Annotated in this window: 53 protein-coding genes and 3 pseudogenes (1 of these 56 running past the window's edge); 35 read left to right on the top strand and 21 right to left on the bottom strand. The window is 35.8% G+C overall.

Going from position 1 to position 57,671, the window contains the following annotated elements; all coding sequences use genetic code 11:
* Nucleotides 1–858: 858 nt before the first annotated feature.
* Together sstT and ACM6HU_RS12070 are read left to right on the top strand one after the other, a co-directional pair.
* Nucleotides 859–2,097, top strand: coding sequence for a serine/threonine transporter SstT (gene sstT, locus ACM6HU_RS12065; RefSeq protein ID WP_016113698.1), 1,239 nt, complete (start codon nucleotides 859–861; stop codon nucleotides 2,095–2,097).
* A 490-nt stretch (nucleotides 2,098–2,587) separates the two neighbouring features.
* A complete protein-coding gene (locus tag ACM6HU_RS12070; RefSeq protein WP_033671824.1) occupies nucleotides 2,588–4,954 on the top strand; it encodes a DUF6359 domain-containing protein in 2,367 nt (788 codons plus the stop codon).
* 42 nt (nucleotides 4,955–4,996) lie between these two features.
* On the opposite strand, the gene ACM6HU_RS12075 is transcribed toward ACM6HU_RS12070, so the two are convergent.
* Nucleotides 4,997–5,854 (bottom strand): hypothetical protein, encoded by an 858-nt coding sequence (locus ACM6HU_RS12075; RefSeq protein WP_016113700.1) that lies wholly within the window; start codon nucleotides 5,852–5,854, stop codon nucleotides 4,997–4,999.
* A gap of 323 nt (nucleotides 5,855–6,177) precedes the next feature.
* Between ACM6HU_RS12075 and ACM6HU_RS12080 the strand changes: the two genes are divergently transcribed.
* From ACM6HU_RS12080 to ACM6HU_RS12100, 5 genes and pseudogenes are all read left to right on the top strand, one after another.
* Entirely contained in the window at nucleotides 6,178–6,498 is a 321-nt protein-coding gene (locus ACM6HU_RS12080; RefSeq protein WP_229165993.1) for a hypothetical protein, read from the top strand.
* A 320-nt stretch (nucleotides 6,499–6,818) separates the two neighbouring features.
* Nucleotides 6,819–7,391 carry a TetR/AcrR family transcriptional regulator gene (locus ACM6HU_RS12085; protein ID WP_016113702.1) on the top strand — a complete coding sequence of 191 codons (573 nt, stop codon included), beginning with the start codon at nucleotides 6,819–6,821 and terminating at the stop codon, nucleotides 7,389–7,391.
* Between the two features lie 406 nt (nucleotides 7,392–7,797).
* A complete protein-coding gene (locus tag ACM6HU_RS12090; RefSeq protein WP_016113703.1) occupies nucleotides 7,798–10,398 on the top strand; it encodes a YhgE/Pip domain-containing protein in 2,601 nt (866 codons plus the stop codon).
* 20 nt (nucleotides 10,399–10,418) lie between these two features.
* A pseudogene (locus ACM6HU_RS12095) lies at nucleotides 10,419–10,550 on the top strand (DUF2087 domain-containing protein); the annotation flags it as partial.
* A 140-nt stretch (nucleotides 10,551–10,690) separates the two neighbouring features.
* The gene (locus tag ACM6HU_RS12100; protein ID WP_016113704.1) at nucleotides 10,691–11,113 is read left to right on the top strand and encodes a YfmQ family protein; all 423 of its coding nucleotides are present in this window, start codon (nucleotides 10,691–10,693) and stop codon (nucleotides 11,111–11,113) included.
* Between the two features lie 245 nt (nucleotides 11,114–11,358).
* Here ACM6HU_RS12100 and ACM6HU_RS12105 read toward each other — a convergent pair whose 3' ends face one another.
* The gene (locus ACM6HU_RS12105) at nucleotides 11,359–11,883 is read right to left on the bottom strand and encodes a DinB family protein (protein WP_016113705.1); all 525 of its coding nucleotides are present in this window, start codon (nucleotides 11,881–11,883) and stop codon (nucleotides 11,359–11,361) included.
* Between the two features lie 94 nt (nucleotides 11,884–11,977).
* The gene (locus tag ACM6HU_RS12110; RefSeq protein WP_414848208.1) at nucleotides 11,978–12,919 is read right to left on the bottom strand and encodes a helix-turn-helix transcriptional regulator; all 942 of its coding nucleotides are present in this window, start codon (nucleotides 12,917–12,919) and stop codon (nucleotides 11,978–11,980) included.
* A gap of 197 nt (nucleotides 12,920–13,116) precedes the next feature.
* Here ACM6HU_RS12110 and ACM6HU_RS12115 point away from each other — a divergent pair, with 197 nt between their 5' ends.
* Nucleotides 13,117–14,130: a LacI family DNA-binding transcriptional regulator gene (locus tag ACM6HU_RS12115; RefSeq protein ID WP_016113707.1), complete on the top strand. Its 1,014-nt coding sequence runs from the start codon at nucleotides 13,117–13,119 to the stop codon at nucleotides 14,128–14,130.
* 40 nt (nucleotides 14,131–14,170) lie between these two features.
* Here the strand turns inward: ACM6HU_RS12115 and yhfH are convergent, their stop codons facing one another.
* Nucleotides 14,171–14,299 carry a protein YhfH gene (gene yhfH, locus ACM6HU_RS12120; RefSeq protein WP_000567010.1) on the bottom strand — a complete coding sequence of 43 codons (129 nt, stop codon included), beginning with the start codon at nucleotides 14,297–14,299 and terminating at the stop codon, nucleotides 14,171–14,173.
* 200 nt (nucleotides 14,300–14,499) lie between these two features.
* On the opposite strand from yhfH, the gene ACM6HU_RS12125 reads away from it, so the two are divergent.
* From ACM6HU_RS12125 to ACM6HU_RS12135, 3 genes are all read left to right on the top strand, one after another.
* Nucleotides 14,500–15,234 (top strand): MBL fold metallo-hydrolase, encoded by a 735-nt coding sequence (locus tag ACM6HU_RS12125; protein ID WP_016113708.1) that lies wholly within the window; start codon nucleotides 14,500–14,502, stop codon nucleotides 15,232–15,234.
* An 11-nt stretch (nucleotides 15,235–15,245) separates the two neighbouring features.
* Complete coding sequence (locus tag ACM6HU_RS12130; RefSeq protein ID WP_029427577.1) at nucleotides 15,246–16,235, top strand: lipoate--protein ligase; 990 nt, start codon at nucleotides 15,246–15,248, stop codon at nucleotides 16,233–16,235.
* A gap of 210 nt (nucleotides 16,236–16,445) precedes the next feature.
* Nucleotides 16,446–17,978: a fatty acid--CoA ligase family protein gene (locus ACM6HU_RS12135; protein ID WP_016113709.1), complete on the top strand. Its 1,533-nt coding sequence runs from the start codon at nucleotides 16,446–16,448 to the stop codon at nucleotides 17,976–17,978.
* Nucleotides 17,979–18,062: 84 nt separating this feature from the next.
* On the opposite strand, the gene ACM6HU_RS12140 is transcribed toward ACM6HU_RS12135, so the two are convergent.
* Nucleotides 18,063–18,590 (bottom strand): isochorismatase family protein, encoded by a 528-nt coding sequence (locus ACM6HU_RS12140; protein WP_016113710.1) that lies wholly within the window; start codon nucleotides 18,588–18,590, stop codon nucleotides 18,063–18,065.
* Nucleotides 18,591–18,886: 296 nt separating this feature from the next.
* Here ACM6HU_RS12140 and ACM6HU_RS12145 point away from each other — a divergent pair, with 296 nt between their 5' ends.
* Nucleotides 18,887–19,996: a metallophosphoesterase gene (locus ACM6HU_RS12145; RefSeq protein WP_016113711.1), complete on the top strand. Its 1,110-nt coding sequence runs from the start codon at nucleotides 18,887–18,889 to the stop codon at nucleotides 19,994–19,996.
* A 45-nt stretch (nucleotides 19,997–20,041) separates the two neighbouring features.
* On the opposite strand, the pseudogene ACM6HU_RS12150 reads toward ACM6HU_RS12145, so the two are convergent.
* Nucleotides 20,042–20,197, bottom strand: a pseudogene (locus ACM6HU_RS12150) (anti sigma factor C-terminal domain-containing protein); the annotation flags it as partial.
* A 134-nt stretch (nucleotides 20,198–20,331) separates the two neighbouring features.
* Between ACM6HU_RS12150 and ACM6HU_RS12155 the strand changes: the two are divergent.
* The 3 genes from ACM6HU_RS12155 to ACM6HU_RS12165 all read left to right on the top strand — a co-directional run bounded on the left by ACM6HU_RS12155 (nucleotide 20,332) and on the right by ACM6HU_RS12165 (nucleotide 22,060).
* Nucleotides 20,332–21,240 carry an AraC family transcriptional regulator gene (locus tag ACM6HU_RS12155; RefSeq protein WP_016113713.1) on the top strand — a complete coding sequence of 303 codons (909 nt, stop codon included), beginning with the start codon at nucleotides 20,332–20,334 and terminating at the stop codon, nucleotides 21,238–21,240.
* 177 nt (nucleotides 21,241–21,417) lie between these two features.
* The gene (locus tag ACM6HU_RS12160; protein WP_016113714.1) at nucleotides 21,418–21,636 is read left to right on the top strand and encodes a helix-turn-helix transcriptional regulator; all 219 of its coding nucleotides are present in this window, start codon (nucleotides 21,418–21,420) and stop codon (nucleotides 21,634–21,636) included.
* Nucleotides 21,623–22,060, top strand: a complete 438-nt coding sequence (locus ACM6HU_RS12165) for a hypothetical protein (protein WP_016113715.1) — start codon at nucleotides 21,623–21,625, stop codon at nucleotides 22,058–22,060. The genes ACM6HU_RS12160 and ACM6HU_RS12165 overlap by 14 nt, the downstream gene beginning before the upstream one ends.
* A gap of 255 nt (nucleotides 22,061–22,315) precedes the next feature.
* On the opposite strand, the pseudogene ACM6HU_RS12170 reads toward ACM6HU_RS12165, so the two are convergent.
* From ACM6HU_RS12170 to ACM6HU_RS12180, 3 genes and pseudogenes are all read right to left on the bottom strand, one after another.
* Nucleotides 22,316–22,489: pseudogene (locus ACM6HU_RS12170) on the bottom strand (IS3 family transposase); the annotation flags it as partial.
* Nucleotides 22,490–22,498: 9 nt separating this feature from the next.
* Nucleotides 22,499–24,283 carry a sensor histidine kinase gene (locus ACM6HU_RS12175; protein ID WP_016131232.1) on the bottom strand — a complete coding sequence of 595 codons (1,785 nt, stop codon included), beginning with the start codon at nucleotides 24,281–24,283 and terminating at the stop codon, nucleotides 22,499–22,501.
* Between the two features lie 9 nt (nucleotides 24,284–24,292).
* Complete coding sequence (locus tag ACM6HU_RS12180) at nucleotides 24,293–24,997, bottom strand: response regulator transcription factor (protein ID WP_016113717.1); 705 nt, start codon at nucleotides 24,995–24,997, stop codon at nucleotides 24,293–24,295.
* Between the two features lie 141 nt (nucleotides 24,998–25,138).
* Between ACM6HU_RS12180 and ACM6HU_RS12185 the strand changes: the two genes are divergently transcribed.
* The 3 genes from ACM6HU_RS12185 (at nucleotide 25,139) to ACM6HU_RS12195 (ending at nucleotide 26,680) form a co-directional block, all read left to right on the top strand.
* Nucleotides 25,139–25,966 carry a CPBP family intramembrane glutamic endopeptidase gene (locus ACM6HU_RS12185; protein WP_016113718.1) on the top strand — a complete coding sequence of 276 codons (828 nt, stop codon included), beginning with the start codon at nucleotides 25,139–25,141 and terminating at the stop codon, nucleotides 25,964–25,966.
* A 215-nt stretch (nucleotides 25,967–26,181) separates the two neighbouring features.
* Nucleotides 26,182–26,481, top strand: coding sequence for a hypothetical protein (locus ACM6HU_RS12190; protein ID WP_016113719.1), 300 nt, complete (start codon nucleotides 26,182–26,184; stop codon nucleotides 26,479–26,481).
* A gap of 10 nt (nucleotides 26,482–26,491) precedes the next feature.
* Nucleotides 26,492–26,680 (top strand): hypothetical protein, encoded by a 189-nt coding sequence (locus ACM6HU_RS12195; protein ID WP_016113720.1) that lies wholly within the window; start codon nucleotides 26,492–26,494, stop codon nucleotides 26,678–26,680.
* 183 nt (nucleotides 26,681–26,863) lie between these two features.
* Here the strand turns inward: ACM6HU_RS12195 and ACM6HU_RS12200 are convergent, their stop codons facing one another.
* Nucleotides 26,864–27,448 (bottom strand): SCO family protein, encoded by a 585-nt coding sequence (locus tag ACM6HU_RS12200; protein ID WP_016113721.1) that lies wholly within the window; start codon nucleotides 27,446–27,448, stop codon nucleotides 26,864–26,866.
* Between the two features lie 157 nt (nucleotides 27,449–27,605).
* Here ACM6HU_RS12200 and ACM6HU_RS12205 point away from each other — a divergent pair, with 157 nt between their 5' ends.
* The gene (locus tag ACM6HU_RS12205) at nucleotides 27,606–28,868 is read left to right on the top strand and encodes a M48 family metallopeptidase (RefSeq protein WP_016113722.1); all 1,263 of its coding nucleotides are present in this window, start codon (nucleotides 27,606–27,608) and stop codon (nucleotides 28,866–28,868) included.
* A 446-nt stretch (nucleotides 28,869–29,314) separates the two neighbouring features.
* On the opposite strand, the gene ACM6HU_RS12210 is transcribed toward ACM6HU_RS12205, so the two are convergent.
* From ACM6HU_RS12210 to ACM6HU_RS12220, 3 genes are read right to left on the bottom strand one after another with little or no spacing between them, the layout of a single operon-like run.
* Nucleotides 29,315–29,842, bottom strand: coding sequence for a permease (locus tag ACM6HU_RS12210; RefSeq protein ID WP_016113724.1), 528 nt, complete (start codon nucleotides 29,840–29,842; stop codon nucleotides 29,315–29,317).
* The gene (locus ACM6HU_RS12215; protein ID WP_016113725.1) at nucleotides 29,839–30,321 is read right to left on the bottom strand and encodes a hypothetical protein; all 483 of its coding nucleotides are present in this window, start codon (nucleotides 30,319–30,321) and stop codon (nucleotides 29,839–29,841) included. The genes ACM6HU_RS12210 and ACM6HU_RS12215 overlap by 4 nt, the downstream gene beginning before the upstream one ends.
* On the bottom strand, nucleotides 30,314–30,655 hold the full coding sequence (locus ACM6HU_RS12220) for a PadR family transcriptional regulator (RefSeq protein ID WP_016113726.1): 342 nt from the start codon (nucleotides 30,653–30,655) through the stop codon (nucleotides 30,314–30,316). The genes ACM6HU_RS12215 and ACM6HU_RS12220 overlap by 8 nt, the downstream gene beginning before the upstream one ends.
* A 666-nt stretch (nucleotides 30,656–31,321) precedes the next feature.
* Here ACM6HU_RS12220 and ACM6HU_RS12225 point away from each other — a divergent pair.
* The 14 genes from ACM6HU_RS12225 (at nucleotide 31,322) to ACM6HU_RS12290 (ending at nucleotide 53,079) form a co-directional block, all read left to right on the top strand.
* A complete protein-coding gene (locus tag ACM6HU_RS12225; protein ID WP_414848215.1) occupies nucleotides 31,322–32,194 on the top strand; it encodes a DMT family transporter in 873 nt (290 codons plus the stop codon).
* Between the two features lie 259 nt (nucleotides 32,195–32,453).
* A complete protein-coding gene (aceB, locus tag ACM6HU_RS12230) occupies nucleotides 32,454–34,043 on the top strand; it encodes a malate synthase A (protein ID WP_414848209.1) in 1,590 nt (529 codons plus the stop codon).
* Nucleotides 34,044–34,064: 21 nt separating this feature from the next.
* Nucleotides 34,065–35,342: an isocitrate lyase gene (gene aceA / locus ACM6HU_RS12235; RefSeq protein ID WP_077295449.1), complete on the top strand. Its 1,278-nt coding sequence runs from the start codon at nucleotides 34,065–34,067 to the stop codon at nucleotides 35,340–35,342.
* A 352-nt stretch (nucleotides 35,343–35,694) separates the two neighbouring features.
* Nucleotides 35,695–35,898 (top strand): cold-shock protein, encoded by a 204-nt coding sequence (locus ACM6HU_RS12240; RefSeq protein WP_003195857.1) that lies wholly within the window; start codon nucleotides 35,695–35,697, stop codon nucleotides 35,896–35,898.
* 809 nt (nucleotides 35,899–36,707) lie between these two features.
* The gene (locus tag ACM6HU_RS12245) at nucleotides 36,708–37,295 is read left to right on the top strand and encodes a competence protein ComK (RefSeq protein WP_003206092.1); all 588 of its coding nucleotides are present in this window, start codon (nucleotides 36,708–36,710) and stop codon (nucleotides 37,293–37,295) included.
* 1,359 nt (nucleotides 37,296–38,654) lie between these two features.
* The gene (locus tag ACM6HU_RS12250; protein WP_414848210.1) at nucleotides 38,655–42,623 is read left to right on the top strand and encodes a Cna B-type domain-containing protein; all 3,969 of its coding nucleotides are present in this window, start codon (nucleotides 38,655–38,657) and stop codon (nucleotides 42,621–42,623) included.
* Between the two features lie 94 nt (nucleotides 42,624–42,717).
* Nucleotides 42,718–42,972: a hypothetical protein gene (locus tag ACM6HU_RS12255; protein WP_195743265.1), complete on the top strand. Its 255-nt coding sequence runs from the start codon at nucleotides 42,718–42,720 to the stop codon at nucleotides 42,970–42,972.
* 13 nt (nucleotides 42,973–42,985) lie between these two features.
* Nucleotides 42,986–43,252, top strand: coding sequence for a DDE-type integrase/transposase/recombinase (locus ACM6HU_RS12260; protein WP_375337740.1), 267 nt, complete (start codon nucleotides 42,986–42,988; stop codon nucleotides 43,250–43,252).
* Nucleotides 43,253–43,307: 55 nt separating this feature from the next.
* Nucleotides 43,308–43,607, top strand: coding sequence for an ATP-binding protein (locus ACM6HU_RS12265; protein ID WP_016132583.1), 300 nt, complete (start codon nucleotides 43,308–43,310; stop codon nucleotides 43,605–43,607).
* Between the two features lie 400 nt (nucleotides 43,608–44,007).
* The gene (locus tag ACM6HU_RS12270; protein WP_016113735.1) at nucleotides 44,008–44,601 is read left to right on the top strand and encodes a TVP38/TMEM64 family protein; all 594 of its coding nucleotides are present in this window, start codon (nucleotides 44,008–44,010) and stop codon (nucleotides 44,599–44,601) included.
* A gap of 57 nt (nucleotides 44,602–44,658) precedes the next feature.
* The gene (gene lepB / locus ACM6HU_RS12275; RefSeq protein ID WP_016132584.1) at nucleotides 44,659–45,222 is read left to right on the top strand and encodes a signal peptidase I; all 564 of its coding nucleotides are present in this window, start codon (nucleotides 44,659–44,661) and stop codon (nucleotides 45,220–45,222) included.
* A gap of 248 nt (nucleotides 45,223–45,470) precedes the next feature.
* The gene (gene addB / locus ACM6HU_RS12280) at nucleotides 45,471–48,986 is read left to right on the top strand and encodes a helicase-exonuclease AddAB subunit AddB (RefSeq protein ID WP_414848211.1); all 3,516 of its coding nucleotides are present in this window, start codon (nucleotides 45,471–45,473) and stop codon (nucleotides 48,984–48,986) included.
* Nucleotides 48,983–52,708, top strand: a complete 3,726-nt coding sequence (gene addA, locus ACM6HU_RS12285) for a helicase-exonuclease AddAB subunit AddA (protein WP_414848212.1) — start codon at nucleotides 48,983–48,985, stop codon at nucleotides 52,706–52,708. Before addB ends, addA begins: the two co-directional genes overlap by 4 nt.
* Nucleotides 52,709–52,785: 77 nt before the next feature.
* Nucleotides 52,786–53,079 (top strand): RNA polymerase alpha subunit C-terminal domain-containing protein, encoded by a 294-nt coding sequence (locus ACM6HU_RS12290; RefSeq protein WP_016113738.1) that lies wholly within the window; start codon nucleotides 52,786–52,788, stop codon nucleotides 53,077–53,079.
* A gap of 84 nt (nucleotides 53,080–53,163) precedes the next feature.
* On the opposite strand, the gene gerPF is transcribed toward ACM6HU_RS12290, so the two are convergent.
* The 7 genes from gerPF to ACM6HU_RS12325 all read right to left on the bottom strand — a co-directional run bounded on the left by gerPF (nucleotide 53,164) and on the right by ACM6HU_RS12325 (nucleotide 55,478).
* A complete protein-coding gene (gene gerPF / locus ACM6HU_RS12295; RefSeq protein ID WP_003195867.1) occupies nucleotides 53,164–53,379 on the bottom strand; it encodes a spore germination protein GerPF in 216 nt (71 codons plus the stop codon).
* Nucleotides 53,380–53,424: 45 nt separating this feature from the next.
* On the bottom strand, nucleotides 53,425–53,811 hold the full coding sequence (locus ACM6HU_RS12300; protein ID WP_016131239.1) for a spore germination protein GerPE: 387 nt from the start codon (nucleotides 53,809–53,811) through the stop codon (nucleotides 53,425–53,427).
* Nucleotides 53,812–53,823: 12 nt separating this feature from the next.
* On the bottom strand, nucleotides 53,824–54,018 hold the full coding sequence (locus ACM6HU_RS12305) for a hypothetical protein (RefSeq protein WP_016113740.1): 195 nt from the start codon (nucleotides 54,016–54,018) through the stop codon (nucleotides 53,824–53,826).
* A 6-nt stretch (nucleotides 54,019–54,024) separates the two neighbouring features.
* Entirely contained in the window at nucleotides 54,025–54,639 is a 615-nt protein-coding gene (locus ACM6HU_RS12310; RefSeq protein WP_414848213.1) for a spore germination protein GerPC, read from the bottom strand.
* A gap of 81 nt (nucleotides 54,640–54,720) precedes the next feature.
* Nucleotides 54,721–54,912, bottom strand: a complete 192-nt coding sequence (locus ACM6HU_RS12315; RefSeq protein ID WP_016113742.1) for a spore germination protein GerPB — start codon at nucleotides 54,910–54,912, stop codon at nucleotides 54,721–54,723.
* Between the two features lie 16 nt (nucleotides 54,913–54,928).
* Nucleotides 54,929–55,150, bottom strand: a complete 222-nt coding sequence (locus ACM6HU_RS12320) for a spore germination protein (protein WP_016113743.1) — start codon at nucleotides 55,148–55,150, stop codon at nucleotides 54,929–54,931.
* A gap of 148 nt (nucleotides 55,151–55,298) precedes the next feature.
* Nucleotides 55,299–55,478, bottom strand: coding sequence for an aspartyl-phosphate phosphatase Spo0E family protein (locus tag ACM6HU_RS12325; RefSeq protein ID WP_097833661.1), 180 nt, complete (start codon nucleotides 55,476–55,478; stop codon nucleotides 55,299–55,301).
* Between the two features lie 241 nt (nucleotides 55,479–55,719).
* Between ACM6HU_RS12325 and ACM6HU_RS12330 the strand changes: the two genes are divergently transcribed.
* The gene (locus ACM6HU_RS12330; RefSeq protein WP_275857192.1) at nucleotides 55,720–56,619 is read left to right on the top strand and encodes a fumarylacetoacetate hydrolase family protein; all 900 of its coding nucleotides are present in this window, start codon (nucleotides 55,720–55,722) and stop codon (nucleotides 56,617–56,619) included.
* On the top strand, nucleotides 56,588–57,094 hold the full coding sequence (locus ACM6HU_RS12335; RefSeq protein WP_016113746.1) for an HXXEE domain-containing protein: 507 nt from the start codon (nucleotides 56,588–56,590) through the stop codon (nucleotides 57,092–57,094). Before ACM6HU_RS12330 ends, ACM6HU_RS12335 begins: the two co-directional genes overlap by 32 nt.
* Before the next feature lie 34 nt (nucleotides 57,095–57,128).
* Here ACM6HU_RS12335 and rocD read toward each other — a convergent pair whose 3' ends face one another.
* Nucleotides 57,129–57,671 carry the 3' end of an ornithine aminotransferase gene (gene rocD / locus ACM6HU_RS12340; RefSeq protein WP_016113747.1) on the bottom strand. It continues 648 nt past the right edge of the window, so only the last 543 of its 1,191 coding nucleotides appear in the window; the start codon falls outside the window, past its right edge; it ends in the stop codon at nucleotides 57,129–57,131.

Below are 57,671 nucleotides of genomic sequence, written 5' to 3' on the forward strand. Positions count from 1 at the left end.
GGGTAGCACCACATCGCTATCAAGCTAATGTTGATTTGAAATAAAGTCGCGATGTTTTGAAAAAAGTTGTGAAGCTTTACCCTTTTGGATATTTTTGTCTGAAGGGGTGTTTTTTATGACTAAAAGAAAAAGAACATCTGAATAAAAGGTGGATTAAGGAATTATTGAGTGACATAGAGTTGTTCCGTTATAGGACGCGATTGTGGAATAAAACAGGCAGAAAATGAACAAACTATTTTATAAAACCGAAACATAACCTGCTGGATAAGAATCCATTTTGATCAATCTTTTTTCAAAATGGTTTATTTTTGTTTGTTGCACAATACAAGTACAATTAATATTTTTAATTAAACTTTATTCCAAACCAACATATGAAAATGATCTAGAAGGAAATAGGCAGTGTTTTTACATAAGTAAAGCACTGCTTTTTTTTAGCTATGAAAGCATGATTCATGCAGAGATTATTGATATGTATTGTTTAGTCTTGTAATAATTTGACAATTAAGATATTTTCAAAAATAAAGTAAATAATATTGTTATATATGAAAAGAATCATTATAATACTACTTATTGATAAGATAGTTGTTTTTATGGAGTAGAATGTGATAGAAGGGGCCATCCATTAAAGAAATTATCTGAATTTTTTTAGTATGAAAAACTTTGGAGATATTCTGAAATAGTGTGGGAGGAGAAAATCAAAAGCACAACCCTAGGATAGAAATTGGTTTTAATAAAAGTCCTCTATTATTCAACGGAATCTATGTGGAATAGATTTAATTTTATTGTAGGGTTATGAGAAATGAATAGCTCCATAGTAGCAATGTTGCAATTTTATCTTAAACTAAAGGGGGAATATCTATGAACAGTATACTGAAAAAGTGGGGTCAAGTGAGTCTGGTAAAACAAATTATTGTAGGTTTGATTATTGGTATTATTCTATCTTTGACAATTCCAGAAGTAGCAAAACCTGTTGTAATTTTGGGCACTTTATTTGTAGGGGCTTTGAAAGCAGTTGCGCCTGTGCTGGTACTTTTCTTGGTTATGTCGGCCATAGCACAACACAAGAGTGGTCAACAAACGAATATGAAGTCCATTATCTTCCTATACCTTTTAGGAACATTTTTAGCTGGATTAATCGCCGTTGTTGTAAGTTTTATTTTTCCTGTAACCTTAACACTTGCAAAGGGTGCTGAAGGTGTGACTGCTCCTGGCGGTATTGTAGAAGTTCTCAAATCTTTACTGCTGAACATTGTTGATAACCCAGTTAAAGCAATTTATAATGCGAACTATATCGGTATTTTAGCTTGGGCGACACTCCTTGGTTTGGCTTTACGAAATGCTTCTGATACGACAAAAACGATGATTTCAAATTTTTCAGATGCTGTATCCAAAATGGTTACATGGGCTATTAAGTTTGCGCCATTAGGAATCATGGGTCTAGTAGTGGATTCTATTACTACAAATGGAATTGAATCATTACTAAGCTATGGAAAATTACTTGCTGTTTTGATTGGTTGTATGTTCTTTGTAGCACTGATTGTCAATCCAATCATTGTGTTCGCATTTATACGTCAAAATCCCTACCCGCTTGTTTTTAAGTGCTTAAAGGAAAGTGGTATTACAGCATTCTTTACACGTAGCTCAGCTGCGAATATTCCTGTAAATATGAGATTATGTGAAAATCTAGGTTTGAATAAGGATAGTTATTCAGTATCCATCCCATTAGGTGCAACGATCAATATGGGTGGTGCCGCTGTTACTATTTCTGTTTTGACACTTGCAGCGGTTCATACACTTGGTATTCAAGTGGACTTTCCTACAGCAATTATCCTCAGCGTATTGTCAGCTATATGCGCTTGTGGTGCCTCAGGGGTTGCCGGTGGATCTTTATTACTGATTCCTCTAGCATGTAGTTTATTTGGAATCTCATCTGATGTTGCTATGCAGGTAGTTGGAGTAGGCTTTATTATAGGTGTTTTACAAGACTCTTTTGAAACGGCACTTAACTCATCCACAGACGTACTTTTCACAGCAACAGCTGAATTTAAAGAGTGGCGTAAAGAAGGGAAAAAAATAAATATTCGCAAAGCATCATAAAGAAGAAATCTAGTTCTGGTGCAAATGTGATTTTTTAGAAGAATAGAACATCAATAACATGTTTAGCTATGGATCGGTAATATGCAATACAACTAAATATATAATTCAACATAAAAGACAGTGGGCAACGAGCTCCTGTCTCTTTATGTTGAAAATTCGAGTCGTAGTTAAAGAAACCTTTACTCACAGTTACAAAAGGGTGCAGTGGTACTGTCACCGACTGGTGTAATTGAAAAACAGGGGTCCCAATTGCCTACAGGGGTTGATATTTACGAGAGCCATTATATTTGTCGTTATATAAAAAAAGGTTAGAAAAAGAGAACATTAAAAGGAATGGAATACTGTAAGAAAATAGTAGAGAATCAGAATGGAAATCTCATACAAAAGGATGAAATTAATTTTTTGTAAAATTTGTCGAAATTTGATTCTTTATAGAGAACATTTTGTTATGATAGTACATGCTGAGAGAATATAAAATTAAGGGAGGAAGATGGATTTGAAGAAATTAATGAGTATCTTTTTATCACTGATGCTACTAATCTCATTCACAAGTATCACAGCAAAAGCAGAAGAGAAGGGTGTATTATCAGTAAATGAAGCAATTCAATTGTTTCAGCAGCAAGGAAGCAGTAAAGGGATAGTGGAAGGGTATATTGTTGGATATACAGAAAGCTCTTCTAAGTATACGAAGGATCCAGCAAAGTTTGGAGATACGAATGTTGCGATTGCAGATTCTCCAAATGAGACAAATCCAGAGAAGATTATGCCTGTCCAGTTGCCAAAAGGTGACGTAAGAACAGCTGTGAATGTAAAGGATCATCCTGAAAATGTCGGGAAGAAGGTTCAATTAACAGGGACACTTGAATTATATTTTAATAGTCCTGGTTTAAAATCAGTAACAGCATATAAATTTCAAGGTGAAACAGAAAATCGTGTTAGCGATGTTACTGCATCACCAAATGGTGGAGAAATTGCAAAGGGAACGGCAGTTACATTAACAACTAGTACAGAGGGAGCGACGATTTATTATACATTAGATGGCTCAATCCCAACAGATAAAAGCATTCGTTATAATGAACCGATTGTTTTAAATGAAAACAGTGTTCTAAAAGCAATTGGAGTAAAAGAAGGTCTTTCATCTTCAGCCGTTGCTACTTTTTCTTTTACAGTTGTAACAAGTGAGCAAGTTCGTATTCATGATATTCAAGGGAAATCCCATGTCTCTCCTTATGACGGGAAGAAAGTGCGAAATGTAGAAGGCGTGGTAACTGCGTTAGATAAGTATGGCTTTTATATAGAAGATCCGCAGCCTGATAATGATCCTGCGACTTCAGAAGGTATTTATGTTTATAAGAAAGATGCAAATATAGCAACCGGAGATCTTGTGCAAGTTGATGGAGAAGTTGAAGAGTTCATTGGACCTGGATATGCTGAGAAATTTGAAACAGATTTGGTGATTACGGAAATTAAAGCAAGTCGAGTTGCTGTGAAAGCAAATAATCAACAATTGCCTCCTGCGGTTGTGTTAGGTGAAAAAGGCGTAAAGATTCCAGATCAAATCATTGATAATGATGCATTTGGTGTATTCGATCCAAATGAAGATGCAATTGATTTTTATGAAAGTTTAGAAGGCATGCGTGTTACAATGCCGACTCCTCAAATTGTTGGACCGCAGAAAAATGGGAATTTATATGTAACAGTTGCAAATGGTGGAGATAAAGTAACTACGAAATATGGAACGCCGTTATTAGGCGAGAACCAATTCAATCCAGAGCGTCTATCTTTAAAAGTACCTCGTGATTATGTAGCGAAAGCAGGAGACAAGTTTACTGGGGATATAACAGGTGTAGTCGGGTATGACTATGGTGCGTATCGAATTTCACCAGTAACAGAATTACCATCAGTAACAGATGGTGGATTTAAACAAGTAGGGGCAAATATTCAACCTCGCCTTGGAAAATTAACAGTAGCAACATATAACATTGAAAACTTTTCAGCGAATGCAAAAGAAACATCTAATGAAAAGGTAAAAGCGATGGCATATTCTATTAAATATAATTTAAAGATGCCAGACATTATTGGTGTACAAGAAATGCAAGATAATAATGGATCAATCAATGATGGAACAACGGATGCTTCTTTAAGTGCAAAGCGTATTATTGATGCGGTACAAGAGATTCATGGACCAAAATATGAATATGTAGAAGTTGCGCCGCAAAATAACCAAGATGGCGGGGCACCTGGAGCGAATATTCGCGTTGGCTTTTTCTATAATGCATCACGTGTGAAGTTAGCAGATAAGCCAAAGTTGTTAGAAACAAATCCAATGCGCATAGGACAAGACAATCCGTTATTTGATAATACTCGTAAACCGTTAGCTGCTGAGTTTACATTCCAAGGACAAAATATTGTCGTTGTTTCAAATCACTTAAATTCAAAACTTGGTGATGCAACGCCGTTCGGGAAAATTCAACCACTTGTATTAAAGAGTGAAGAGAAACGAATTCAGCTCGCGCAAGAAGCAAACAATTTTGTAAAAGGAATTCAAAAACGAGATGTGAATGCACCAGTTGTTATAGTTGGTGATATGAATGACTTCGAATTCTCGAAACCACTGCAAGCATTAAAAGCAGAAAACATGCAAGATATGTTAGAAACGGTTTCGAAAGAAAATCGTTACACATATATTCATGAAGGAAATGCACAAGTGTTAGATCATATTTTAGTGACAAATAACATTGCACCTCATACAGTTGTAGATCCTGTACATTTAAATTCAAATATTATGAAGGAACAAGGTCGTGTAAGTGATCATGATCCGGTACTGGCTCAAATTGATTTGAAAAAAGCTTCATAAGTATAAATATCCCTCAGCATAATTGCTGAGGGATATTTTACATTACATACTAACTGATTTTTGAATGGATTTTTTACATCGCATTCTTTTTTGAAGTCTCCGCATATATTTCTTCCGATCTTTCTGTACACCTTTCATATACATAAATAAACTAATTCCAAAAAATAAGGTGCATTGCATGATTAAAATGTAAGGCGACATTCCTTGGAGCGGCTGTTTTGGGTCGTATAAATGAATAGGTGCTCCTCCAATTGTAGGGAATATAATATTTAAAATCACATATGGAAGAGAGGTAACAGCAAACGGAAATAAAATGGCCATATAATCTTTTTGTGACCATATAGATGCAGCTAAACCTAAAACTGCCATAAGACCAGCAAACAAAAAATTAATCCCAATATATAGGGAAATATAAGTAATTGGAGAAGAGAAATACAATGATGCAAACATACCGTTGTCTTTTATAACACCTAAGGCGGGTGTAGGAATGCCATCTTGGATTGTCAGCTTACAAAAGAGCAATGAAAATACGAATGGGAGAATATAAAGAAGCCCCCCGATTAGGAAGGTAACGATATATTTCGTACATACATAGGGAAAAAAGGGAACTTCTTTACTTACAAATGATTTGAATTTATCAGCTTTATCAGAGTTATAGCTTGTACTAAAGGGGAGTGCTGCTAGTACAGGCATTAAAAGCAAATACACATCCATTTCATCATCACGAAAGCCAATCCATTTATAAGCCGTTGCTAAAAGCTCGTCAGGTACCCCTCCTAAATATTTTGAAATATAGAAATAATGATAAATTGAAACAAGAATCAGCCAACTAAACAAGAGAGTGAGAGAAATCTTATTTAAAAAGGCTTGTTTTATATGTAAGCTAAGTGCACGCATCATGATTGAAAGAGCCCCCACTATTTTTAATAAATATATCTATGTTTTATATTACCATTAACTGTAAAGGTTTTCTTGTTTTTTCAATTGATAATTTAAAAAAGAGGGAAAATTCATAAAAGATATTGTTTTCGTTGCTTAATTTTTTATTTACTATAGTAGTAATTTCCAAAATATGGTTATACAATTTATCCCGCATTAACGGGCAGTAAGACCCCCACCTCAAGATACAGAGAGAAACGAGGAAGATAGGTGGGGGATCAACTGCCCGTAAAAGCCCGATTTGTTCAACTAACCATCAGTGGGGATGAAGAATCCCCCCACTGATGGAAGTTTCACTTTATCAATCACAGGTTTTTGAGAAGAACAAGGACCCACTTCGTTACATGCTTCCTTGGGAAGACGGTATAGAAAAATATGAATTAGAAGGAGACCAAGTAGTCTTTATTACGCCTCCTTCTTATAGTCCGCCTAGTAAATTAAAAGGCATGAAAGTACTTATTCCTGCAAAAGGCAAGAATAGTGCCTATCAAATTGTAATAGTTAATGATATTTTTACTAGAGGTGAAGCTGAATACAAAGAAACAATGGATGATGATTTAAATAAGGCAGAAATGGAGAAAACCCTGCTTTCTATGTTGAAATAAGAACACTTTTTTGATACGAATAGATATTAGAGGAAGAGCCCGATTGTAAAGGAAATCAAGGTATTGTTCCAATTTCAAGTGAATAAAATTGCTTGATATTTGCTAATGTATGTTACTACGTTTCTTTACCTTTTCATTTTCTCCCTTTTTTTGATACACTATGACAGTAGTATCTTAAATAAAAGTCGATGTATAGATTTAAATGTTTTATACTTGGAAATAAATAAAAAGAGAACTTGTAAACAATGGAAAACCGTGATAATATCAAAAATGTACTAATTGACTAGATTGTCCGATTGGTCATTTTTGGAGGTGAAGATATGGCAGTCGATCGAAAACGTTCTATTATTGAAGCTGCAACAAAATCTTTTTCAGCATTTGGTTATAAGGCGACAACAATGGATCAAGTCGCAAAATTAGCGAATGTAGGGAAAGGAACAATTTATACTTTTTTCAAAAATAAAGAAGAATTATTTGGCGAAATTATTTCTAATTTAATTACTGAAATGAAGCAAGTTTCAAAAGAAGCAATTCGTCCAGATGTTTCATTTTTTGAAAATGTACATAGAGCATTATATAGCATCTTAGAATTTAGAAAAGAACATCAGCTCATGATTAAACTGATTCAAGAAGAGCGAGATATGGGAACAAAAGAAGTACAAGATGTTATGCAACAAGTAGATGTTGAAATTGTATCTGTTATTCAATCTTATTTAGAAATTGCGATTGAAAAAGGTGAAATTAGTAAGTGTGATCCAGAAATTACGGCGTTTATCATGCTTCGACTATATGTATCACTTATTTTCGATTGGGAAAAGAATCATGAACCATTAGAAAAGGAAAGAATTGCAGAATTATTTGAACTTTATTTGTTAAAGGGATTGTCAAACTAAGATAATCCTTTTACTATAGTTAAAAATGACTAAATGAACAAATTGGTCATAATTTTAAAAAGGAGGATGTAAAGAAAAAATCAGATTACGTATGTAAGGTTGTTAAAAGATAATTTTTGAATACGTTCACGTTGACCAAATGAATTTAATAGTCATTCAAAATAAAAAGGTGCATAGAGTATAGAGATAAGGTGAAATGTTAATCTTCATCCTCTGCTAATTATTAGCGCTCACTAATCGGGTTTTTATGGAAAGTTGATATCTTCTTTGTTTTGGAGGTCTTACTGTCTGCAAATAGCGGAATAAAAGTTAGGGTTAGGTAATATATATAACAGAATATAACCTTTTTATTTACTTAAAAATGACCAACTGAACATTTTGGTCATTAATTGAAGGAGGAGAAATAATGAGAGGATTCAAGTTGCTTGGTAAGGAATTTACGGAAATTATAAAAAGCAAAAAAATCTTAATACCTATTATTGCTGTTTTATTTGTACCACTCTTATATGCGGGCATGTTTTTATGGGCGTTTTGGGATCCGTATGAACAATTAGATGATTTGCCGGTTGCAGTAGTCAATCTTGATAAAGGTGCAGTATTTGATGGGAAACCAATTGAAGTTGGTAAAGGATTAGTCGACGAATTAAAAGACAATAAAAGTTTTAAATGGGAGTTTGTCAGTGAAAGAACAGCAAAAGAGGGAATGGAAAATCGAAAATATTATATGTTAGTTCGGATTCCAGAAAATTTCTCAGACAATGCGACAACGCTGTTAAAAGAAAATCCAAGACCATTAAACTTAGAATATATTCCAAATGAAAGCTTGAACTTCTTATCTTCACAAATCGGCGGAACAGCTATTGAAAAAATTAAAGGTGAAGTTTCTAATACGCTAACAAAAACGTATGCAGAGAAAATGTTTGATTCTATAAAAGATGTTTCCAAAGGGTTTACTGATGGATCGGATGGAGCGAATAAGTTACATAATGGTGCTGGAGAATTACACGATGGTTCTAGCAAAGTCACAGATGGTTTGCATACGCTGCAAGGGAAGTCTGGTGAGATGAAGGATGGAGTTAGCCAGTTATTAGATGGATCTGGTCAAGTAACAAACGGTTTAAATACGTTAATCAGTAAGTCAGGTGAAATGAAAAATGGTATTGGAGAATTGTCAAATGGTTCTTCGGAAATATATCGAAACTTACAATTGCTAGCTAGTAAGTCGTTAGTATTTAATAATGGTTTACAAAAAGCTTCTGATGGAGCTGCTAAGTTGCAAACAGGAGCGGATAAATTAGAAGCAGGTCTTGGTCAGCTTCAAGATGGTCACGGAAAGTTAGCGGCAGGCGTACAAGATATTCAAAAAGGTGCGAATGATTTAAAAGGTGGTTTACAGGAATCATTAGCTGGTGTAACCGATATGCAAAATAAATTACCAGAGCTAACATATGGATCTGAACAAATTAGTAAGAGAGCCAATGAACTGGCACAAGGTGTATCACAGTGGAAAGCAAACGCAGATAGTCTATATACTAAGGCTAGTCAGACTGCAGATGGTGCCAAACAAGTGGATGATGGTTTAGCAGTATTGAATGAAAAAATTAAAAGTTTACCTGAAGAATCTAGAAAACAATTAGAACCTGTTATGGAGGAGCTAATAGCGGGGAGTAAAAAAGTTGTAGGTGGCACAGGCGGAATTGCAGAAGGTACAAAAAGACTTGCAGGTCAAGAGGGTGCGGGGAAAATTCAAGTAGGTGCGCAAAAACTTGCTGATGGTGCAAATGACCTTCAAAATGGTCAAGCTTTACTGAAAAATGGTGTTGATAAGCTAAAAGGTGGTCAACAACAGCTTGCTGAAGGAGCAAACAAATTGGCAAATGGATTGTCATATCCAAAAACTGGGTTTGTTGCTAACTTCCAAACATTGGGTGAAAAATTAGGAGAAGCGAAGAATGGTGCTAGTGAATTAGCAGGAGGAAGTAAGCAATTAAATAGTGGTATAAGCGAGTTAGCGGGTGGTAGTTCACAATTAGTTGATGGTGTTAATCAATTAACAGAAGGAGCTGGTAAATTAAACGGTGGTTTAGGTAAATTATCTGCCGGTTCAGGCCAGTTAATCGATGGTGTTAATCAATTAGCAAATGGCTCCGGAAAAGTAACAAACGGCTTAAATACATTATCAGACGGTTCTGGTAAATTAATAGACGGCATCAATCAACTAGCAAACGGCTCCGGAAAAGTAACAGATGGCTTAGTAAAAGTAAACGACGGAACTGGTGAATTAGCTACAAAACTCGGCGAAGGCGCAGAGAAAACAAATGAAGTAAAAGGAACGGATAAAACATATGATATGTTTGCAGATCCGGTGAAAGTACAAACTGAGAAAATGTCAGAGGTTCCAAACTACGGAACAGGATTTACACCATATTTCTTATCTCTAGGTTTATTTGTTGGGGCACTTTTATTATCGATTGTGTATCCATTACGTGATACAGTTGGTGTTCCAAAATCAGGATTTAGCTGGTTTATTAGTAAATTTGGTGTTCTATTATCAGTGGGTATTATTCAGGCTTTAGTAGCGGATTTAGTGCTATTGCTAGGGTTAGGTGTGGAAGTACAGAGTGTTCCATATTTCATTCTGTTTAGTATTCTTACAAGCTTAGCATTTATTGCGTTAATTCAATGTTTAGTAACAGCTTTTGGAGATGCAGGACGTTTTATTGCGATTTTAACATTAATTATGCAGTTAACAACAAGCGCAGGTACATTCCCACTTGAGTTAATCCCGAAATTTTTACAACACTTTAACGCTTGGTTACCAATGACATATTCTGTATCAGGATTTAAGGCAGTTGTATCAAGTGGAGACTTCGGGTTTATGTGGCAAAACGCAGGTATATTAACGATCTTTATTGTTCTGTTGTCACTTGGAACAATTGGTTCGTTAACTTGGATGCATAAGCGACAATTTCGGAATTTAGTAGAAGAAAAATCGATAGAAGCCTAGGGGAGTGATCCTCTAGGTTTTTTAATAAACAGTATCATGAAGATTTTTGTACAATTAGAAGAGAATTCATCATTCATGGATTTATGGATCGGAATAAAAGTATGTATCATGTAAATGCCAAGGAAGCGTGGAATAAGTGGGGGGATTTATAGATTATAGAAAAACAGACTAATCCTAGTATGTTTCTTTGGTTTACCAAGTTTCACATAATGTACAAAAAATAACCATTTACACTATGGTAATATTAATAATGTGATCATATTAATTTAGAGCGTAATGGAGATGATACAATATGACGACATATTTTATAGTTATGTTAATTATTCTCGGTGGTATTAAAATAATAGTGACGAGCCTTCCAAGCTCTGTTGTGAAGTCGCTTTCCAGCAAATTTGAATTGCATCCAAAACTTAGTGATGCGGCTGTCACTGTAACCATCGATGGAAAGCAATTAGAAGGTAAAGATAAAGCTCAAATTATTGATCAATTTAATGAAGCGATATTTTTAGAGAAATATTATTTTCCTCCACAGAGCAGTGGGACTCCAGTAGTTATTAATACGAAGAGAGGAAAAACCGATGTTCGTTTTTCTGTGTACAGTTACGACGATCACGTTGATGTAATCAAACAATACAAGAAAAAAGTAGTCGGGTATAGTCTGCGTTCCAAAGGCCTTCAAAACCGTTCTATGTTAGTAACTAAGGACTTAGCCTAAAAGGATTGGTACTGTCTGTTAATGCGGGATAAATCGGGTTAAATTAATTTGAAAACAATCTTTAACTAAGTGTACTAGTTTACTTCTGTTCCAGATGAAAAAGAGGATTCCTAAAATATAGGGAATCCTTTTTCTTATTTAACAGCACTCCAACAGAAGTCCCCTTCTTCAAACAACTCGTAAGAGTGTTAAGGAGGGGTCATTCACATTAATGAGCAACTATATCTCTAGTAATAAAGTATCACTTATTTTAGAATAATATGCTGCTCCAGCCTTTCCTTCTGATGAAGGTGGTGAGAGAAATGCATATAAATCAATTGAAACCACTCTACAGCATTTAAGTACCCAAGTCCTGGATGTTCCACTTTATAATTGGCTAGAATTGAAGGGAGTTGCGGGTCAATCTCTTTCATTTTCTCAATGATCTGTAACAATGCTTGTTTAATTTCCTCTTTATCTGTAGGATTTTCAGGCGTGTATCCAGGGCGATTAGGTACCTTTATTTGTATCGGAGGAAAAGCACCTTCCTTATATACTTTTTCACCCATTTTTGTTTTTTTACCATCTATAGTTGCAGAATCAGTTGTACATTTTGCAATGGCGTCTAATTGCATATTTGAAGCTGCAAGTAAATGATTATACATTTGTCCAAGAGACCATTCGTCTTCGGACGGTTTTCTTCTCAACTGTTCAAGGGAGTATTTTTCCAATTCTTCAATGTAATACATTGCTAAACTTTCGAATTTCTCTAAAATGACATTTGGATTCATCGTATTAACTCCTTTTCTTGTATAAGATTTCGGTCTTAAGGACTACTATAAATGAATGATGTTGACACCGTTATGTCAGTAGTGAAAGAAAAAATTACATTTGTAGCATTTTCTTTGCTTCTTCTCGAATTTTCTTCGAAAGAATAGTCGGTTCTAACACTTTTACTTGGCTTCCCCAGCTCAATATCCAAGAAAATACTTCATCTATATTTCTTGATTTCAAAAATACATGAAAGCTATCATCTTTTTGTTCATAGGAATCTATAAAAAAGTAGCGAGACTCAATAATTTTGTGTGCAATATGGGATGGAAATAATAAATGAATGATAATGGTTCGATTATTTTCAGGTTGATAGTCTGGTAAATAAAAGTTCTCCGGTTTAGTAAAGAACGTTTGCTCTTGCTGTAAGTTGTCCATACGATCCAAACGGAAATGACGTATTTGTTGCCGAAGTAGACAATGGGCAACAATGTACCAAATCCCTGAAATATTGACTAAACCATAAGGATTTACCGTACGTTTATTTTGTTCACTTTGATTCGGTTTACGATAAGAAAAAGAAACACATTGTTGTTCCTGAATAGCTTCTTGTAATAGAAGAAGTTGTTTCTCTAGTTGTTCTTGAGCAAATGTTTGATGAGAGAAGGTACCGGAGAGGAAACGAAAAGTTCCTCTTAACTTCTTGACCTTCTTTTGCTGTTCAGAAGGGAGGATTGCTTCTAATTTTTCTTTAGCAGATTTTGCATGTATAGAAAAAGCTGAGTCGAGATTTTGTTCGACATAATCACTTCCTAATAGAAGAGTTACTGCCTCTTCTGGTTTGAATTGAATGGGCGGCAAGAAATAACCATCCATTAAAGAATAACCTTGTCCAGGCATTGAAAAGATTGGGACACCTGATTCACTGAGTGCTTGCATGTCTCTATATATTGTTCTTTTACACGTCTCAAATTTTCCCGCTAAACTTTGAGCTGTAACAATTTGTTTTCTCTGTAACTCAATGAGAATAGAGAGTAAACGATCTGTTCGATTCATGAAATATCATCCTTCATATGTAATAAATATCCTTATTGTGATGTTCTAAATAGGAGTCAAATCTTCCTGCAAATAACAGACTTTTCCCTATGTATAATATTAATATAGTAAAATCATCCGAACTCGTATTGCAGTTTCCAATAATATACTATATAATCTACTTAAGAAAACGTTTTCATACAAAGGGGGAGAATTTCGTGTCAACGATCGAGGACGTGGCGAAATTAGCGGGGTTATCAAGAACAACGGTTTCTCGGGTGATTAACAACCATCCGTATGTATCAGATGAGAAGAAAAAGAGAGTTCAATTGGCGATGAAGCATTTAGGATTCGTTCCTAATTCTGCAGCAAGAAGACTTCGTAAACAGAAAACAGAAACAATTGCAGTTCTTGTTCCAAGGATTACAAATCCTTTTTTCAGTAGATTTATTGAAGCAATTGAAATTGCTGCTTCTGAACATAAATATAAACTGATTATTTGCCAAACAAGATACTTACCAGAAAAAGAGATGGAATACTTACAACTGTTATCAACAAAACAAGTTGATGGTATTATCTTATGTTCACTTGAGAATCCATGGGAGAACGTGGAGCCATATTTACAACACGGTCCAATCGTGTTATGTAATGAATACATTGAAGAAGCAAATATTCCAACGGTTAAATTTGATCATGCACAAGGGGCATACATAGCTGCGAAACATGTGCTAGAACAAGATTATCGCAACCTTATTTTTTGCCGTGGAAATGAAACAAAAGTAGTGAGCCAACAGCGAAAAATGGGCTTTTTACGTGCAATCACTGAAAAGAGCAAAGAAGTAGAAGCGATTGATTTTCTTGAAAACGCTTTCTCTTGGGAAGATGGAAAAAGAATATTCCATGAAGTATTAAAGGACAAAAAAAATCCTACCGCTATTTTGGCAGGAGGCGATGAAGTCGCAGCTGGAATTATCGCAGAAGCGAAACGCCATGGCTGGAGTATTCCTGATGATTTAGCTGTAGTTGGCTTTGATAATCAAATTTTATCACAGATTACAGAGCCGGGTATTACAACGATTGAACAGCCAATTGATGAAATGGCTCATAAAGTTGTTGATTTAATGATGGATAAAATCCATACGAAAAATTATCGCAAAAAAGAGTTGTATGAGTTTGAACTGGAGCTCTTGGTGAAAGGTTCAACGATGAAAAATACGATGTTACTAGCCTAGTAGACAATGTCTGCTAGGTTTTTCTTATGTTTACAAACTATTATTCTTCGTGAACGCAATCGTCACATTTATTATGATATGCTTCGTGTTGCTCATCAATTTCCTTCCCGCAGTGCGCACACGTTTTTGTTGGTAAATTTCTGAAAAATTCCATCGGTTGATCGATCATGTAAATCCCTCCATTTCCATTTCTTAGTATCATTGTATTAGTACAAAAACAAAATGTCAACAACTGTTTTATAACAAAGTGAAAAATAATGAAAAAGTTTAGGAAATGGATTATAGTTAACAATGTAGAGTGTAAGTAAAAATCTTTCTCATTAGAGGAAGAATACTGCATTTCTAGTGGTTTAGAAAGGATGGATACATATGAAAATGACTGTTGTTGGCTTTTGGGGCGGCTTTCCAGAAGTGGGAGAAGCAACGTCGGGGTATTTGTTTGAACACGATGGTTTTCGTTTACTTGTTGACTGTGGTAGTGGTGTACTAGCACAGATTCAAAAATATATAACACCATCTGATATAGATGCGGTTCTGTTATCACATTATCATCACGACCATGTTGCGGATATTGGGGTATTGCAATATGCAAGATTAATTACAAGCATGGCAAAAGGGCAATTACCAGAACTACCGATTTATGGACATGGATTTGATGTGCAAGGATTCTCTTCCTTAACACATGCACCACACACGAAAGGGATTGTGTACAATCCGGAAGAAACATTACAGATTGGACCGTTCTCTATTTCATTTTTAAAGACGGTGCATCCTGTTATATGCTATGCGATGCGTATTACGGTGGGAGATGAAGTCATCGTATATAGTGCTGATTCTAGCTACATTCCTGAATTTATTCCATTTACAAAAGATGCAGATTTATTTATTTGTGAGTGCAATATGTATGCACATCAGGAAGCTGCGAAAGCAGGGCATATGAATAGTACAGAAGTAGCGGATATTGCAAAGAATGCAAATGTAAAGGAATTACTGTTAACGCATCTGCCGCACACAGGAAACACATCTGATTTAGTAGAAGAAGCAAAACAAATTTTTGACGGCCGCATTACGCTTGCGCATAGCGGTTATGTTTGGAATTCATGAGGTGAGATATGATGTTATTTATTGATAATAAAGGAATTACAGATCCAACAATTAACTTAGCGATTGAAGAATACTGCGTGAAAAATTTAGATATTAACGAAACATACCTTTTGTTCTACATTAACGAACCTTCTATTATCATTGGAAAAAACCAAAACACAGTAGAAGAAATTAATGCTGATTATGTAAAAGAAAAAGGTATTCATGTCGTAAGACGCTTGTCTGGCGGAGGCGCTGTATATCATGATTTAGGGAACTTAAACTTCAGCTTTATTACGAAAGATGATGGGGATAGTTTTCATAACTTTAAAAAGTTCACAGAGCCTGTTACGAAAGCGCTTGGAAAATTAGGTGTAAATGCAGAGCTTAGCGGTCGAAATGACATTTTAGCTGAAGGTAGAAAAATTTCAGGTAATGCGCAGTTTTCAACGAAAGGTCGTATGTTTAGTCACGGTACATTACTATTTGATTCTGAAATCGATCACGTTGTATCTGCACTCAAAGTAAAAATGGATAAGATTCAATCAAAAGGGATTAAATCAATTCGTAGCCGCGTAGCGAACATTACGGAATTTTTAAATGAAAAAATGACAACGGAAGAATTTAAACAGCTTCTTCTAGCGACGATTTTTGAAGGCGAAACAGAAATTCCAACGTATGAATTAACAGAAGAAGATTGGAAAGAAATCTACAAAATTTCTGAAGAGCGCTACCGTAATTGGGATTGGAACTACGGAAAGTCTCCTAAGTTCAACTTACAACATTCACACCGTTTCCCAGTTGGACAAGTTGATGTTCGCCTAGAGGTAACAAAAGGAACAGTGACAGAATGTAAAGTATACGGTGATTTCTTTGGCGTGGAAGATGTTCATGATATTGAAGAGTGTTTAACAGGAGTACAGTTTGATAAAGAAGCTTTTGCCGCGGCTTTAGAAGATGTAGATGTAAAACGCTACTTTGGTAATATAACAAAAGAAGATTTCTTAGCGTTATTCTTTTAACTCGTAAAAACAGTCATATTGTCCGTATGACTGTTTTTTATTTTGTTGCAAAAAAGCGCATAAAAACAAGAAATAGAGTCTCTAATTAAAAAATGAATGAATGCTCATTTATATGCAGTTAATTAAATGTTACTTGCTGTTTTAATTTTCTTTTAATATAATGTATTTAGAATTTTTAAATTTTCTAAATTTTATAAAGGTGGGGTTTGTGTGAATCTCGTTCAATCTTTAGCTGAAACAGCAAAACAGAAAGGAGAGAAACCGGCGTATATATTTATGGATCAGTCGGTCTCATATGACCAATTAAACAAAACGGTCACAAGGTTTTCTGGTAATTTAGCAAAAATGGGCATTGGGAAAGGGGACAATGTCGCATTAATTGTTGGTAATTCACCACATTTTTTAGTTGGTTTATATGGGACGATGAAAGCTGGAGCAACTGTCATTCCAATTAATCCAATTTATACAGCAGACGAAATGCATTATATTTTACAAAATGGAGATGTAAAAACAATCATCACACTCGACGTTCTTCTACCTGTTATACAATCTCTTACAACAAGACTTCCTTCTCTTGAACATATCATCATATGTGAAACCTCAGCAGATTTTAATCATACAGAAACTGAAAAAATGAAAACGTTTACTAGTCTTATAGGAACCGGTGATCTATCTTATGAAGGTCCTGAGCTAACTGAAGAAGACGTAGCTGTTATTTTGTATACGTCAGGAACAACTGGAAAGCCAAAAGGCGCTATGCTTACACATAAAAATTTATATAGTAATGCTAGCGATGTAGCATCGTATTTACAATATACTGCGGATGATCGCGTTGTTGCTGCGCTTCCAATGTTTCATGTGTTTTGTTTAACAGTTGCAGTGAATGCCCCAATTGTTAACGGTGCAACGATTTTAATGTTACCAAAGTTTAGTCCGAAAGAAGTATTTCGTATTTGTCGTACGTATGAACCGACAATATTTGCCGGTGTACCGACAATGTACAATTATTTATATTTATATGAGGAAGCAAGCGCAGACGATGTTCAGACACTTCGTCTATGTATTTCTGGCGGGGCTTCTATGCCTGTTGCTCTCCTGAAAAACTTTGAAAATCGCTTTAATGTTATTGTTTCAGAGGGATATGGATTATCAGAGGCTTCACCAGTTACTTGCTTTAATCCATTAGATCGTCCGCGTAAACCAGGTTCTATTGGAACAAATATTTGGCATGTGGAAAATAAAATTGTGAATGAGCTTGGGGAAGAAGTTTCTGTAGGCGAAGTAGGTGAATTAATTGTTCGTGGTCCAAACGTGATGAAAGGATATTATAATGCACCAGAAGACACAGCGGCAGTGCTTCGTGATGGATGGTTGTATACAGGAGACTTAGCAAGAATGGATGATGAAGGTTACTTTTATATTGTTGATCGTAAAAAAGATATTGTCCTTGTAGGTGGTTATAACGTATATCCTCGTGAAGTAGAAGAAGTATTATACCAACATGAGGAGGTTGCGGAAGTGGTTGCGATTGGTGTTCCAGATGAAAATTTAGGAGAAGCAGTGCGCGCCTATGTTGTTCTGAAGAATGGTGTGGTAACAGAAGAAGAGTTAACGCATTACTGTTCTTTACATCTTGCAAAATATAAGGTGCCAAAGAGTATCGAGTTTTTGAAGGAGTTGCCGAAGAATACGACTGGTAAACTACTTAGAAGAGCGTTAAGGGAAAAGGCAGTGCAAGCATAAAACATGGATAACTGTTAGGGAAAATAAAACGAACCGTCCGTAAATAAGGATGGTTCGTTTTATTTTTATAATAGAATTCTATATTTATAATTTTATTTTACCATCAATGACAGTTAGGAATCTGTTATTCCAAATAGATTGATGATGATTAATAATATCACCCGCATCTAAAATAGCACCATCTATTGTACTATGTGTTTCTTTGAAAAGTAGATTTTTTTGATACCCTAAACTAAAGGCAGCTCTAATAGTCGTGTCGAGACAAAACTCAGTCTGTGCTCCTGCGAAAATAAGTTGTTCTATTTCATTGGTCTTTAAGTAATCTAAGAGTTCAGTTTGATAGAATGAATCCCATTTTGATTTTTGGATAATTTTATCGGTAGGGGATAGGAATAAATTTTTATGAAGTTTCCAGTCATCTTTTCCTTCAAAAAGTTCGTCTTGTTCGTTTTGACTCGTATGTTGAATAAAGATAACTTGTATATTTTTTTCATGAGCTTGCTTAATTAGTTCGTTTATATTTGTAACTAATTGCTCATTATTAAATAAATAGTTTTGGGGATAATTAAAGAAAATTTCTTGCATGTCAATGATTACTAGAGCCTGTTTCATCAAGTAGCACTTCCTTTAGTTTCTTTTTAAATATAGCAGAAGGTAATAAAACTTTACAATAAAAGAAAATGTCCCTGCTCAACAAAACGTATCCTAAAATGAGCAAACTTTTTTGGGTAGTAAGCACTACAACATTCAGCAAAAGCAAAGAGATTAGGGGGAGATGAAGAAAACCCCGCTGATTAAAGTTTCATTTTATGAAATGATAGGGAATTGTTAGCAGTTTATGATACGTAATATTTATAGTTTGAATAGCTGCCGAGTTATAATAGAAGAAATAGAAAAGGAGGCACGCTGTGAAAATTCGTCGATATTTTAATATAGTTACTATTTTGATTCTATATACATTACTGATGTTCTACATCGGATGGAATGGATGGGTTTGGCTTCAAACAAGTTTTGGTTGGCAATCTTGGGGATATTATGCTTTGTTAGTTGCATTATTCTCATATGCGTATGTAATCGTCCAGGTTTTCAAATTCCTTCCGTTCTTAAGGACAATTGGTTCCTATTGGTTTGCGGTAATGCAATATGCACTTATTTTGCTGCCGCTAGCTGATATAGCAGTATTTATCTTACAACTGGTAGCGGTGCCGAGAGATACAGCTATTATTTGGACAGGAATTGTTACCCTTATTATGTTTCTTTTCATATTTGGTTATGGAACATTCAATGCTTATAGTCCAGTTGTTCGAAAGTATGAAATTCACATACCAAAAGAAGCGAAAGGGCGGAAAGCACTTCGCATTGCGATGGCTTCCGATATGCATTTCGGCAAGTTATCAGGTGTCTCACATTTAAAAAGATTAGTCCACCGTGTAAATGAAATGGAGCCGGACATCATTTTACTACCTGGTGATATCATTGACGATCATCCAGGAGAATTTATAAAAAAGAACATGGGACAAGTTATGAAACAAATGCAGGCGCCTCTTGGTGTGTATGGAGTACTTGGAAATCATGAATATTACGGCGGGGCAATTCCAGAGTTTCTGCAAGAGATGAAGAAAATTGATATTCATATCATGTTAGATGAAGTAATCAAAATTGAAGATAGTTTTTATCTCGTTGGAAGAAGAGATAAAACGGAGCGAGATCGTCAAAGTTTCGAAGAGTTAATGAGCACAGTAGATAAATCACTTCCCGTTATAGCGATGGATCATCAGCCGTTTGCATTAAAGCAGGCGGAGGAGTCAGGTGTTGATTTATTACTATCCGGTCACACGCATAGAGGACAAATGGCACCAAATCATCTTATTACGAGAAGAATGTATGAACTAGATTGGGGATATGTGCAAAAGGGTGTATTTCATGCGATTGTGTCTTCTGGATTCGGTTTTTGGGGACCGCCGCTAAGACTTGGTAGCCGGTCGGAAGTTATTCAGATTGAGGTTACGTTTGGGTGAGGAAAAATGAAAACAACCATTCAACTTCGAATGGTTGTTTTCACTTTAGTGACGAGAACCACTTGGACGCTCAAGCCAATTCCAAAACTCAATATCTCCAAGAGTAGCGTCGCGAACATGAGGAGAATTTTGTAACTTTACTAATTCTTTCGATGGGCCAGTAATGACAATACCGTACACTTTCACACCATGTTTTTTCACTAATCTTTCCCCCTTTACTTATAACAACGAATGTAATATGAAAAAGTTACAAATTTCTGTAAAATAAAAGCAAAAAACGTCAAGAAAAGAATTGTCTTCTCTTTTATGATAATACATAAGGCGGGTGAACAGAGATGGAAAGCTATGAAACACAAATTCAAAAAGCAATTAATTATATTGAAGAAGATGTAATGGAGAAGCAAACATTAAGTAATTTGGCTCGTATTGCAGGGTTCTCGGAGTATCATTTTCATCGCGTATTCCAAGCACTAGTAGGCGATACTGTCATGGAGTATGTTCGTAAGAGGAGGCTAGCCAGGGCAGCTTATCGGCTTTCTCATACGGAAGAAAAAATTCTTGATATCGCATTAGAACATGGCTTTCAATCTCATGAAACGTTCATTCGAGCCTTTAAAAAGTTGTTTCAGATGACGCCAAGTAGCTACCGAAGGCAAGGAATTAAGACACCGATGTATTATAAAGCAAATGTGAAGCAGCGGAAGTTCAATCCATATTTAGGGGGAATACAAATGGAATTTCGTATTGAAAAAAAACCAGCTTTTTTTGTAGCTGGATATGAGATGAAGACGTCTAGTAAAGAAGGGAAAAACCTTAAAGATATTCCGGCATTTTGGGACCGTTATTTACAAAACAATCTTGCGAGCAACATTACAAACCGTAAACATACAGATCAATATGTAGAGCTTGGAATGTGCACGGATTTTCATTTGGAAACAGGGGAGTTCACGTATATTATTGGAATGGAAGTTACAAGCTTTGATGGGGTATCAAATGAATTAGCGCAGCGCACGTTCCCAGAAGCAACATATGCCGTATTTACAACACCAAAAGTACCGCACAAAGACATGGTATCGTCCATCCAGCAAACATGGAATAGCATTTTCTCAGAATGGTTCCCGCATTCAGGGTATGAACATGCGGGCGTTACAGAGTTCGAGCTGTATGATGAGCGTTGTCATGAAGATAAGAGTGAATTTGCTCAAGTTGAGATTTGGTTGCCAGTGCAGAAGAAACAACAATAAGAAGAGGAGAAAGTTTCCTAGATTCTAGGAAACTTTTTTGTATGAGATTTCAGATGAATCGTATTATATAAATAAAACAGAAAATTACATAGCAATAATTTTAACGCCTGGTATGTAATATATATATTGAATCATGTAATATACATGTTACAATAGGGTTGAGGAGGGATAATATAGTTGAGAAATAAAGTAAAGATATCTCGTGTTCAAGTAGACTTAACACAACAACAATTGGCACAGAAAGTAGGTATCACTCGGCAGACCATTAGCTTGATTGAAAAAGGCGCATATAACCCTACGCTAAAATTGTGCTTGGAGATTTGTTATGCAGTGAATAAGACGTTGGATGAAATATTTTGGATTGGCCAGGAGGAGCAGATACATGAAGAAGATTAAAGATGAACGATTACAAATGCAAAATTTGAAAAACATTCGGATCGCCTTTATTGTTCAAACGATAGGGATATTTGCAATTTTACTTTATGAGGCGATAACAGAAGGGGTTATGGAGGCTGCAGATAATCCATTATGGTTAGTATTTATGCTTACTGTGGCTGTTCTAAGTTGGCTGAATCTCAAAATTTCTGTTGATGTGTATGATAATGCAAACGAACAGAAAAAGCCGCGTCCTTATTACCGAATTGTAATCCTTTCTGCATTGGTTGGCGCTGTTCTTGCATTTCTGGCGAAATTCGGTCCAGATCATAGTAATAACAGTCAAGCCTTACTCGTAGGAAGTGTCGTTTTTGTTTGCTTTCTCATCCCTTTTTCTTTTGTTCACTATTTACAAAAAAAACGATTAGAGGATGATGACGTATAATGTTACATTCTTCTATAGAAACGAAATCATCATCTCCCTTCTAATTTTCGGAAGGAACAACTATATTTCGGCTTACCTATGGCTTATTAAATGGATTCAGGATGTAAGCCTCCAAAGAACATTCACATAAATAAATCGGTGAAACGATTATTTACAATATTATTTTTGAATTGTTACGATGATAACGTCGTTGTAGAAAATAATCAGGTGTAATAGTGGATTTGAGTCAACATTTTGGACACAAAAAAGTTAAATCTAAGCTGCTTTTTTAGCCAGATCTTCTATTATTTGAGGGGGATTATAACCAATGCTACTATGGATTCGCTTGCGGTTATAAAATCCCTCAATATATTGAAATAGTGCTAGATTTGCCTGTTCAAATCTGACATATTGTGTACGATATACTTCTTTTTTCTTTAAAAAGGCGTGTTTGTATGCCTATTTCTGTATCATGTATTTATGGTAAGACCCTCTTTTATCATTAGGTGAGAAAGGGAATACCATATTAATGGTTGTTCCTTTTCCAATTTCACTTTCAATGGAAATCGTACCGTTATGTGCAAGAACAAGTTGTTTTGTAATCGCTAAGCCAAGACCTGTTCCTGCGTTGTTTTCTTCAGTATTTGTACCGCGGTAATATCGTTCAAATAAAAGCTCTTTCGTTTGCTCATCCATTCCTTTTCCATTATCAGAAATAGAAAGTGTAAAAGATTGTTTATTCTGTCCGATTTTTACAATAACATTTGTTGTTTCATTATTATGCTTTACTGCATTTGTTAATAAATTCTCAATGATACGTTGGAACCATTTTTCTTCAATAGAGTAATGAATTGCATTGGAACTAGGAACAAATTCTATGTTTTGATTTTGAAGTGTCGGGTTATTAATAAATTGTAACAAGACTTTTTGGACAAATTGATTAATCTCAACTTTAACGTGCTGAGAGGGAATTGCGTTGTTTTTTAATTGGTAAGTTAAGCTTAGATCATCAATTAATGTTGTCATATATTGAGATTTTTCGCGTATAACACGACCGAATTGTTGAATGTCGTTATCATCCCAGTTATATTGTTTCGATTCTAGTAATAGAGAGTACCCATAAATGGAACTGAGTGGTGTTTTTAAATCATGAGTGAGGCCAGTAATCCATTCCTCACGTGTTTGTTGAATAACTTGTCGTATGGACTCATTTTTTTTAAGTGTAATAGAAAGGTGCTCTAGAGCATTTGTTACATCTTTAAACAGTCTGAATGACCATTTTTCTTTACCTGAGCGCCGGAAGCGAACTGTTCTTCCTTTTTTACTTACCGGTTCTTCATATTTTCCACTAGCTATATTTTTGAGCCAACGCATTGTGTGTAATAATGGTTTACCAAATTTTCTTCCGTACCAAATAGAAAGAATAACTAAGTAGACAAAAGCGATTAGAATAATAACTCCAAATCCTATGAATATTTTTTTTGTTAATAAATCTTCATTCATATCAGATGGATAGTAATGATCATTTTTTACTGTTATGGTAAATAAGGTTTGGTCCTCTGGATTATATAAACTCGAGATATTTTCTTTGTGATTCCAAGGCTCTTTTTCAGAAAGTACAGCTTGAATGGCTGAAAAGGAGTTTCTTTTTGTTTTCGGATAAGCAAAAATCTCTTCTCCTTGTGCGTTAAATATTTGCAGCGTAGCACCTTCTGCGGTAAACTGTTTCTTTTCTTTTTCTGTTAAAGAAAATTCAGCTGATAATGGTGAACTGTGTTTTTCTTTTAACTCTTGCAGTAAAGTATTACTTTTTAGCTTCCCGCCATAAATCACAATTGCTTCCTTCTCTTTAACTTCAATGTCCCAATATGTAAATTTGTAAGGGCTTTGTATATGATGCTGCAAATAAGCAACTAATGTTGTTTTTGTATAAGAACCAGGAACATCTTCAGGAGTATTGAAGTCATAGAGTACCTTTCCATTTTTATCGACAATTTGAAGCCAATCATTTTTCTCCTCAATCATTTCTTTTACCTCAGAACTTAATGTAATACGTCCGTTTTCTGAAGAAACATGCTGAGACACAGTAAAGTTATCAAACTCTGGAACATTTGGTTCATAAAGGGTCGTACTAAAAAGATGCCCCAGGTAGACGAAAGCGACGATGACTGCAATGAGTAGAGTAAACAAGACGAAAATGTGCTGGATAATAAATTGAATAATAAGCCTTCTACTTAAGTTCATCGTCGTTACCTACTTTGCGATGAACTTATAACCAAGTCCGCGAACAGTTTTGATGTACTGTGGGTTACTTGGATCAAGTTCAATTTTTTCACGTAGTTTTCGAATATGAACCATAACTGTGTTGTCATCGCCATTATAAGCAGGAGCCCCCCATACTTTTTCGTATATTTCTTCTTTTGAAAATACGTAATTAGGATGTTCACAGAAAAAGAGTAGTAGTTGAAAGAGCTGAGCTGAACATTCAACAACGTTTCCATCTACTTGCAATTCAGCTGCATGTTTATCGACCTGAAATCTCCCAAATGAAATAAAGTGTGTCTCTTTCATAGGTTGTGTAGTTTGTTTCATATGTCTTCGAAGTTGAGCTTTTATACGAGCGACGACCTCAAGCGGATTGAATGGTTTTGTAATATAGTCGTCTGCCCCGTATAAGAAGCCAGATACTTTATCTAAATCAGATGATTTTGCTGTTAGGAAGAAAATTGGACAATCTGTTTTTTGACGAATGATTGGACAAATGTCAAAACCAGATTGTCCTGGAAGCATGATGTCTAGAATCATTAAATCATAACGATTTTGTTCTACGAATAGTAAAGCTTCTTCTGCGGATGTAGCAGTTGTAATATGAGAAAATCCTTCTTTTTGTAGAATAGTAGTTAATAGTTGTAAAATTGCCGTTTCATCATCAACAAGTAAAACATTTGCATTATACAATCTGAATCGCCCCCTATTTTCATCGAATATCATAACATTTTCTTGTAAGTTATGGGATTTTTAAGGAAAATTTAAGGTTTTCTTTGCTTAAAAATAAGATTCGAATGATATGATAAATGTAACATAGGGGAGGAGATGAGTGTGAATCCGTTTTGTTCGATGCGAGCCAGATATTTTTTGATTGTATTTACACTACTTGTTTTGATTGAACGTATTAGTAAACAATTGTTAGAGAATACATTTCATATATCAATTTCTTCTTTTGCAAGCATACTTGTACTCTACATATTTCCATCACTTTGGTTATGGTATCAATGTAAGCGCCATCGTATTCCATTTACTTTATTTGTGAATAGAAGAGAATCATTTAATCTTTTACAAGTTTTAATGATTACGGGAATGCTATGCCTTTTTAGTTATGGATATCTTGTATTGTATATGTATAGCTTTGTATGGATTACACCGGATTTTATTATAAATATATTACATGAACCAATTATAGGGAGTGCGGGCGGATACATATATCAATTTATAATAATCGTACTAGTAGCTCCTATTGTATGTGAATTTGTATTTAGGGGATTTCTATTTCAGCGTTTTGCAGCGAAATGGGGAACCGGTAAAGCAATGGTTATTGTAGCGCTTCTTTTTGGATGTTTTCATATTGATTTCCTTAGTGCTGTCATGTTTAGTATCGTACTATCAATTGTATATATTCGGACGAAAAGCTTACTGATGCCGATTAGTATTCATATGTTAAATAATGCAATCGTACTTATTACATCTTTTATGTTCAGTAAGGAAGAAATGATAAGCTTTGCGGATTTTTCTAATCAAACTCCATTTTTTACAGGACTTATTATTTTTATCATTGGATTAAATTTAGTACTAGTCTTTTTGTTCGTGAATCGTCGTTATATGAATAAAGAGGTGCCGGTAGTATATATGAATAAAATGAGAGAGTTATAGGTTAGAGAACGTAGAATTTATTGAATAATAAAAAAGATATACCTATCTTTTTTAGGCTGGAGAGAGAATCCGTCTATGTATAGAAGCGGTCAGAGCCTATTTCATCCTCATGCTAAGTGAAAATAAAAATGCAGATCACCCTTTGTTTTCATAGCGGCGATTTGTATGCTGGAAAATCAAAAAAGATTTATATAGAAAGGAATGGATATGATTCTATGAATGAAACAATTCAATCAAATAAATTGTTTTATGTGATTATGGTGAGTTTAATTGTGATTACAACAGTGAATGTAGGCTTTCGCTGGAATGAAGCATACTTTTTTGTTTATTTAGCACTTCATCTTCTAGGGCTACTATGCATTGGGGGCGGTATTGTAGTTGAGAAAAGAAGTGAAGATGGGATTAATTATATATGTGTACTTGGTCTTATACTACTTCTAGCTGTACAAGGAATTATGAAATATAGCTCCATTTCTTTTCGGGATTTAAGTTTTTTTATTAATATTTTTCAATAAGGAGTGCTGATTGGCATTGTCGAAAAAACAAGTTGGCTATGTAGTTGTTTTACTTGGATTTATCTTAATTCTTGTAGGGAAGGTTTATCTAAACCATTATGAATACGGGAAATATATAAGTGGTTTCGGTCTTGTTTGCTGGATTGCGAGTGCGCTTCTTATTCCAACATATGAGCCGAAGAAACATACAGAGAGATAAAGTGAAACTTTAATCAGTGGGGGGCTTCATCACCCGCTGAGTAAAAGCCCTCACCAATCGGGCTTTTACTGCCCGTTAATGCTGGATAAATAGAGAGTGTAGAATGGATAGGTTTAAAGTTTCGTAGCATAGTTTATATAGAATAATATGTGTGAAAAACCTCTTCGAATGATGAAGAGGTTTTTATAATGCATTTTTAATTTTCTCAAGCACTTTTTTGCTGTTAAAACCACGTTCTCCCATACCGAAGACTTCAATTAAACGATCATTTTCATCGAGTAAATAGGAATTAGAAGTATGAATATAGAGCCCGCTTCCTGGATCGCGGTACTGAAAGTTAAATGTATCTGCTAGTTTTTTCGTTTCATCTTCATTACCGCGAAGTAAGTGCCACCCTTTCGTTTTTTTCATTTCAAATGTGTTGGCATATGTAGTTAATATTTCTTTTGTATCGAACTTAGGATCAATGGTAATTGTAATAAATTCAATTTTTTTACCAAATAGTTTATCCTTTTCTAGTTCGTCTCGTAAATGCTTCATTTTGTATGTAGTAACGGGACAAATATCAGGGCATTTTGTGTATATAAATTCTACGAGTTTAAGTTTTTTTGGTAGTTGATCAAAAGATAACGTTGTACCATTTACATCCTCCATAACGATTCCACGTGGTATTTCAGCAGAAGCTTTACGATAATCTGTAAAATAGTAAATTCCAATTCCAATTACGATAACTAAACCTAATGTAAACGTAATATAAATTTTTTTCAATTTCCATCCTCCTCCTAATTTTATTTTATAAGAAAAATCCGAAAATTCATGGGGAGGGATTGAAAATTGCATGACAATTCGATGTATTAGCTTGTTCTATTTTAGGAGGAACGAACTTACAATAATAAGAGACAGGCAGCATAGAGGAGGAGATACCGTGAAGAAGGTTGTGAAGTGGTCGCTTTTTTTGTACGTTGGTTTTGCATTATTTATATATTGGTATTTATTTGGATGGAATCATGAAATTATTCCAGATATGTATAAAGGAACGAGTGCTGATCCACAGACGTTTATGAATGCAAAGGAACTTACATTAAGTCAAGATTATTCGCGTGTGAAAAATTTACTCTTTTTTTTAGCGACGCCTCTTGAATGGATTATTTTATTGTTTGTGCTTGTTTTAGGTATATCAAATCGTTTTGAAAAATGGTCAAAAGAAACGACGAAAGTACGGGTTATTCAAGTTGCTATCTATCTCTTTTATTTATCATTGCTTACAACCGTTCTTGCATTACCTCTGCAATGGATGGGGCATCAAATCTCAATTGATTACGGTATTTCAACGCAATCCACAGCGAGTTGGATAAAAGATCATGTAATTGATTTTTGGATAAATTATATTATGATGTTTCTCAGTGTTTCTGTTCTTTTATGGCTGATTTATAAATTTCCGAAGCGGTGGTGGCTAGCTGGTTGGGCTTTGTCAGTACCGTTTACAATTTTTTTAACCTTTGTACAGCCCGTTGTAATTGATCCGTTATACAATGATTTTTCTACATTGCAAAATAAAGACTTGGAGAAGAAAATTTTAGCAATTGCGGACAGGGCAGATATTCCAGCTGAGCATGTATATGAAGTGAACATGTCTGAAAAAACAACGGCCCTAAATGCATATGTGACAGGAATTGGATTGAATTCTCGAATTGTATTGTGGAATACAACGCTCCAGCAGTTAAAAGATAAAGAGATTTTATTTATTATGGCTCATGAAATGGGACATTACGTGATGAAACATATATATTGGGGTGTGGCGAGTTATATTGTGTTAACGTTTATAGGGATGTATTTGATTAGCCGTATTATCAATATGTGCCTCAGAAAATGGGGAGATACATTGCGCCTATCAAAGGTGGCGTGCTTATCGATTATCCCATTATTTTTTCTTATCTCCTCTGTGTTGTCTTTTGCAGTAAGCCCACTATCAAACTACGTATCACGTATAGAAGAACGGGCAGCCGATCAATATGCTTTAGATATGACGAAGGATGGAAATTCTGGTGTAAAGACGTTCCAGTATTTATCGAAAACAAGTTTAAGTCAAGTGAATCCACCGGCGTTAGTGAAATTTTTCTTGTATACACATCCGCCAATTTTTGAAAGAATTCATGTGTTTGAGCAGTATGAGAAGCGGAAGAAATGAGGAGTAGCGGTGACGCTGCTTCTTTATTTATGTGAATGCAAATTGGGGAGAGATAAAACCTTTCTTTTTGGGATGGGAGAGAGGATCCGCTCATACGTAGAAGCGGTCAGAGCCTATTTTCGCCCCATGCGATATGAAAACAAAAAGAGAAAAAGAGAGGAAGGGCTCTTTTGTTTACGTAGCCGTGATTTATATGTGGAAACCAAAAAAGATGGAAGTGAAAAAATAGACTACTTATAAACAGCAAATTAAATTCATTTTTTTTGTACAATGTGTTAAATCAATAATGAACCATGAAGGATAAAAACCAGTTGTATCTGTTTAGATACAACTGGTTTTTATTAATTTGCCATATTCTTTATTTTACAATGCTAGTTTATGAAGTCTTTTTGATCAAATACAAAAGGGTCTAGGATTGAGAGGCTTAAAAAATCATTCCTCGAGATCTATATTTCTTTAGTTATATCATATTTCAACAATTGTCGTTGGTCGTAGAACTTCTCATAAATAATACCCATTAAATAGAAAAATAATAGACCAAAACAAATATGAATGAGTGTAAACTTAACTCCAAATGAAGCCAATTCATATACAATAACCGGTAATTTTGCAGTTGTCCAAACTCCTAGAAAAAATACAATGTATCGTATGCTCGCTCCTTTTTTTAATAAAAGTGCTGCGATTGGAAAAGCGACATAGAGGGGACCGGCTGCAATTCCTCCTAATAATAGGGAGAACAAGATGCCATAGATGCCAGATTTTTTCCCCATATATTTAATTAATGTTTCTTTCTTCACCCATTTGTCAAGCAAACCTACGAATATTAAGACAGGAGGAAGTAGAAAGAGCATATCTAAAATGCTTTTTCCTGTTAATTGAAATGCGCTCCATCCCAACGAATGGTTTATAAAAGTTAATATAATGAGTCCCAATAGTAAAATGAAAAAAAAACGATATCTTTTTAATTCATTCATACCATCACCACCCAAATAATATACGAGAATATGAGAGACATTAACAATGCAGATGCATTACGAGAATAAGCAAAACTTCGCCCAAATATCTTTTGTTCCATCGGTAAAGTTGTGATTCCTACTGACATTAATGTAGACATTAATGCCGCAACTTGAGGGAGGCCCGCACCATTTTGGACTAATGTATTTCCAAGAGGAAACACAACAAAGCTTGGAATGAGTGCAACAGAGCCAATTATTGCTGAATAAACAATACCGATGAATCCAGATTTTTCCCCAATGATGGAAGAAATGAAGGAAGGCGTTAATATAGATAGTGATAGTCCAACGAAAAGCATAATTGATAGCATGGAAGGTATAAGATTACGAAACATTTTCCATGACTTTAATAGAGCATCTTTTGTTTTATTCCGATCCTTTACAAAAGAAATACTGATAAGAATAATGGCTAAAGAGTAAAGGAGAGCGCCATTAATCATGATTAGACTCTTTCCAGTCTTTATATTTGTCTAAGAAAAATGATAAGTTTTTCATTTTTTCTTCAATATCTATTTGAAACTCTTCTAATTGTTTTTTTCCCACTGTAGTAATTTTGTACATCTTTCTCGGCTTATCTTGATCAGATGTGTCCAAATAAGACTCAACAGCACCTTCGTTTTCTAATTTTTTTAGGGTGCGGTATATAATGGCACTATCAATTGGATTGATGGGAAGCTCTTCCTCACATTTCTGCAGAAGTTTCCCTCCATAACTATCTTCCTCTGTTAAAAACAGTAAAAGAAATGCACCTGTATGTCTCCCTGTGTGTTTCATAAAACATCTAACCTCCTTAATGAAATGTAAAAAATAGTTTTGTTATCCAAACAGCATTATACTGTTAGTAACATTATACTGTCGTTAACAGTTATATGTTACTGGCAGTATAACCTTAATATAATTTCATGTCAATTCTAAAATAAACAACATGTTTTTGATCAAACTTTATTCTAAAGCTACAAACGGATCCGTCCACACGTAGAAGGGTCAGAGCCTATTTTCACCCCATGCCATGTGAAAACAAAAGAGAGGATGTCACTTTTTGTTTACATAGCCGTGATGTATATGTTAGAAAATCAAAATAGATTGTTAAGGAAAAAATATTTTTATGTAAAATATGGTAAAATATACAGGTGGCTATAACGGGAGAAACGAGTATTTCTATATTGCCTTTTATCATCTTTATTTTTGTTTTATTTTTTACAAGGATGCTTTACATTGTAAAAGGAATGAGGATTGCAAATGCCACTTCGTGAGAATAAATGGCTTTAAGTATCTTTACGATTTTTTACATGCCATTCATCTTAGTGTATATTTAAAATTGAGAATATTACGAAATTTGAAATGTAAATGTGCGTTTTAAACTAATGGGGGTTGTTTAGATTGTTTCAAAGGAGCGCCACAAATAGGTTATTCCAAACAAAATCATTGCCAGCTATAAAAATGATCATATCGATGTCTATTTTTGGCTCAATCGGATTTTTTTCAGTAAAAACAAATTTACCATCATTTGAATTAGTATTTATTCGTTGTATTTGTGCCACTATATTTTTAACGTTATGTTGGATTGCAACAGGTCAGTTTAAAGAAGAAAAGTGGAATCGAAAAGAAATACTGCAAATATTAGCGTGTGGTGTCTTTCTTGTTTTTAACTGGGTGTTTCTATTTAAAGCTTTTGAAGTCATGTCAGTGACGATTGCGATTTCTGTGTATCATCTTGCACCAATTATTGTATTAATCATTGGAAGTGTCGTGTTTAAAGAAAGATTAACAGTGCTGTCTATTATTTCAATTCTGATTTGTTTTGTAGGTACTGTGTTAGTCGCAGGTATGGATGGGAGTGTATCTATAGAAAAACTGATGTCTTCCGGGATGGTTTGGGCACTTCTTGCAGCATTATTTTACGCATTTACCACTTTGTTAGGGAAAGGGATTAAACAGACGAGTGCGTATGCAATGACATTTTTGCAAACTTTTTTAGGGATATTTCTGTTACTACCATTTGTAGACTTTGGAGCGTTTCAAGGGTTAACAGAGAGTAATTGGATTGCGATTACAGCGACGGGACTTATTCATACTGGCTTTGTTTATTATTTATTTTTTGATAGTTTAAGAGATTTACCAACAAGACTTATTTCTGTATTAGTATTTTTGGATCCAGGTGTAGCCATTCTATTGGATACAGTATTTACGGGATTTCGCCCGACTACAATGCAGACAGCGGGGATTATCCTTATTTTTGCTGGAATGGCACTTACTTTTCGAAAATCCAAAACAAAGACAGTAGTACTAGGAGAAAATGAAAGTAAAACATAACCAACAAAACGAGTGCGGTTGTTATATAACAACCGCACTCGTTTTGTTTTAGTAAAGGGTAACAGGTAAGAGCTTTAAATATGCTGCAAAATACGATGATACTTCATTTATTAGTAAGAAAAGTGCCGACTTTGAATAAATGGATGTTATAAAAGAGAATTAATTTTCAAAAAACTCCTTCCTTTTCTGAAGATTTGTTATATAATATAAAACATAAAATCAAATCTGTTATAAAACAGTTTATAAAGGGGATGCTAATATGTCGACGCAAACTTCACGGGTTACACTCGCTTTAGAAGTATTACCGGCGTATGGAGAAATTTTGACACCGGAAGCGCTTACTTTTTTAAAAGAGCTGCATGAGAATTTTAATACACGCCGTAAAAATTCACTGCAAAAACGTGTGGAAAAGCAAAAAAGAATTGATGCAGGGGAGTTTCCAAGCTTTTTACCAGAAACAGCACATATACGTGCTGGAGATTGGACGATTGCCCCGCTTCCAAAAGATTTAGAAGATCGTCGTGTGGAGATTACAGGACCAGTAGATCGTAAGATGGTTATTAATGCTTTAAACTCGGGCGCACATCTCTTTATGGCAGACTTTGAAGATTCTAATTCGCCGACGTGGCAAAATGCGATGGATGGCCAAATTAATTTAAGAGATGCAGTGAAGGGAACGATTTCATATAAGAATCCTAATGGAAAGGAATATCGTTTAAATGATAAAACAGCTGTACTTATTGTTCGTCCGCGCGGCTGGCATTTAGAAGAAAAACATATGTTAGTTGTTGGAGAAAATATGTCAGGTAGTCTTGTTGACTTTGGTTTGTACTTTTTCCATAATGCAAAAACATTATTAGAAAAAGGAAGCGGACCATATTTTTACTTACCGAAAATGGAGAGCTATTTAGAAGCCAGGTTGTGGAATGATGTTTTTATTTTTGCACAGAAATATATCGGGATTCCGAATGGAACGATTAAAGCAACAGTGTTATTAGAAACAATCCACGCTTCTTTTGAAATGGATGAAATTTTATATGAACTTCGTGACCACTCAGCAGGATTAAATTGTGGGCGCTGGGATTATATTTTTAGTTTCTTAAAAAGCTTTCGTAACCATAACGAATTTCTACTTCCGGACAGAGCGCAAGTTACGATGACGGCTCCTTTTATGCGCTCATATTCTTTAAAAGTGATTCAAACGTGCCATCGCCGGAATGCACCAGCGATTGGCGGAATGGCAGCACAAATCCCGATTAAAAATAATCCGGAAGCAAATGAAGCTGCTTTTGAAAAAGTGCGTGCTGATAAAGAACGTGAAGCTTTAGATGGACATGACGGGACTTGGGTTGCCCATCCGGGACTTGTACCGGTTGCGCGGGAAGTGTTTAATCACATTATGAAAACACCGAATCAAATTTTTAGAAAGCGTGAAGAGATTGATGTAACAGAAAAGGATTTGTTAGAAGTACCGGTGGGAACGATTACAGAAGAAGGGCTTCGTATGAATATTAGCGTCGGCATTCAATATATTGCATCATGGTTAAGTGGCCGCGGGGCAGCACCGATTTATAATTTGATGGAAGATGCGGCAACGGCAGAAATTTCACGTGCGCAAGTGTGGCAATGGATTCGTCATGAAGGCGGGAAGCTAAACGATGGTCGCAAGATTACATTTGCTTTAGTAGAAGAGTTTAAATCGGAAGAGCTAGCGAAAATAGAACGAGAGATTGGCAAGGAACAGTTTGAGAAAGGTAGATTTGTAGAAGCAACAAAGCTTTTTACTAATTTGGTGCGTAATGATGAATTTGAAACATTTTTAACATTACCAGGTTACGAGATTTTATAAAAGGAAAAGGGGATGGAAGAGATGAAAAACGAAAGAGTACAAAATTTACAAGAAAGCTGGGAGTTAGATGAACGTTGGAAAGGGGTAACGCGTCCTTATTCTGCTGAGGATGTAATTCGTCTGCGCGGGTCAATTGATATTGAACATACATTAGCACGCCGCGGGGCAGAGAGGCTTTGGGAATCACTTCATACAGAAGATTATATTAATGCGCTTGGTGCGTTAACAGGAAACCAAGCGATGCAGCAGGTGAAAGCAGGATTAAAAGCAATTTATTTGAGCGGTTGGCAAGTGGCAGCGGATGCCAATCTATCCGGGCACATGTATCCGGACCAAAGTTTATATCCAGCGAACAGTGTACCAGCTGTTGTAAAGCGTATTAATCAAACACTGCAGCGTGCAGATCAAATTCAGCATATGGAAGGAAGCGGTGATACAGATTATTTTGTACCAATTGTTGCGGACGCTGAAGCAGGATTTGGTGGACAGTTAAACGTGTTTGAATTAATGAAAGGTATGATTGAGGCAGGCGCGTCAGGCGTTCACTTCGAAGATCAATTATCTTCAGAAAAAAAATGCGGACATTTAGGCGGAAAAGTATTACTGCCAACGCAAACAGCGGTACGTAATCTAATTTCTGCTAGACTTGCTGCGGATGTAATGGGCGTGCCAACAATTATTGTAGCAAGAACGGATGCAGATGCTGCGGATTTAATTACGAGTGATATTGATCCAGTTGATCAAGAATTTATTACAGGAGAGAGAACACCAGAAGGGTTCTACCGTACAAACGCGGGGCTCGACCAAGCAATTGCGCGCGGTTTAGCATATGCACCGTATGCAGATCTTGTTTGGTGTGAAACATCTGAACCGAATTTAGAAGATGCAAAGCGTTTTGCGGAAGCGATTCATGAGAAATATCCAGGGAAATTACTAGCGTATAACTGTTCCCCATCTTTTAACTGGAAACAAAAATTAGATGAAAAAACGATTGCAAACTTCCAAAAAGAAATTGCATCATACGGATACAAATTCCAATTCGTAACACTTGCAGGATTCCATGCATTAAACTACGGTATGTTTGAACTCGCACGTGGCTATAAAGAGCACGGTATGGCAGCATATTCTGAATTACAACAAGCAGAATTTGCAGCAGAAGAGCACGGCTACTCTGCAACGCGTCATCAGCGAGAGGTTGGAACAGGCTACTTTGATGAAGTGGCACAAGTGATTACAGGTGGAACATCTTCTACAACGGCCTTGAAAGGTTCTACGGAAGAGGCGCAGTTTACGAAGTAAGTGAGGGAGCGGGTGTCCTTTAAGGGCACCTGCTTTTCTTTTGTATGTATCCCGCTGAGGGAAGTTTCATTTTATTATGAAGTAAAATTTGTACTAGTAATGCTTTGTTTTATGAGGGATACCAAAAATTAGAAAAATAGAATTTCAAAAAATATTGTACATTCTATTTTAAATATGCTATGATTATCTCAGTTGAATAACTAAATCAAGCAATCCATATATTATCAAGTGCTGAAAACGAACGAGAAAAAGTATGTGAGAACTGTTTTATGTTTCGTATTTGATAATGTGTGGATTCTTTTTTTATGTATGCAGACTAAAAAAACTTATATTTTCTTAGGAGGAAATAATTATGACAGTAACAGGACAAGTAAAATGGTTTAACAATGAAAAAGGTTTCGGTTTCATCGAAGTTCCAGGCGGAAACGATGTATTCGTTCACTTCTCTGCAATCACAACTGAAGGTTTCAAATCTTTAGAAGAAGGCGAAAAAGTTAGCTTCGAAATCGAAGATGGCAACCGCGGACCTCAAGCTAAAAACGTTGTAAAACTATAATTTTATAGTACGTGATAAAAAAGGATGGCATATGCCATCCTTTTTTTTGTTGAGAATTTTGTAATCATCTTTCCATTCGAGTTTGAGCGTAGCAAAAAAACTTCCTTTACAATTAAGCCGACGATTGTAAAACATCTACCGAAAAAATAATAAACAATACAAATGGATATATTTAATATTAGAATAACTTTTTATATTACGATCTTTAATATTGAACATGTACCTTTCATGTAAATATTAAATGAAAAAACAAGTGAATCTATTTTCTATTAGTAGACAGTAATACTTCTACTTCAAAATTGTACAGAAAGTAAAGGGTTTAGATGAGAAGTAAATTATTCGTAAAGGACTGATTGATAAGGATTTCTGTCAGTAAGTGCGGAAAGCTGTTTATTATTGAACTACCCCCACCTTCACTTCATTTAGAGGAGGGGGTCTTCTCGGTTAAAATGATAAAAGTTTTATTTTTCCCGTAAGAGAGATACGTAAATGGGTGTGGAAATATATAGGGAATAGGTAATTTTGTACAAGTTTATTGAATCATATATGTGAAATGAGATTTTGTTATGTTACAAATATTTCAAAAAAGAAAATTTCTGTTTTTATATAACAATATATCTTTTTCCTGTAGAGAAATATGGAGATTTTATATAGATATTTATATGAAGGAATATTATGAATTTTTAAAGTTTTATAAGAAAATGTAAAATATTTGAAAATATTAACTATTTTGGGTTTTGGATGGTACAATTATCCATGCAGCTGCTGTTATGGATTGTAAGAAAAAATAATGAAGGAGCGAATGTAAGATGGGTGAACAAGTAGAACGCTACGTTGAAAACTATGTCGTAAACAAGAACACTATGGCCTTACTTCCAGTTATTTTAGGAGAAAAACGTATTGTAACGCGAGTGGTTGAGGTAGAAGACTCTTTTTTCATGTTTCAAAAGCCGCTTGATATTGTCGAACGAAGTTGCCGCAAGCACGGATCTAGTTTTTTAGGTAGAAAAGACGGTACAAAAGAGTTAACACGTATTACGCACAAAGCACCCATTGCGATTAGCCCGACAGATCAACTTTACTTTTTTCCTACGTATTCTTATTCTAGAAAGGAATGTGCCTGGTTGTCTCACTTCCATATTGAAAACAATAAAGAATTAGCAGATGGTAACTTAATCATTCGATTTATCAATGGCCTCGCAGTGAAATTAGAAATATCAAAGAGTAGTTTCGAGAATCAGCAAAATCGAACCGCAAAACTTCGGACAGAGTATGAGGATCGTAAAGATAAACAAAGGGGGCTTCATTTTAAGCAAGTCGATAAGGAATATATATCTACATTGAAGCCTGCGTATGAAAAAGCATATCTTGTGAAAGAAGAAGACGAAAAGGAATGATAATTGATAGGTGGAAAGGATGGGACAACCATCCATGGTCATGAAGTTAACAAAAATAAACCAGATGTTTTTCAGCATCTGGTTTATTTTTGTTAGATATAGGTATGAGAAGTAAAATGTTGATTCAAACCATCAGAAGAAAGGGAAACACCAGTTGTCTCAATCCGCTTATGAGCCACTTCAAGAGTTTCAGTAAGTGAGGGTTCTTTTTTTTTAATGTTTTATGCTTAATGAGATAATTACTGTAAGAGTTATTTTTTAAACTACTCACCACTTAACGGACTGTTTGAAGTGGGAGATAAAATTCAGATTTTAGTTGAATATGAAATATATCAAGTATATTATCTTTTCCTTCTTTGTTAATTTCGATATATTTTAATGTTTAAATGTTTTTTGTTGAAATAGCCTCTTTGTATTACATATTAATTAACGATAAGTGGTGTTATATTAACTTCCAAATAAGTGTCGAATTTATCAGAAAATTGTATATATTCGTCTTGTTATACCTTATGTTTAGTGTTAAACTCATAATCACAAAGAGAGAGTAGTTGCAAATATCCTCCTTTAAAATAAAAAGACTGAAAATTCAGCTTTATTATTTTTCATTTGATTGACGTGTATGTTTACTACTCTTTCTTTTATATATATTCAGCATTAAAAATTGATATTTCGGTACAGATAGGAGGGACTATAAAATAGGAGGTCTATCTCAAAATTGGTATTTATCCATGTTGGAACAACTGTTAGGTTTCTTTAATTACAAAATTGGTTACAAAAGTTACAAAAACTATTTTTATTGTTGAAATAGCCCTAATATTACGGGTGAGAGCATGAAAAATGCCTTTAAGAGGGAGGTGAAGGGTTCTGGTAAATAAAATTGTGAATCATTAAAAAGGTGCTATCAAATTTGGACATAATGATGTTATGAATCTAATACTAACGGAAAGTAGTATAAATAAACCAATAGCACTTAAATGAAAACATTATTAACCAGAAATTTATGCTCACAATAAGATGGCATATATGATACAATTTAAGATTTTGAGATTTGATAGGAATGGTGAGAGAATATAATTTTCCTAGTTGTAATACTATCACGATATATTAAGAATGTAAATATTAAAATTAATAGATTTAGTGTTACATTAGAAAAAATGAAGATGTATGGAGAGTAGAAGAATCATTTATAGAGATCTATTTTCAAGCTTTTAAGCTTATAACAGTCGAAAGAGAAAAATACCATCAGCCTATTGAGTCATTGTCATAGCATATTCATATTAGAAGCCATCTAAATATAATTGATAGGAGAATGATATGGTAAAAAGAGTAACTTCGATTTTTTCAATTCTAATGCTTTTTATGTTTACAATAGGTCAAAGTTTGATGCCTATAATAGCAAATGCACAAGAGTTAAATACAACAGGATTTGTGGATAGTTTTACGATTGATAAAACAAAACTAAGTTACGGCGAACAGGCTAAAATAAATGTAACTTTTAGTGATAAATCTGGAAATAGGATGAAGTCTGGAGACACACTAACATTAACGCTGCCCCCAGAATTAAAAGGATTCAAGGGAGCGATTCCATTAAATGATGAGCAAGGTAAGAATTTTGGTACTTGTCAAGTAAATGCAGGTAATGTGGTATGTACATTTAATGATATGGTTGAGAAACTCCACAATATTAAAGGGCATTTTAATTTTACAGTTCAAGCTACTAATGTAGGAACGGATCAAACGAAAGATGTTGAAACAAATTTAGGCACAACTTTAGATAAGCAAACTGTAACGATTACCGGTCCAACCAGTGGTGGTGGTACAGGCTCTAAACCGTTTTTCTATAAAACTGGTGATATTCAACCAGATAACCCGGATGAAGTGCGTTGGTTCTTGAGTATAAACTTAAACAAAGAATATTTAAGTAGAGATATTGTTGTGTCTGACAGTTTGCAGGAAGGTCAAACACTTAATAAAGATAGTTTTCGAATAACAGTTAATGATAGAGAGTCTTTATCAATTAAACAATTTGAAGATCAACGTTATGGATATGTTCAGTTTAATGACGACGGTCATTCATTTAAAGTCGTGATTAATTGGAATATGGGAAGTGCTAGGTCTTTTACCGTTTTTTATACAAGTACTATAACGGAAAGCGGAAAGAGCCAAGAATCTTTTAAGAATGATTATAAGATTGATTATCAAATTCTATACAAACAACCGGTTTCTGAGTCGGGTAGTGCCACAGTCGCAAATATAACATCTGGTGGTGGTGCTCAAGGTGATTTACCTCCTAAAGGAACATTAAGAATTGTTAAGCACCTTGGAACGGATGAAGACAAAGTAATACCGAATGTCTCGTTTAAGTTGTATAAAGAGTCAGGTGAACAAGTTGGAGATGTATATGTAACGGATGAAAAAGGAATAATTGAAATTCCTAATTTACAATCAGGTAAATATTATGTGCAAGAGGTTTCAGCTCCAGAGTATATTGATTTCAATCCTCAGGAAAAAGTAAGTTTTGAAGTTAAATCAGGTGCTGTAAATGGAGTTAAGTTGCCGATTTCGAATAAAGTGAAAACTACATTCATTACAGGAACAAAAATATGGAAAGGCGATAATGCGAAAGAACGTCCGAAAACAATCAAAGTAGACTTACTACAAGATGGTCAGGTCATCGCAACGCAAGAAGTAAGCGAAGCAACAGGCTGGAAGTATGAATTCAAAGATTTAGTGGCATACAATGCAGATGGCAAAGGATATAAGTATGAAGTAAAAGAACAACCAGTAGATGGATATCAAACAGAAGTCAAAGGTTATGACATTATAAATACAAAAGTGGTACAAATAACAAAAGTAGAAGGAACAAAAACGTGGAAAGACGATAATGCGAAAGATCGTCCGAAAACGATACAAGTAGACTTACTTCAAAACGGTCAAAAGGTTGATACGAAAGAAGTAAGTGAAGCAAGTGGCTGGAAGTATGAATTTAAAGATTTAGCAGCCTACGATGCGAATGGCGCTGCCTACAAATATGAAGTGAAAGAACAACCAGTAGATGGATATCAAACAGAAGTCAAAGGTTATGACATCACGAATACAAAGGTTGGCCAAACAAAAGTAGAAGGAACGAAGACGTGGAAAGACGATAATGCGAAAGATCGTCCGAAAACGATACAAGTAGACTTACTTCAAAATGGCCAAGTCATTGCGACACAAGAAGTAACAGAAGCAACAGGGTGGAAATATACATTTAAAGATTTAGCAGCCTACGATGCGAATGGCGCTGCCTACAAATATGAAGTGAAAGAACAACCAGTAGATGGATATCAAACAGAAGTCAAAGGTTATGACATCACGAATACAAAGGTTGGCCAAACAAAAGTAGAAGGAACGAAGACGTGGAAAGACGATAATGCGAAAGATCGTCCGAAAACGATTCAAGTAGACTTACTTCAAAACGGTCAAAAGGTTGATACGAAAGAAGTAAGTGAAGCAACAGGGTGGAAATATACATTTGCAGATTTACCAGCTTATGATGCAGACGGCAAAGCCTACAAGTATGAAGTAAAAGAACAAGCGGTAGATGGATATCAATCAGAAGTCAAAGGTTATGACATCACGAATACAAAGGTCGGCCAAACAAAAGTAGAAGGAACGAAGACGTGGAAAGACGATAATGCGAAAGATCGCCCGAAAACAATCAAAGTAGACTTACTACAAAATGGCCAAGTCATTGCGACGCAGGAAGTAACAGAAGCAAGTGGCTGGAAGTATGAATTTAAAGATTTAGCAGCCTACGATGCGAATGGCGCTGCCTACAAATATGAAGTGAAAGAACAACCAGTAGATGGATATCAAACAGAAGTCAAAGGTTATGACATCACGAATACAAAGGTAGGTCAAACAAAAGTAGGAGGAACGAAGACGTGGAAAGACGATAATGCGAAAGATCGTCCGAAAACGATTCAAGTAGACTTACTACAAAATGGCCAAGTCATTGCGACACAAGAAGTAAGTGAAGCAACAGGGTGGAAATATACATTTAAAGATTTAGCAGCATACGATGCAGACGGAAAAGCCTACAAGTATGAAGTGAAAGAACAACCAGTAGATGGATATCAAACAGAAGTCAAAGGTTATGACATCACGAATACAAAGGTTGGCCAAACAAAAGTAGAAGGAACGAAGACATGGAAAGACGATAACGCGAAAGAACGTCCGAAAACAATCAAAGTAGACTTACTACAAAATGGCCAAGTCATTGCGACACAAGAAGTAAGTGAAGCAAGTGGCTGGAAGTATGAATTTAAAGATTTAGCAGCATACGATGCAGACGGAAAAGCCTACAAGTATGAAGTGAAAGAACAACCAGTAGATGGATATCAAACAGAAGTGAATGGTTATGACATCACGAATACAAAGGTAGGTCAAACAAAAGTAGGAGGAACGAAGACGTGGAAAGACGATAATGCGAAAGATCGTCCGAAAACGATTCAAGTAGACTTACTACAAAATGGCCAAGTCATTGCGACACAAGAAGTAAGTGAAGCAAGTGGCTGGAAGTATGAATTTAAAGATTTAGCAGCCTACGATGCGAATGGCGCTGCCTACAAATATGAAGTAAAAGAACAACCAGTAGATGGATATCAAACAGAAGTCAAAGGTTATGACATCACGAATACAAAAGTAGGAAAGACAAAAGTAGAAGGAACGAAGACGTGGAAAGACGACAATGCAACAGATCGTCCGAAAACAATTCAAGTAGACTTACTTCAAAACGGTCAAAAGGTTGATACGAAAGAAGTAAGTGAAGCAACAGGGTGGAAATATACATTTGCAGATTTAGCAGCTTATGATGCAGACGGAAAAGCCTACAAGTATGAAGTAAAAGAACAAGCGGTAGATGGATATCAAACAGAAGTCAAAGGTTATGACATCACGAATACAAAAATCAAGGACGAACCAGGTGTAGATCCAGACAAAGATCCAAACAAAGATCCAAACAAAGATCCAAACAAAGATCCAAACAAAGATCCAGACAAAGATCCAGACAAAGATCCAAACAAAGATCCAAACAAAGATCCAAACAAAGATCCAGACAAAGATCCAGACAAAGATCCAAACAAAGATCCAAACAAAGATCCAAATACACATACAAACACAAACATAAATAGCGATTCAAAAGTTCCACCTACTAAAGAAAATGATAAGACGACAGCATTACTTCCTAAAACAGGTGGAACACCAACGGAAATGATTTCAATTATTGGAGGTATGGTATTGTTCGTTTTAGGTGGATTCCTATTCGCTCGTCAACGAATGAGATAATAAAAAACTGGTTCTGGTGCAAGAAATCTATCAGACTTGGACATGCTGATCTTAGTAACTTAGAAAGGCTGGAGATTATGTATATCAAAGTCAAATGATTTCAAATAGAAACTATCAAGGTATTATCTTGTTAATAGTAAGTGACTTAGTGAAGATAATAGGAGAACATAGATTATCTAATGCGTATACAACGATTATAAACTGGGTTCATCAGTATGAATCAGAATTAAATAATCCATATGAAAGTAACAGGGTAATGGATGTATTTATCCCGATTGTTGAGGGCTTTCCATCAGTGGGAGATGAAGCCCTCAACCGGTGGAAGTTTCACTTTATAGCGTGCCGTTGATTCGGAAGGAAATATAACTGATTTTTACTTAGGAAAAACAAGAGATCATAAGGCCGCAAAGCGCTTTTTCAAGAAAGCTTTGCGGTCTTTTCATATTTCAAATTCGTATGTTATCACTCTAGACAAGTATCTGGCCTATCTATGTGCAGAGTCGAAGAAAGAGAAAAAGATACCAGCAGGCATTACGAAAAGACAGGTGAAATATCTAAATCACAATGTAGAACAAAATTATCGTTGTATTAGGAAACTGTTTAAAGTGTTCATCTTATTTTCGGAATAATTAATTTTTAGAGAATTATAATAATATATTAAATAAAAAGGAGATAGGTTAAATAATGAGATATACACTTAAAGACCTTATAAATATAAACGAGTTCAAGAACATAACAGAACAATTTTATAATTTAACTAAAGTTCCATACTGTCTCCTCGATAATAATCAAAATGTTATATTTTCCAAAGGCGAACCTTTCTATAGTACAAAAGAAAAGGGAACGGGTGTTGGGCTTATGATTAGTTATCAAATTAGTGAAAGTCATGGTGGAAAAATAAACATAAGAAGCCAAGTAGGGAAAGGAACCACTGTTATAGTATTTTTGCCCATTTATAATAATACGGTTGTTGATTTTAGTTGAAAACTGGATTGATAATTTACAATATGAAGGAAGATAAAGGACGTTTTTGGGGGATATAAATTTATCCCGCTATTTGCGAGCATTAAGACTCCCACCTCAAGATTTCGAGAGAAGCGAAGAAGATAGGTGGGAGATAACTGCCCGTAAATACCCGATTGGTGAGGGCTAATAATCAGTGGAGGGTGAAGAAAACTCCACTGATTAAAGTTGCACTTTATTTATCAATATGTAACATCCTGTCAAATAATGATAGATTATCACGCAATAATAATGAAGGATTTTTACATAAAACTATGGAACTTTAATAGATATATCTCCATATGTCGTATCTACCATTTCCTCTTTCCAATAAGCGATGATAAAGTAGGGATAGGAATATAGCAAAGGGGTAAATTGTAGAATGGATTTTCAAACAATCAAAGAGTATTTTTCAGCAGAAAATATGGACCAGATTGTAGAGAGTTATCGGGCACTTGGACCACTCCTTGGTATTGGCTTGCCGATGGTAGAGGCGCTTATCCCGGCACTGCCACTTATTTTGTTTGTGATGGCAAATGCAGTTGCCTTCGGGTTTTGGTTTGGTTTTTTGTATTCATGGCTTGGATCGGTTCTCGGTGCATTAATTGTATTTTCAGTTATTCGTCGTTTTGGACGAAGTCGATTCTTCTCGTTTGTGAATAAACATCCGAAAGTGCGTAAAGCGATGGGATGGATTGAGCGAAAAGGATTCGCACCTATTTTTATATTATTTTGTTTTCCTTTTACGCCGTCTGCACTTATTAATGTTGTGGCTGGTTTATCACGTATTAGTATAAGGCAGTTTGTGTTAGCGTTAGCGCTTGGAAAGTTAGTCATGATTCTTATTTTAAGTTATATTGGGCATGATTTAACTTCTTTTATCCATAAGCCTGTGAAAACAATTATTGTCATAGGTGTCATTTTTATTTTATGGTATGTCGGTAAGAAGATTGAGGTAAAGCTAGAACTACATTAAGACTAGTCTTCGCTATAATTAGGGCTCCAGTATAGAAAAGGGTGAGGGGAGAGACAGATGAAGCGAGCTTTGAAAAAAGAAGGCCTAGAGTGGATGAGAACAATCTTTATAGGTGTGCTATTAGCTGTTTTCTTTCGAACGTTTTTCTTCTCAACGTATGTTGTAGAGGGGAAGTCAATGATGCCGACACTTCAAGATGGAAATATGCTTGTTGTGAATAAGGTTAGCTATCAAGTTGGGGAGTTGAACCGATTTGATGTTGTCGTGTTTCATGCGAATAAAAAGGAAGACTATGTAAAGCGAATTATCGGTTTACCAGGTGATCGGATTGAATATAAGCATGACAAATTGTATATAAACGGTCAATTTATTGATGAGCCTTATTTGGAAACATATAAGAGGCAAGCGGAAGGCCGGCAGTTGACAGGTGATTTTACGTTAGAAGAATTAACGAGAGAAAAGGCTGTTCCGAAGGGGTATATTTTTGTGATTGGTGATAATCGTCTCGGCAGTTGGGATAGCAGGCATTTTGGATTTGTAAAAGCAGATACTGTTGTCGGGAAAGTGGATTTACGCTATTGGCCGATTCATGAAGTGCAAACGAATTTTTCAAAAGGATAATGAAATGATTTATCCCGCTATTTGCGGGCAGTAGGTTCCCCACCCTCAAGATTCTAAGGAAATCAAAGAAGCTAGGTGGGGGATAAACTGCCCGTAAAAACATGATTGGTGAGGGCTGATTAAAGTTTCACTTTACAGCTTATAGGGAAGGAAAAGACAAGCAGCCTCTGTTTGTCTTTTTTCCTGTCCTATAATACAATGATGACAGCAAACTAACGTTCGTTATGTAAGTGAAAGGTGGGGATTACATGTCGCTTCGATTTGTGATTGGACGAGCTGGAAGTGGAAAAAGTACATTTTGTTTACATGAAGTGCAAGAAGAATTAGGGCAGCGTCCAAGAGGCGAAACAATTTTATATCTTGTACCGGAACAAATGACGTTCCAAACGCAGCAAGCTTTAATAGGTAATGAAGGAGTTAGCGCCTCCATCAGGGCGCAAGTTTTTAGTTTTTCAAGGTTAGCGTGGAAGGTCTTGCAAGAAGTTGGTGGTGCAAGCCGCCTTCATATTGATGAGGCTGGCGTGCATATGTTACTACGTAAAATTGTAGAAGCGCGTAAAGAAGGATTGTATGTGTTTCAAAAAGCAGCAGAACAAAATGGCTTTTTTGAACATTTAGGCAGCATGATTGCCGAGTTTAAACGTTATAATGTAACGCCATCGAATGTATATGAGATGTGGCAACAGTTAGATGCTCATAGTAGCGGTGATGAGCAAAAATTATTAGCAAATAAAATGTACGACCTTCAGCTTTTATATGATGATTTTGAACGGGCTTTAATTGGTAAATATTTAGATTCAGAAGATTATTTACAGTTGCTTGTAGAAAAGCTTCCGGATTCTGATTATGTAAAAGGCGCAGAAATTTATATAGACGGATTTCATTCATTTTCACCTGGGGAATTAGAGATTATTAGACAGCTCATGATTTGCGGAGCAAGAATAACAATTACGTTAACAGTAGATGAAAAAACATTATCGCAGCCAACAAGTGAACTAGATTTGTTTTATCAAACAGTACTTACGTATGAAAAGGTAAAACAACTGGCACGTGAGGAGAAAATCGCAGTTGAAAGTACAATTTCAATGAGAGAACAGCCACGTTTTCTTTCGCCAGCATTGGCACATCTAGAAGCTGAGTTTGAATCTCGTCCGTCTAAGAAGTTCCAAAGTGAACCAGACATTACATTATATACAGCGGCAAACTTGCGAGCGGAAGTTGAAGGTGTAGCTAGGGAAATTCGCAGACTTGTTGCGGAAGAGAAGTATCGCTACAGAGATATTACGGTTCTTCTTCGTAATGGAGAAAGCTATTATGATGTAATGAAAACATTGTTTACTGATTACGATATTCCGCACTTTATCGATGAAAAGCGTCCAATGTCACATCATCCATTGATTGAATGCATTCGTTCTGCACTAGAAGTCATTAGTGGGAATTGGCGTTATGATGCTATTTTTCGCTGTATAAAAACGGAATTATTATATCCGTTGGATATGAGAAAAGAATCAATGCGCGAAGAAATGGATGAGTTTGAAAATTACTGTTTAGCATATGGCGTACAAGGAAAGAGATGGACGGCAGATGAGCCGTGGACGTATCGTCGTTATCGTTCGCTAGATGGAGTAAACGGAATGCAAACAGATAGCGAACGTGAAATGGAAGAGAAAATAAACCGCCTTCGTGATGTGGTAAGGACACCAATTATTCGTTTGCAGAAGCGTTTAAAACGTGCAAGTTCAGTTGTACAAATGTGTGAAGCGGTTTATTTGTTTTTAGAAGAATTAGATGTTCCTAAAAAACTGGAAGATTTGCGTATGCGTGCTGAGGCAGAAGGGGATTTTCTATTTGCAAGTGACCATGATCAAGTTTGGGAAGAAGTAATGAATCTTCTTGATACATTTGTAGAAATGCTTGGTGAGGAAAAGATGTCTCGTTCAATGTTTATCGATGTAATGACAACGGGACTTGAGGCACTTCAATTTGCAAATATCCCGCCTTCTTTAGATCAAGTGCTCATTGCGAACATTGATCGTTCAAGGTTATCGGATATTCGCGCGGCTTTTGTGATTGGTGCGAATGAAGGAATCATTCCGGCAGCTCCTTCAGATGAAGGGATGTTATCGGATGAAGAAAGGGAATTTCTCGTTACGGCTGGTGTAGAATTAGCACCAACAACAAGGCAGATGTTATTAGAAGAGCAATTTGTTATTTATCAAACAGTAACTCGTGCATCTGAGAAGTTGTATATTTCTTGTCCCCTTGCGGATGAAGAAGGAAAGACGCTACTTTCATCTAGCTTTATTAAGAAAGTGAAAAGAATGTTTCCTTCTGTTAAAGAAGTATTTGTAACGAATGATGTGAATGATTTATCTCGTCAGGTACAAATTTCGTATGTAGCAACGCCAGAGGTTACCTTGTCATATGTAACGCAGCAATTACAAAATTGGAAACGATATGGTTTTGAAGGGAACCTTGATTTTTGGTGGGATGTTTACAACTTCTATGTTACATCGCCCGAGTGGAAGCAAAAAAGTAGTCGTGTACTATCTAGTTTATTTTATCGAAACCGTGCGCAGAAGCTTAGCTCGGTTGTAAGTAGAGATCTATACGGAGATAAAATTAAAGGAAGCGTCTCTCGCATGGAATTATTTAATCGATGCGCATATGCTCATTTTGCGCAGCATGGATTATCGCTGAGAGAGCGTGATATTTTCAAGTTAGATGCACCGGATATCGGCGAATTATTCCATGCAGCATTAAAGAAAATTGCAGACAAGTTACTTAGGGAAAATCGTACTTGGGCTGATTTATCGATAAAAGAGTGTGAGCATCTTTCTGCCGTAGTAATTGAAGAAATCGCACCGTTATTACAAAGACAAATTTTATTAAGTTCTAATCGGAATTATTATTTGAAACAAAAGTTACAGCAAATCATTTTCCGTACGTCACTTATCCTTCGTGAACATGCGAAGTCCAGTGGATTTGTGCCAGTTGATTTAGAGGTTCCATTTGGTATGGGCGGGACAGGCTCACTTCCGCCGATGGAGTTTTCGTTGCCGAACGGTGTGAAAATGGAAGTTGTTGGCCGGATTGACCGTGTAGATAAAGCGGAAGACGAAAATGGTACCTTCCTTCGCATTATTGATTATAAATCGAGCACAAAAGCTTTAGATTTAACAGAAGTATATTATGGGTTAGCACTTCAAATGTTAACGTATTTAGACGTTGTTATTTCAAATGCGAATACGTGGATGAAAAAAGATGGAACGGCATCACCTGCTGGCGTTTTATATTTCCATATCCATAATCCGATTGTGGAGATGAAGGGCGACGCTTCAGAAGAAGAGATTGAAAAGGAAATTTTAAAGAAATTTAAAATGAAAGGTCTCGTACTAGGAGATGCGGATGTTGTTCGATTGATGGATAACAAGCTTTCAACGGGAAGTTCAGACATTATTTCTGCAGGTCTGAAAAAAGATGGTAGCTTTAGTGCGCGTTCTAGTATTGCAAGTGAGCAAGAATTTACAACTTTACAGCAATATGTACATCATACATTTGAAAACATCGGGAAAGACATTACAGAAGGTGTTATTGATATCGCACCGTATAAAATGGGGAAAAAAGCAGCTTGTACATTCTGTAATTTCCGTTCTGTTTGTCAATTTGATGAATCACTTGAAGACAATCAGTTTCGTACGTTGAAAGATATGAAAGATAGTGAAGCGATGGAGAAAATGAGAGAGGAGGTTGGCGGAGAATGATAGAGAATTGGCCAAAGAAACCTGAAGGTAGTCAATGGACAGATGATCAATGGAAGGCAGTTGTCCGAGATGGCCGTGATATTTTAGTAGCGGCGGCAGCGGGATCGGGAAAGACAGCTGTACTTGTAGAAAGAATTATTCGCAAAATTATTAATGCCGAGAATCCAGTAGATGTGGATCGCTTGCTTGTCGTAACGTTTACAAATGCAGCGGCACAAGAGATGAAAAACAGAATTGGTGAAGCGTTAGAAAAAGTATTAATTGATGAGCCAGGATCAGGGCATGTTCGGAAACAGCTCAGCTTATTAAATAAAGCATCAATTTCAACCATTCACTCGTTCTGTTTACAAGTGATTCGAACGTATTATTATATGCTCGATGTTGATCCCCGTTTTCGCATTGCTAACCAGACAGAAAATGAATTATTAAAAGAAGAAGTATTAGATGACATATTAGAAGAGGAATATGGAATCGAAGGAAATGACATTTTCTTTGAACTAGTTGACCGATATACGAGCGATCGTAGTGATGATGACCTGCAGCGTATGATTTTAGCGCTTCATACGGAATCGAGGGCGCATCCAGATCCAGAGAAGTGGCTAGATAAGCTTGTCGAAGCATATGATGTGGAAGGGAAATCAATTGAAGACTTAACGTATGCAACTTATTTATTAGAAGATGTGAAGTTTCAGCTGGAAACTGCTGAAAAGCATATTCGGAAAGCAATTGAGTTAGCTATGCTTTCGGATGGGCCAGCGCCTCGCATGGAGACATTACAAGCGGACCTTGTGTTACTCGGGACGTTATCTAGTGCAGCACATCAGTCTTGGGCAAGTGTATATGAAGCGATGCAAAATGTTTCGTGGCAGACGTTAAAGCGTATTAAAAAGAGTGATTATAATGAAGAGATTGTCAAACAAGTAGATTCACTTAGAAATAAAGCGAAAGATGAGGTGAAGAAGCTACAAGAAGAGTTGTTTAGCCGGAAACCAGAAAGCTTTTTACGTGATTTCAAGGATATGCACCCTGTACTAGAAAAGCTTGTTCAGATTGTAAAAGTATTTACTGAACGTTTTCAAACGATAAAGCGTGATAAAGGAATGGTTGATTTCACAGATTTAGAGCATTTTTGCTTACAAATTTTAAGTGAATGTACGAACGATGGCGAGCTTCGTCCATCACCAGTTGCGCTTCAATATCGGAATAAATTTGCCGAAGTACTTGTCGATGAATATCAAGATACGAACTTTGTGCAGGAGTCAATTATTAAGTTTGTAACGAAAGACTCTGAACAAGAAGGTAATCTGTTTATGGTCGGCGACGTAAAACAGTCGATATACCGATTCCGATTAGCAGAGCCTGGCTTATTTCTAGGAAAGTATAAACGTTTTACACCTGAAGGAATAGACGGCGGGATGAAGATTGATTTAGCCAAAAACTTCCGCAGTCGTCATGAAGTACTAGCAGGTACGAACTTTATTTTTAAACAAATTATGGGCGAAACTGTCGGGGAAATCGATTACGATGCTGATGCTGAACTAAAGTTAGGTGCGAGCTACCCAGAAGGAGAAGATGTAGCAGCCGAACTGTTATGTATTCATCAGTCTGAGGAAGAAGAATCGGTAGAGGGAGAAGACGGTGTAGAAGTAGAAAAAGCACAGCTTGAAGCACGTTTAATGGCGCAGCGAATTAAAGCGATGGTTGATTCAGGTTATGAAGTATATGATCGTAAAACAGATAGCATGCGCCCTGTGAAATACCGTGACTTTGTCATTTTACTTCGTTCGATGCCGTGGGCTCCGCAAATTATGGAAGAGTTAAAATTACAAGGCATTCCTGTTTACGCTGAGCTCGCGACAGGTTATTTTGAAGCGACAGAAGTGACCGTTATGATGAATGTGTTTCGGGTAATTGATAATCCGATGCAAGATATTCCGCTTGCTGCTGTGCTTCGTTCCCCGATTGTTGGGTTAAATGATGAAGAGCTTGCGATGTTACGTGCTCATGAGAAAAAAGGCTCGTTTTATGAAGTGATGCGTTCCTTTTTACAAGGCGCGCCGCTTGAAGAAGAGGCAGAATTACATGGGAAATTACAATGGTTCTATAATCTCTTGCAAGGATGGCGTGAATTTGCGCGCCAGCAGTCTCTTTCTGATTTAATTTGGAAAGTATATCGTGAGACAGGTTATTATGACTTCGTTGGTGGTCTTCCAGCGGGAAAACAGCGTCAAGCTAACTTACGCGTACTATATGATCGCGCAAGGCAGTACGAAGCAACATCTTTCCGCGGGTTATTCCGTTTCCTTCGCTTTATTGAACGTATTTTAGAGCGCGGGGATGATATGGGAACAGCGAGAGCGCTTAGTGAACAAGAAGATGTGGTTCGAATTATGACGATTCATAAAAGTAAAGGGTTAGAGTTCCCAGTTGTATTTGTAGCGGGGCTTGGGCGCCGTTTTAATACACAAGATTTAATGAAACGATTCTTATTACACAAAGATTTCGGTTTTGGATCACAGTTTATTGATCCTCGTAAACGAATTAAATATACAACGTTATCACAACTAGCCATTAAACGTAAAATGAAGATGGAACTAATTGCGGAAGAGATGCGCGTATTATATGTTGCTCTAACGCGTGCAAAAGAAAAATTGATTTTAATTGGTACGGTGAAAGATAAAGAAAAAGAGATTGAAAAGTGGCTTGACCCGCGTGAGCATACAGATTGGTTGTTACCGGATTACGTTCGTGCAGGAGCATCTTGTTACTTAGATTGGATTGCACCGTCACTATATAGACATCGTGATAGCGAAATGCTTCTTGAACTTGGACAAGGAAATATACCAAATGAAATTTATGAATACGATGCGAGCTGGAAAGTGGAAGTGATTGATGGTAGCACTTTACTTGCACCGGAACCAGTACAAGAAGAAAAGCAAGAATTGTTAGAAGCGCTTCGTGAGAAAAAACCTGTTCCTCTAGAAAGTGAACGAAAAGAAGAGGTGTATGCTCGTTTAACTTGGGAATATGCGTATGAAGGTGCAACAGCGCATCGGGCGAAGCAGTCTGTTACTGAGATAAAGCGGAATTATCAATCGGAAGATGGAAGTGATAATGCCTTTATTAAAAAACTTCGTACTCCTATAAAAACGCGTCCTCGTTTTATGGAGAAAAAGGGGTTAACTTATGCTGAACGGGGAACAGCTGTTCACGCCGTAATGCAACATGTTAATTTACAAAAACCGATCACGCTTGAAACCGTTCAAGAGCAAATTGCGGAAATGGTAAATAAAGAATTACTAACATTTGAGCAAGCAGAAGAAATTGCGATTGATCGAATTGTAGCGTTTTTTGATACGGATCTTGGTAAGCGTGTGTTAGCTGCGAAAAGTGTAGAACGTGAAGTGCCGTTTACGATGATGCTTTCAGCGGAAGAAGCGTATCAAGATTGGCAAAATCAGAGCAGAGAATCTGTACTTGTCCAAGGAGTTATTGATTGTATGATAGAAGAGGAAGACGGAGTTGTATTAATTGATTTTAAAACAGATACAATTGAAGGAAAGTTCCCAGGTGGATTCGACCAAGCAAAGCCGATTTTAGAAGAACGTTATAAAGTACAGCTTTCATTATATGCGAAAGCGTTAGAGAAAAGTTTACATCATCCAGTGAAAGGAAAGTGCTTATATTTCTTTGATGGAAATCACATAGTACATGTTGATTAACAAAGTAAGTGAAACATACATCAAAGTATAAATGTGAAACAGAGGAAAGATGTAACTTTAGGAAGGAAGTATGTAAAATGGTAACTTCCAAAAAAAGTTTAAGAACTTGCAACAATGGACACCAATATTATAAAAGTAGCGATTGCTCTTCTTGCCTGATCTGTGAGAAAGAACGAAAACCAGAGAGTGGATTTCTTTCACTTCTCTCGGCACCAGCAAGAAGAGCATTGGAACACAATGAAATAACTTCTTTGCAGCAGCTCTCAAAATGTAGTGAGAAAGAGATTTTACAACTGCACGGTATGGGGCCAGCATCTTTACCTAAACTTAGAACTGCTTTGAAGGAAAGTGGGTTATCATTCAAAGGTTAAACAATAAGAATGATTACACTTATTGAAGCGCGAACAAGAAAATCAAAAGAACGAAAAAAGTAGGAGACAATTCTCCTACTTTTTTTAAGCCGTTCCAATTTGATCTTGATCCGCAACATCTGAATCGAATGTATTTGTTGCGCTGACACCGTTAAATGTATTAACAACAAAAGCAACATTTGATGCTCCTGAACCGTTATATGCCTTTGTATTTTCCTTAGGAGAGACATTATAGAAGTCACCTAAGTTAAAAGAGCCGTTACTATTTTGAACAACGAGGTTTCCAACGACAGAGGGCATGTTATTCACCTACCTAAACACTTTTCTTTAACATTACTATATGATTTATTTGTTCAAAGGTTCATCTGTGATATATTGGCGGATTTGGAGAATACGTGAATTATTAAATGCGTAGTCAACGGAGCCAATTTGAAAGCAAGCAGAATTTAATAAGGACCGAATCGTAACATCACCTACTTCAATAAAGGGACATTCATTTATAATATTCATTTTGACATCGGTTGATCGGGTGGGAATTGTAATTTCATCATCTGTAAAGATTTCATAAGCCTCTAATTTTCCTTCGCCTTTTAAATAGTAAGGAATTTCACGGTGTACAATAAGCGCTCGGCTTTTTAATTCCATCTGTTTTGCGTCGCCAACTTGAAAAACACCAGAAATCCCCATAGAGATAATATTGGATTGATGAACAACTGAAATGTGCTGAAGCATAAAGCTCCCTCCTTAACCTGGAGTAGTAGGCGCGGCAATTACGAGAGGCACAAATGGACCTTCAGTCATTGATTCAAAAGGCGTATCGAGAATAGAAGAGAGAATGAGGAGGTTTGCATCACCGATTAAAAAAAGTGCAGATGAAGATACCCCGTTCATTTTAATCTGACCAACTTTCATTTCACAATTAACCACGTTAAAGTTCATGTAAACTTACTCCTTTCGAAAATTATTCGGTATGTGCTGAATAAAGGAAAGGAATGCTTTATCAATATCTTGTTTCATAGCTTGAATAATTACGTCTTTCATATATTCGGGGTTTGATGTAATGTCCTCATACGGCTGTACTTGTGATAAATAGTAAGGAAGGCGATGCTCCATTTGTTTTTTTATATCGTCAATCATCATTTGTCGATACATATCATCGAGCGGCGTCCGCTGTTCTTGTTCAAAATGAAGAATTCTGCTATATGCTTCTTCATCTAAATAGCGATGCATCTCTTGAATAATGCCTTGATAAAAATCGGGAGTTGTTTGTGTTTCTGGATTTACTTTTAATGTTTCTGTATCTACTTCAAAATCTTCAATTTGTTGCCCTTTAGTTGCGAATGGATTTAAGCCGATATTTAACGTACCATTTAAGTTTTCTACTTTTAATTGATCGAATTTATATTCTACTTTTCCTATAGAAGAGGAAGGCCGGCCTTTTAGTTCATCAAGCTCTTCTTTTAATGTCCGTACTTGCTCTTCTAATGCATGGATTGTTTCTTGCTGTTTTTGAAGAACTTGTTGAAATTGTTGTAGGTAAATGTATACATATTGATTCACTGTGTGAAACCTCCTTTTCAATAGGGAGGGACGTATGCTTGCTCTATATGTTTATGACATAAAGAGCTTAAGAAGAACTCATCATGGTTTAATAGAAATAATTTGTCCTTTCGATTTCAAGGGGCGAAGCGGCGCTGTAAATCCACCGGTATTGGAAAATTTAGATAGTGCCTTAATGCTGCCGGCACTTCCAATTTGAAAAACAGATGATGTTGTAATGCTCTCGATTCTTATCTTGTTAATGATAATACTTTGCTGGACATAAAAGTTCACTTATCATTCGCCTCCTTTAGTTTGATCCAATTATAGCTTGATCGATTATGTCTGTATCATTGACTGTTGTCGTATTTTGATAATTGTATACTGAAATATTTTCACCAACATTAAAAGAACCAGCTCCTGCAAAAGCACGTGAGTAACTAATCGGTCTAATTGCAAATACATCTCCAACATGAAAAATACCACTTGATCCAATGTTAACGATATGAATATGTCCAACCATCGCTGGCATAGCAAACACCTTTCATAAATAAAATTTTTATTGCTGTTATTATGCGTGTTCAATATTAAAAAATAAAGGATCGTAAAAAAATCCTTTTCTATTATTGTATGGGCGTGTTCATTAAAATGTGTCTTTTTTCAAATAAAAGACACACACTTCATTGTGTGTGTTCGTCTATAGTATAAGTTGAGGTGAAATCTACTTTCAAAAGCCAAACAACATTTAAGAGCCTGTCCAGTTCTTGGCTACAATCCACTGTTTTTTGAGAAGTTATTCCGTAGCGTTCAGCAAAATACATCATTTTCTCACGTTTTTTTTCAATCGCTTGCTCAAACATAGAATCGGCTCCATCTCTTTATAAATTTTAAGTATATATGTAGTACATATTATACAAAAGTTCCATAAAAAAGAAATAGCTTCGATAAAAAAAGTAAAAATTCTACATTTTATTCCAAAATAACATCGGACAGTGTAAAAAATGAAGAATCTTGTAAAAATTAAAATGTATTGGCAGGTTTTTTTTAAAGGAATGCGAATACAATTACATTGTATGAGTTTTAGGATGGAGAGTGGAAATCATGCGATTTGTTACAGTGAAGAAGGAAGAGAAAGTATTTGTTGGCATTGTGGATGAGTATGAAGAAAAAGTGCTGCATATTAGAGAAGCACAGCGGCAAAAAGGCGAAAAGATTACAGTCCCTATTACAATGCTAGAGTGTATCGAAAAAGGAAATGCTTTTATTGAAAAAGTGGTGGAAATTGTAAATTGGGCAAAGGAAAATGAAACGACGGCGTATTATCCATTGCAAGACGTTAAAATATTAGCACCTATTCCAAGACCAAGAAAGAATATTCTTTGCGTCGGAAAAAACTATCGTGATCATGCGATAGAGATGGGTGGAGAAGAGTCTATTCCGAAAGATATCATGATTTTCACAAAGGCACCGACGACGGTTATCGGGAATGGAGAGAAAATTCACAGTCATCCGCATGCAACGAGTGAACTAGATTATGAAGGAGAACTCGCAATTGTGATTGGGAAACGCGGAAAACAAATTGCAAAAGATAAGGCGCTTGAATATGTTTTCGGTTATACAATTGTAAATGACATAACTGCTCGAGATATTCAAAGAAAACATAAACAATTTTTCTTAGGAAAAAGTTTTGATACATTTTGCCCAATGGGGCCGTATTTAGTTCATAAGACGGCTATTGAAACCCCGAATCAATTAGATATTGAAACAAGAGTGAACGGAGAGGTTCGGCAAACTTCAAATACTGCAAATATGATGTTTTCAATAGAAGATATTATTTCTATCGTAAGTAAAGGGATGACGTTAGAGCCTGGGGATATTATTGCGACTGGAACACCAGCGGGAGTTGGGAAAGGGTTTATACCACCTAAATTTCTAAGCGCTGGTGATGAAGTGACAATAACGGTGCAGCATGTTGGAACGCTTCAAAACCTGGTCAAATAGTACGTTATATATTTGGCTCATCCCTATTCTATTTGCATTTCATAATGCTGAGGAATATTACTTTTTCCCTGAAATGAAGTATTTCCAACCGATTCGTATGGAAGAAAACGCGGGGCAAAAACAATATTTCTTCATTGCATTATGTTTGTTAACAAGCATTGTCTTTCTGCTTGTGTGTATTCATTCTATATTTAAAAAGAAAGTCACGCTTTATATATTGCTCGTTATACAAGCGATGATTTTTATGAATGGGTTGTTTCATATCACTGGGGCAATTTTGACAGAAAGATATGTTCCAGGATTGGTAACGGCAGTGATATTCATTATACCTTTTTCATTGTTTTGGTTTCGGAAAGGGATAAGAAATGATTGGTGGGAATTGAAACATGTGATTGTCTCCTGTATAGCAGGTGTGTTGCTTCTATTTCCGGTTATCGTTGGGATATTACTTTTCTCAAAAATGATTGTTTCATAAAACAAGCTGCCTTTTATAAGGCAGCTTGTTTGTATTAAGATAATACCGCTTTAATTTTTTGGAATGCCCACTCTAGGTCTTCCTCAGAAATAACAAGAGGTGGTGCGATACGAATTACATTTTCATGTGTTTCTTTACATAATAAACCTGCTTCTTTTAATTTTTCGCAATATGGACGAGCAGGCTCGTTCAATTCGATTCCGATAAATAATCCTTTACCACGGATGTCTGTGATCATAGGATTATCAATTTCTTTTAATTGTCCTACTAATTTTTCACCTAATTGAAGAGAACGCTCTGTTAATTTCTCATCTAATAATACGTCAAGAGCTGCAATAGAAACAGCACATGCAAGTGGATTACCACCGAATGTAGAGCCGTGAGAACCTGGTTCGAATACGCCTAAAATATCGTGATTTGCTGCGACGCAAGAAATTGGGAATACGCCGCCGCCAAGTGCTTTACCAAGTATGTACATGTCAGGAATTACGTTGTCCCAATCACATGCAAATAGTTTACCAGTACGGCCTAAACCAGTTTGAATTTCGTCAGCTACAAATAAAACGTTTTCTTTTTT

Origin of the sequence: Bacillus sp. IT-79MI2, assembly GCF_949768135.1 — a bacterium.
Taxonomy (GTDB): domain Bacteria; phylum Bacillota; class Bacilli; order Bacillales; family Bacillaceae_G; genus Bacillus_A; species Bacillus_A pseudomycoides.

Bases quoted from the DNA above. Each gene is read 5' to 3' on its own strand.
- aceA (WP_077295449.1), top strand. From the start codon at position 34,065: ATGAAAAACGAAAGAGTACAAAATTTACAAGAAAGCTGGGAGTTAGAT.
- aceB (WP_414848209.1), top strand. From the start codon at position 32,454: ATGTCGACGCAAACTTCACGGGTTACACTCGCTTTAGAAGTATTACCG.
- ACM6HU_RS12320 (WP_016113743.1), bottom strand. From the start codon at position 55,150: ATGCCAGCGATGGTTGGACATATTCATATCGTTAACATTGGATCAAGT.
- ACM6HU_RS12175 (WP_016131232.1), bottom strand. From the start codon at position 24,283: ATGAACTTAAGTAGAAGGCTTATTATTCAATTTATTATCCAGCACATT.
- addA (WP_414848212.1), top strand. From the start codon at position 48,983: ATGATAGAGAATTGGCCAAAGAAACCTGAAGGTAGTCAATGGACAGAT.
- ACM6HU_RS12335 (WP_016113746.1), top strand. From the start codon at position 56,588: ATGTTGGAACGCTTCAAAACCTGGTCAAATAGTACGTTATATATTTGG.
- ACM6HU_RS12240 (WP_003195857.1), top strand. From the start codon at position 35,695: ATGACAGTAACAGGACAAGTAAAATGGTTTAACAATGAAAAAGGTTTC.
- ACM6HU_RS12210 (WP_016113724.1), bottom strand. From the start codon at position 29,842: ATGAATGAATTAAAAAGATATCGTTTTTTTTTCATTTTACTATTGGGA.
- ACM6HU_RS12165 (WP_016113715.1), top strand. From the start codon at position 21,623: ATGAAGAAGATTAAAGATGAACGATTACAAATGCAAAATTTGAAAAAC.
- ACM6HU_RS12300 (WP_016131239.1), bottom strand. From the start codon at position 53,811: ATGCTTCAGCACATTTCAGTTGTTCATCAATCCAATATTATCTCTATG.
- ACM6HU_RS12270 (WP_016113735.1), top strand. From the start codon at position 44,008: ATGGATTTTCAAACAATCAAAGAGTATTTTTCAGCAGAAAATATGGAC.
- ACM6HU_RS12070 (WP_033671824.1), top strand. From the start codon at position 2,588: ATGGATTTGAAGAAATTAATGAGTATCTTTTTATCACTGATGCTACTA.
- ACM6HU_RS12140 (WP_016113710.1), bottom strand. From the start codon at position 18,590: ATGAAACAGGCTCTAGTAATCATTGACATGCAAGAAATTTTCTTTAAT.
- ACM6HU_RS12080 (WP_229165993.1), top strand. From the start codon at position 6,178: ATGGAAGTTTCACTTTATCAATCACAGGTTTTTGAGAAGAACAAGGAC.
- ACM6HU_RS12225 (WP_414848215.1), top strand. From the start codon at position 31,322: ATGATCATATCGATGTCTATTTTTGGCTCAATCGGATTTTTTTCAGTA.
- ACM6HU_RS12290 (WP_016113738.1), top strand. From the start codon at position 52,786: ATGGTAACTTCCAAAAAAAGTTTAAGAACTTGCAACAATGGACACCAA.
- ACM6HU_RS12075 (WP_016113700.1), bottom strand. From the start codon at position 5,854: ATGATGCGTGCACTTAGCTTACATATAAAACAAGCCTTTTTAAATAAG.
- ACM6HU_RS12215 (WP_016113725.1), bottom strand. From the start codon at position 30,321: ATGATTAATGGCGCTCTCCTTTACTCTTTAGCCATTATTCTTATCAGT.
- ACM6HU_RS12110 (WP_414848208.1), bottom strand. From the start codon at position 12,919: ATGAATCGAACAGATCGTTTACTCTCTATTCTCATTGAGTTACAGAGA.
- ACM6HU_RS12105 (WP_016113705.1), bottom strand. From the start codon at position 11,883: ATGAATCCAAATGTCATTTTAGAGAAATTCGAAAGTTTAGCAATGTAT.
- ACM6HU_RS12330 (WP_275857192.1), top strand. From the start codon at position 55,720: ATGCGATTTGTTACAGTGAAGAAGGAAGAGAAAGTATTTGTTGGCATT.
- ACM6HU_RS12305 (WP_016113740.1), bottom strand. From the start codon at position 54,018: ATGAACTTTAACGTGGTTAATTGTGAAATGAAAGTTGGTCAGATTAAA.
- addB (WP_414848211.1), top strand. From the start codon at position 45,471: ATGTCGCTTCGATTTGTGATTGGACGAGCTGGAAGTGGAAAAAGTACA.
- lepB (WP_016132584.1), top strand. From the start codon at position 44,659: ATGAAGCGAGCTTTGAAAAAAGAAGGCCTAGAGTGGATGAGAACAATC.
- yhfH (WP_000567010.1), bottom strand. From the start codon at position 14,299: ATGATCGATCAACCGATGGAATTTTTCAGAAATTTACCAACAAAAACG.
- ACM6HU_RS12190 (WP_016113719.1), top strand. From the start codon at position 26,182: ATGAATGAAACAATTCAATCAAATAAATTGTTTTATGTGATTATGGTG.
- ACM6HU_RS12090 (WP_016113703.1), top strand. From the start codon at position 7,798: ATGAGAGGATTCAAGTTGCTTGGTAAGGAATTTACGGAAATTATAAAA.
- ACM6HU_RS12100 (WP_016113704.1), top strand. From the start codon at position 10,691: ATGACGACATATTTTATAGTTATGTTAATTATTCTCGGTGGTATTAAA.
- ACM6HU_RS12245 (WP_003206092.1), top strand. From the start codon at position 36,708: ATGGGTGAACAAGTAGAACGCTACGTTGAAAACTATGTCGTAAACAAG.
- ACM6HU_RS12325 (WP_097833661.1), bottom strand. From the start codon at position 55,478: ATGTTTGAGCAAGCGATTGAAAAAAAACGTGAGAAAATGATGTATTTT.
- ACM6HU_RS12130 (WP_029427577.1), top strand. From the start codon at position 15,246: ATGTTATTTATTGATAATAAAGGAATTACAGATCCAACAATTAACTTA.
- ACM6HU_RS12125 (WP_016113708.1), top strand. From the start codon at position 14,500: ATGAAAATGACTGTTGTTGGCTTTTGGGGCGGCTTTCCAGAAGTGGGA.
- ACM6HU_RS12220 (WP_016113726.1), bottom strand. From the start codon at position 30,655: ATGAAACACACAGGGAGACATACAGGTGCATTTCTTTTACTGTTTTTA.
- ACM6HU_RS12250 (WP_414848210.1), top strand. From the start codon at position 38,655: ATGTTTACAATAGGTCAAAGTTTGATGCCTATAATAGCAAATGCACAA.
- ACM6HU_RS12265 (WP_016132583.1), top strand. From the start codon at position 43,308: ATGAGATATACACTTAAAGACCTTATAAATATAAACGAGTTCAAGAAC.
- ACM6HU_RS12155 (WP_016113713.1), top strand. From the start codon at position 20,332: ATGGAAAGCTATGAAACACAAATTCAAAAAGCAATTAATTATATTGAA.
- ACM6HU_RS12085 (WP_016113702.1), top strand. From the start codon at position 6,819: ATGGCAGTCGATCGAAAACGTTCTATTATTGAAGCTGCAACAAAATCT.
- sstT (WP_016113698.1), top strand. From the start codon at position 859: ATGAACAGTATACTGAAAAAGTGGGGTCAAGTGAGTCTGGTAAAACAA.
- gerPF (WP_003195867.1), bottom strand. From the start codon at position 53,379: ATGCCCTCTGTCGTTGGAAACCTCGTTGTTCAAAATAGTAACGGCTCT.
- ACM6HU_RS12255 (WP_195743265.1), top strand. From the start codon at position 42,718: ATGATTTCAAATAGAAACTATCAAGGTATTATCTTGTTAATAGTAAGT.